This is a genomic window from Streptomyces exfoliatus (genome assembly GCF_000725545.1).
Classification (GTDB): Bacteria; Actinomycetota; Actinomycetes; order Streptomycetales; family Streptomycetaceae; genus Streptomyces; species Streptomyces exfoliatus.
In genome coordinates, this window is the sequence record NZ_KL647056.1 from 281,917 (window position 1) to 335,371 (window position 53,455).

Consider the following 53,455-nt stretch of genomic DNA (forward strand, 5'->3'; position numbering starts at 1 on the left):
GAGGTTGCCGAGGCGATGAACGCGAACTTCCCGAAGACGAACCCCATCTTCATGATGGTCGACTCGGGTGCCCGAGGAAACATGATGCAGATGCGTCAGATCGCGGGTATGCGTGGTCTGGTGTCGAACGCCAAGAACGAGACGATCCCGCGTCCCATCAAGGCGTCCTTCCGTGAGGGCCTCACCGTTCTGGAGTACTTCATCTCCACGCACGGTGCCCGTAAGGGTCTGGCGGACACCGCCCTGCGTACCGCCGACTCGGGTTACCTGACCCGTCGTCTGGTGGACGTCTCGCAGGACGTGATCATCCGCGAGGAGGACTGTGGCACCGAGCGCGGTCTGAAGCTGCGGATCGCCGAGCGCGGCGCCGACGGTGTCCTGCGGAAGACGGACGACGTCGAGACCTCCGTGTACGCGCGGATGCTCGCCGAGGACGTCGTCATCGACGGCAAGGTCATCGCGCCGGCCAACGTCGACCTGGGTGACGTGCTCATCGACGCCCTCCTCAACGCGGGCGTCGAGGAGGTCAAGACCCGTTCGGTCCTGACCTGTGAGTCCGCCGTCGGTACCTGTGCGTTCTGCTACGGCCGTTCGCTCGCCACCGGCAAGCTGGTCGACATCGGTGAGGCGGTCGGCATCATCGCCGCCCAGTCCATCGGTGAGCCCGGTACCCAGCTGACGATGCGTACCTTCCACACCGGTGGTGTGGCCGGTGACGACATCACCCAGGGTCTGCCCCGTGTCGTCGAGCTCTTCGAGGCTCGTCAGCCCAAGGGTGTCGCCCCGATCTCGGAGGCGGCTGGCCGCGTCCGTATCGAGGAGACCGAGAAGACCAAGAAGATCGTCGTCACCCCGGACGACGGCACCGACGAGACGGCGTTCCCGATCTCGAAGCGTGCCCGTCTGCTCGTGGGCGAGGGCGACCACGTCGAGGTGGGCCAGAAGCTCACCGTGGGTGCCACCAACCCGCACGACGTGCTCCGGATCCTCGGTCAGCGCGCGGTCCAGATCCACCTGGTCGCCGAAGTCCAGAAGGTCTACAACTCGCAGGGCGTGTCGATCCACGACAAGCACATCGAGATCATCATCCGGCAGATGCTGCGCCGCGTGACGATCATCGAGTCCGGCGACGCGGAGCTGCTTCCGGGCGAGCTCGTCGAGCGCTCGAAGTTCGAGACCGAGAACCGTCGTGTGGTCACCGAGGGCGGTCACCCCGCCTCCGGCCGTCCGCAGCTGATGGGTATCACCAAGGCCTCGCTGGCGACGGAATCCTGGCTGTCGGCCGCCTCCTTCCAGGAGACGACCCGAGTCCTGACGGATGCGGCGATCAACGCCAAGTCCGACAGCCTCATCGGCCTCAAGGAGAACGTCATCATCGGTAAGCTCATCCCGGCCGGTACGGGTCTGTCCCGCTACCGCAACATCCGGGTCGAGCCGACCGAAGAGGCCAAGGCCGCGATGTACTCGGCCGTCGGCTACGACGACATCGACTACTCGCCGTTCGGCTCGGGCTCCGGCCAGGCCGTTCCGCTGGAGGACTACGACTACGGTCCGTACAACCAGTAAGTAGTGGTGCGAAGGGCGGTCACCCCGGAAACGGGGTGGCCGCCCTTCGGCGTTTTCCCCCGCAGGGGTTACCTGGCGGCCAGCTCCCACACCGCGACGAGCGCCCCGGCGCTCGCGGCGAGCGCCACGATGCTGGTCAGCGGCCAGCGGGCGCGTTCGAGGCCGTCGAGGCGGGCCTCGTGGTCGGCGAGCTGCCGGTCGGTCTGGTCGCTGCGCTGGACGAGCAGCGCGAGCGCGCCGTCGACCCGGGCGAAGCCGGCCTCCAGGGTGCCGCGGAGCCGTTCCAGTTCGAGGGCGACGGCCACGGGATCGTTCGGGTCAGGCTCGGTCATCTGCACCGCCCCCGGACGGGGTGCTGCGGAGCCAGGACGGCAGCAGGCGCTGCGCCGCGTCCAGTGCCATCACCCGGGTGAGACCGCCGGCGACGGCGAGCGCCCCGGCGACCCAGGGGAGGGTCGCGGGGATGCCGGAGGCGTCGACGATCGCGGGGAGGACGACGGCGATGCCGACGGCGGACTGGAGGACGGTACGGGCCGTGCGCTTGGCGGCATCGGACATCGGTGTGCTCCTCGGTGGTGGTTACTTCGTGTACGGGACCTTCAGGGCGCTCCAGGAGGCGGCGCCGGGGATGCCGTCGGCGTCGGAGCCGCGGAAGCCGAGCTTGCGCTGCCACTTGGCGTAGCTGAGCCGGTCGGCCTCGCTCCAGCGGGGGCCGGGGCCGACGGCGTACGCGGAGCAGCCCTCGGCGACGAGCCGGCGGCCCATGGCCGTGATGACCGGGGAGCTCGTCTCCTTGCGGAAGAACGAGGAGCCCGGGAACGGCTGGAGGCGGGGCGGGGCCGGCTTCGTGCTGCCGGGGGTGGTCTTGGCGGGGTCCTTGCCGAGCCGGGTCTGCACCCGGTCGCGGAGGACCGGCATGCCGAAGCCCTTCGGGTCGGACTTCCAGTCGGACCACTCCAGGTGGCCGATGACGGACTTGGCGCCCCAGCCGTGGGCCCGGCAGAGGGCGGCGGAGACCCGCTCGATGGCGTCGAGCTGGGCGGCCGGCCAGGGGTCGGTGCCGTTGCCGAGGTTGACGCACTCGAAGCCGTAGAAGCGGGAGTTGCCGTCGACGGCTCCGGGGCTGCCCTGGTGGACGCGGGGGGCCGGGGGCCGGTCGCCGTACGTCTCGGTGATGACGGCCTGGAGGACGGAGGGGTCGCCGGCGCCGGCGTGGTTGGCGCGGCCGTTGCCGACGAGGTGGACCGTGCCGTCCTTGGCGATGACGCCGTGGCAGAGCGGTCCCGGCAGTCCCTCGTAGCCGTTGAAGCAGAGTTCGACGGAGTTGGCGGTGCCGGAGCTGACGGTGTGGTGGATCATCACGCCGGTGACCGGGCCCCAGGCACCGGCGTGGTTGCGGTGGTGGGTGCGCCAGCCGGGGTGTTCGACGACGGTGACGCCTTCGGCGCGGAGCGCGGCGACGAGCCGGTCCGCGGGGAGGGGAGTGGCCATCGGGTGTCCTCCAGACATGCGGGAGCCCCGGCCTGGAGGGCACGGGGCGGGCGTACGGGTGGGGCGGGGGGTGTGGTGCGGCTGTGGTGCTCTCGGTGTGCCGGGGGCCGGGGCTTACGGGGCGGGCGCGGGCTCCGGGGTGGGCTCGGGCGCCGGTGCCGGGGCCCAGGTCGCGCACAGCTCGGCGTAGGCGGAGCGGCGGGCCTCGAAGTCGGCGAGGGCGGCGGTGACGGCCCGCTGGACGGCGGTCGGATCGGGCACGGCCGGGACGCCGTCCTTCGCCTCGACGACGGCGAGACCGTAGCCGCGGAGGGTGGCGTCACCCCCGCTGCCGGTCTTGGAGAACTCGGCGGTGACCTGCACCGACGGGTACTGGCCGGTGAACGGGTCACGTTCCAGGGTGTAGCCGAGGCTGTTGTCGAAGACGCGTACGGAGAGGGTGTGGCCGTTCTCGACGACGGTGGCCCGGCCGGCGTAGTCGATGACCAGGCCCCAGGGCTGGGTGGGGTCGATGTTCACGGTGGGTGCTCCTCGCTGGCTCAGGTCTGGGTGCCGTACATGCTGACGGGCTGGGCGTACACCGTGCCGGTGCCGCTGGCGATCCTGGCGTGGATCTCGACGGTCATGACCTTGCCGAACTTGGTCCCGAAGTCGGCGAACGGCAGCAGACCGGTGTGGTCGAAGGTCTGTCCGGCGGCGACGGTCGGGCCGAACTGCACGCCGTCGACCATGACCTGCACCTGTCCGGTCGCGCCGCTGGACACCTTCGTGTACATCGCGAGACGCATCTTGGGCTGCCAGACCGGGTTGAAGGACTGGGCGATGGCGGTGAAGGACGTGCTCGTGGTGGACGGCCACTTCGCTTCCTTCAGGTGGTCCACCGGCGGCATCAGCTGCAGCCACGGCCTGGCGAGGCCGCCGGTCGCCATGTCGTCGGCGAACAGCTCGTGGTTGTGGGCGTCGAAGACCCGGAGGACCGGCTTGGTGGACTGCGGCTTGTCCGGGTCGGGGTCGGGACGGATCTCGTTGATGAGGGGACGGGTGTTGACGGCTGTGGACAGGGCCTGGATCCGGCGCTCCATCTGGATCAGCCGGTCGATGATGTCCTCGGGAAGCAGTGCCATCAGGTCCTCTCAAGGGCGAGTTCGGCGGTGTCGGGACGGCCTCGCTCGGCCGGCCGGACCTTGACGCCGACGATGCGGTAGCGGGCGTCGAGGCCCGTCGGGTGCCACTCGTCGGTGATGCGGATGCGGGCCGTGCGGCCGAGGAGCGCCGGGGGGACGATCCCGCCGAGCCGGATGCTGATCTCGGGGATCTGCACATGGCCGGAGGCCTCGTTGACGGCGGCCTGGGCGAGCGAGTTCAGCGTGGCCTTGTCGCTGACGTCGTTGTGGTCCGAGGACAGGTCGAGCTTCGGCCAGAGGTCGGCGAGCGGCGGATCCGTCGGCACGGCGATGTCGGACAGGGTCGGCCTGGACTCGGCGCCGGCGTTGCTGTTGGCCGAGGCGCCGCGCGCCAGGGCCTCGGTGCCGCCGCGGGTGGCGTCGTCCGGAAGGGAGTACGACAGGATCGTGCCGGGCCGGTCGAAGATCATGTCGGTGGCGCCGTTGCTGATGGGAGAGCCGAGCCGGAGCTCGCGGACGCGCTTGCTGTCCTCCGGGTCGCGGTAGACGAGGATCTGGTACTCGAAGCCCTGGTTCTGGGCCCCGAGCTGGTCGAGTGCCTCCTGGTAGACGGTCTCGTCGCCGTACCGCCAGGAAGCCGTCCGGGTGACGCCGGACAGCAGGTTCTCGTCACCCTCGTCGATCCTGCTCTCGCCCAGGCCCTCCGACAGGCTCTTCCAGAGCTCGCGGGCGATGACGTACTGGTCGGTCGGCTGCGTGAACCGGGTCGCGAACTCATTCGTGCGGATGCGTCGCCGGGCCGCGTACGAGTCGAAGGTGGAGGCCTGGATGCCCAGGGTGACCACGCCCCGGTCGCTGCCCTGCAGGTTGGTGGTCCAGACGATGCCGCCCCACCACAGGTCTCCGCCGCGCTCCAGGTAGACGGTGGTGCGGCCCGGCTTGATCTTGTGGGCCCGCTCGGCGAGGGCGCGGTCGGGGATGGGGATGGTGCCGGACAGGGAGCCGGCCCGGCCGATGTAGTCCTCGAACGAGACGTCCCGCAGCGGCAGGATGTCGATGGCCGTGTCGCTCATGAGGTCGCAGAAGATGGCCCGGTAGGGCGTGTCGAGTGCCATGGGACAGCCCCCTTACAGGACGTAGGTCGCGGCGAGGCGGATGTTCCGGCCGGCGACGAGGGCGCCGTTGGACGACCAGGTGCGCAGGTTGACCTGCCCGGCGGGCGTGATGTAGCCGCCGCCGTTGCCGAAGCCGTCGCAGGCGGAGGCCTCGTAGTCCATGGCCGGGCGCCATCCGGCGGGCAGGGTGCACAGCCCCTCGTCGTTGAAGTTGCCCGCGCTGTCGACGTTGATGGTGGCGCCGTTGCGGGTGACGGTGATGAGGATGGTGGCGAGGCCCCGGGAGCGTCGGCCGGAGAAGGCCACCACCGTCCAGCCGGTCAGCGCGGTCGCGCCGCTGTTGGTGGTCTCCACCTCGACCGGCGGCTGGTAGTTGGCCCAGGAGGTGCCGTTCCAGCGCTGCAGGGTCCCGGAGTTGTCGCGGAACTGGCCGGCGTAGCTTCCGGTGGTCAGCGTGCCGCTGGGGACGACGCCGCCGATCTCCTTCGGGTACGCGACCCAGCCGTTGCCGTCCCAGCGCTGGAGGTAGTGGGCGTTGTCGTTGTCCTGGTACTGCCCGGGGTACGCACCGGGCACACCGGCGTTGTTGTAGACGGGCAGGATGCCGCCCAGGCCGACGAGGCTGGTGCGCAGGTCGGTGACGGCGGTGGACCAGGCGATGCCGCCGGTGCCGGCCGAGGTCTGCTTCTCCACCCTGACCGAGAAGAGGGGGAGGGAGAGCGCGGGGGCGGCCGGGGCGGTCGGCGTGGCCTTCGGCTCGCCCTTGATGACCTCCAGGGCGGCTTCGCTCCTGGTCTGGTTGTCGAACTCGTCGTCGTACACGCGCAGGACGACGAGGTCGACGCGGGGGTTGACCGGATCGCCGTCGCCGAAGCTGAGGACGGTGTCCGCGTCGAGGGTGATGGGGTAGGCGCCCTGGGCGTTGGGCCCCTGGACGACGGCGCGCCCGGCGTAGACGGTCGCGCTCATGGGGCCGCTGCCGCTCATCCAGAGGCCGCCGACCCGGTACTTGCCGTCGGACGTGCCGGGCAGGACGCCGGAGCGGGAGGCGAGCGGGTTGACCGGGGTGGTCGCGCCGAGGGCGGTGAGGCGGGTGGTGACACGGGTCTGTCCGGTGGGCGGGAGCCAGCCGCTGCGCAGTGCCATGGTGTTCTCCTGTCGGTGTGGGTGGATCCGGGACTACGGCAGCGGGTCGACCCTGATGAAGGTGTTGTCGAAACCGGCCTTGAGGACGGCGGGGGCGGCGGAGACGACCTTGAAGAAGGCCGTGAGCGTGTACGTCGCGCCCGCGGTCAGGCCCGACTGACGGGTCATGGTGGACACCGAGACCATGTGCTGGCTGGCGGCGAGCGCCGCGTAGTCGTCCTCGAGGTCGCTGATGACCGTGGTGCCCTGGGTGAGCTTGAGCGCCATGAACGCGTAGTGGTCGGGGCTCGTCGACCGCAGCTTGCAGCCGAAGCTGATGATCACGGCCTTCGACGGCGGGGCGACGAAGGACAGCGTGAGCGGGTTGGTGATGCGGCCCGTGAGCGTCGAGGTGTACGTGGTCGACGTGGTGTCGCCGTAGTCGCGGTTGTCGACGAAGTACGGGCCCGCCACGACCGGGATCCACTCGGTGCCGTTCCAGCGCTGGAGCTTGCCGGTCGTCGAGTCGCGGTACTGGCCGGTGTAGCTGGCCGGCGTGGTGGACGCGGAGGACGGGATGATGCCGCCGAGCGCCGCCGGGTACGACACCCAGGCGCCGCCGTCCCAGCGCTGGAGCGCGCCGCCCGCGTCCTGGTACTGGCCGGGGTAGGCGCCCGGCAGGGACGCGCCCTCGACCGGGAGGATGCCGCCGTGGGCGACGACCGGGGTGCGCAGGTCCTTCAGCGAGCTGGCCCACGGGATGCCGCCGTTGCCCGCGCTGGCTCCGGCGGGGACCAGCACCTCGTACAGCGGGAGGCAGCGCGGCGGGACGACCGGGACCTTCGGGGACTGCTCGGCCGCGCCCTGGATGATCTCGAGCACGGCCTCGGTGCGCGTCCCGCCGTCGTACAGCTTGTCGTAGACCCTCAGGACGAGCAGGTCGATGCGGTTGTACGTGGCGTTGCCCGGCGCGAAGGTCACGACCTCGGAGTTCGGCAGGGTCACCGGGAAGACGCCCTGGGAGATCTCGCCCTGGATGACGGCCCGGCCCTCGGAGACGGTCGCCGTCATGGCGGCGGACCCGAAGGTCCAGAAGCCGGAGAGCCGGTACCGGCCGTCGTACGAGCCGGGCAGGACGCCGGAGCGGACCTGGACGGGGTTGGTCATGGTGGTGACACCGGTCTGGGTGAGCCGGGTGTCCTCGCGGGTCTGGCCGGTCTCGGCGACCCAGCTGCTGCGCAGGTTCATGGGGTTTCTCCGTTCGAGAGGTCGGGGGACGGTTCAGCGGTCGGGGGCGTCAGGACCTGATCCATTCGGCGTCGAGGCTGCAGCCGTAGCCAGAGCCGCCGAGGGTCTTGATCGCCGCGGTGTGGTTGTGGAAGCCGGCGAGCTGGAGGGTCTGGCCGGCGACGAGCCGGACGATGCCGCTGCCGCCCACGGAGATGGCGCCGTTGCCGGCGGGGATGAGCCAGGTCAGCCGGGACTGTCCGACGCCGGCGACCACGACGCGGGCGCCGCGCATGCCGGTCTGGGATTCGTTGGCGAAGGTGGCGTGCGCGGAGACCCGCCACCAGCCGGTGCGCGGCACGACGTAGGTGGTGTTCGAGGTCCAGCCGGCGGCGTCGTCGACCTCGACGGTGGGCAGGCTGAGCACGGTCCAGGTGTTGGGGGCGATGCTCTGTTGCTGGGCGGTCAGCCACTGCGTGGCGCTGAGCAGCAGGGTGGAGGCGCCCTCGACGTACTGCCAGGAGGTGCCGTTCCAGCGCTGCAGTCCGCCGCCGTTGTCCCGGTACTGACCGGTGTAGCCGCCGGTGGTCGTGGTGCTCGGGGCGATGCCGCCGATGGCCTTCGGGTACGAGGCCCAGGTCGTGCCGTCCCAGCGCTGGAGGAGGCCCGCCGTGTCCCGGTACTGGCCGACGTACGCGCCCTTGAAGCCGCTGGCGGGCATGATGCCGCCGAGGGCGACGGTCGGCCAGTGCTGGGTGGTGACGGCGGTGGACCAGGCGATGCCGCCGGTGCCGGCCGACGTGCCCTTCGGGACGCGGATCGTGTAGAGCGGGATCGTGCTGCCGGGCCCGCTGAGCGGGACGGTGGGCGTGGCCGCCGGGGTGCCCTCGACGAGCCGTACGACCGCCTGGGTGTCGCCCGAGCGGTCGTAGGTGTCGTCGAGCACGGCCAGTTCGATCAGGTCGATCCGGTCGTTCTGCGGGTCGCCGTCCGTGAGCGTGAAGCTCTCCGGGGCGGTGACGGCGACGAGGTAGGCGCCCTGGGCGGTGTCGTCGCCCTGGACGATCGCGCGGCCGGTGCCGATGGTGGCCTGCATGGGCGCGCTGCCGGTCAGGACGAAGCCGCCGGGGACGATGCCCGCCCGCGAGCGCAGTGGGGTCTCCTCGGGGCTCTGGCCGCTGGGGGTGAGCAGGGAGGCGAGGGTCAGGCGGGTGTCCTCGCGGGTCTGGCCGGTGGACTGGAGCCAAGCGGCGCGTACGGTCATGGGTCACCTCTCCGAGGGGGTCGGGTCGGGGTGGTCGGCGTGGGCCGGGTGGTCGGCTCGGGCCGGGTGGTTCGGGGGCTGGTGCGGGCGAACCGCCGCCGGCCGCCGCTCAGGAGCGGCGGCCGGCGGCGGACGTCCGGTGGGTCCTCGTCACCACTCGGCGCTGCGCCAGCGCACGGTCATCAGCGCGGCCTCGGTGCCCGATTCCGGCCGGAAGGACAGGTCGGTGCGACCGGGGTCGAGCACGAACAGCTCCTCCGGGGTGGAGTCGGCCATCGCGGTGTGCAGGCGGGAGGCGGAGTTGTTGAGCATGACCGTGCCCGCGCGGGTGTCGACGGTGAGTTCGTCGCCGGCGGTCAGGTCGATCGCGTACCGCAGCCGGCGCCTGCTGATCCGCTCGGTGACGGTCGGCATGGAGCACGGGCCGCGGAAGACGATGACCGGGTGGACCGGAGCCGAGCCGGTGTTCTCGACGACGGCGTCACCGGTGCTCTTGGCCTGGCCCCAGGAGAGCGGCCAGGTCAGCGGCCAGGTGAGTCCCGACTCCGGCTGCGGGGGAGTGGTCGTGGCGGTCTGCTCGTTGACGACGTACCGGCGCGGGTCGGAGGCCAGCCACTGGACCGACATCCGGGAGCTGCCCTGGGTGGCGAAGCCCTGGTCGGCCGGGACCACGCGCTGCGCGATGCGGGCGCGGACGGTGAGCAGCTCGCCGTGCAGCCGGACGGTGAGCCACCGCTCCTCGTCGAGGAGGGCGAGCGACTGCCGCAGGGCGCGGACGGCCGCCGCGGTGCCGCCGTACTCGGGCATCAGCACGATCGTGCCGCCGACCTTGCGCGGCTTGGCGTACCGGGCGCCCGGCCAGGCGCCGTGGGAGGTGGGGCGGTCGGCGTCCGAGGAGTCGTACTCGGGCAGGTCCTCCCAGCCCGACAGGCCGGACTTGTCGACGGCGAAGGGGGTGCCGGGGCCTATGAGGAGCCCGGCCCACTGCATCTGCCCGTCCTGGGTGATGAGCGAGCCGGGCGCGAGGTCGGCGGTGTAGGAGTTTCCGGCGTACTGGGTCGTGGTCTCGGCCATGGGGCCGTCACCTCACTTGGGATGGGGTCGGCGGTGGGCGGTCAGCGGGGGGCCGACGACGGCCGGCGGTCGGCGGTGGCGGTCGGCGCCGCGCGTCGGCGACGGCGACGGCCGGCGTCGGGCGGCCGGCGCCTCGTGGTCGGCTGCGGCCGGCGCTCAGCCGTGGGCGGTCGCGAGGAAGAGCAGGTCCTCGGCGGTCGACCGGGGACCGGCGCCGGGCTCCTCGTGGAACTCCCGGATGCGGTGCGGCCTCGGCAGCGGCTCGGTGAGGGCCGGGACGCGGCGGTTCTCCAGCTGGGAGAGCGAGTCGATGCGGTAGTCGTCCGCGTTGCCCGGGGAGACGATGCCGCCCTCGGCGAGCATGGGGAGCTTGTCGAGTTCGACGCCGAACTTCTTGCCGGTGAGGGGGATCTCGAAGCTGAGCTTGTTGAGCCCGTCGATGATCCAGTTGGCGAACGCGATGAGACCGTTGATCGGTCCCTTGACGACCCCGAGCACGGCGCTCAGCGCGCCCTTGATCAGGTCGCCGATGCCGCGCAGCGACTTGCCCACCGCGTCCTTGGCGGTCCGGAAGAAGCCGGGGATCTTGTCGGTGATCCATTCGACGACCGGCCGTACGGCGCTCTTGATGCCGCCGATCGTGCGGGAGGCGATGCCGCGCAGCGCGTTGGTCGCCGAGCGAACGGCGGAACCGATCTTGGAGATCCCGCCGATGGCCGATCCGACGATCCTGAGCGCGGTCTTGAAGACGGTCAGGTACGCCTTGGCGTACGTGCCGATGGCCGTGCCGAGGAGCTTCATGAAGGGCTGGATGAACTTCCAGACCGCCTGGAAGCCCTTCAGGGCCTGCTGGAAGACCTGCTTGATGATCCGCTGACCGGTCTCGGAGTGGACGGCCAGTTCGATGAGGTACGCGGCGACGGGCACGATCAGGCCGACGAGGAAGCCGAGCGGGTTGGCCCGCATGGCGACGTTGACGCCTGTCATGGCGACCGATGCGATGGTCATGACGGTGCCGAAGGTGCCCATCATCGTCGAGATGACGTCCGTGACGGGCAGCAGCGGCAGGAGGAGGCCGAGGACGACCCCGGCGCCGGTCCCGATCCTGCGGGCGGCGGTACGGGCCTTGCCGGCGGCGGTGCCGATCCGCTTGACGCCCGCGGGGGCGGTGGAGCGGCGGATCTTGGTCATGGCGGTGGCGGCGCCGGAGGCGTTCTGTCCGAGGGCGCGGAGGGGGGCGCCGGCGGTGCGGGCGGCGGTGGCGAGGCCGCCGATACCGCCTGCCGCCCGCTGGACGTTCTGCCGCAGGTTCTTCAGCGAGCTGCTCGCTCCGCCGAGCCCCTGCCGCAGGTTGCCCATCGGCGCGATGGCCACCCGGAAGTTGGGCGCGACACGCAGGGCTACGGCACTCATGCCCTGGCTCCACGCGCCTTCACGAGGTACATGAGCGCCGCGGCGGTCGTGTGCGGGTCACTGTTGCGGGCCGCGTGGTAGTGCTCGATGTGCAGCCCGGTACCGGCGCCCGCGCCCTGCTGGCCGCCCTGCGCCATGCGGGCGCGGCGAGCGGTGGTGGCGAGCAGCCGGTCCAGCTTGGAGAGCGGAAGGACGGCCTCGGCCTCGCCGGCCTCGGCGAGGATCGCCGGGACACCGCCGGTGCGCGGCATGACGACACCACCGGTGGCGAGCATGGGGATGGTCGGCAGGTTGACGCCGAAGGTCTTGCCGCCGACGACCGGGACCCAGCCGGGAACGCTGACCTTGACGCGGTTGAGGCTGCCGATCATCGAGTTGATCAGGCTGATGACGGCGTTGATGGGGCCCTTCACGCCGCTCTTGATGCCCTCGAACGCCCGGGACGCGATGTCCTTGAGGCCGTTCCAGACGGACGACATCTTGTCCTTGACGGCGCTGAAGGCCTTCGGGATGGCGCTCTTGATCCAGTTGACCACCGGCGTGATGACGGCCTTGATGCCGTTCCACACCGAGCTGATGACGCTCTTGATGGCCTTCATCACCGTGGTGATGACCGTCTTCCAGATCTTCACGTACGTCTTGATGACGGTCGCGACGGCCTTGACGACGGTGGAGATGGCCTTCTTGATGCCGTTCCAGACCGACTTGATCAGGCTGCCGGCCTTCTTCATGATCGGCCCGACGGCCTTCATGACCGAGCTGATCACGGTCTTGATGGCGCTGAACGCCTTCTTCAGGACCGTCTGCATCGTCTTCGAGCGAAGCGCCATGTCGACGATCGTCTCGATGAGCGGCATGAAGAGTTCGAGCAGGCGGACGAGGAAGTTGCCCTTCATGGACTTGTTGAGCTTGTCCTGGCCCTTGGCGGCCTTGCCGGCGCCGGACTCGTACTTGGAGAGCTTGCCGCCGGCCGACTGAGCGGTGTCGCCGGCCTTCTTCATGGCGCGCTCGGCCTGGTCCGAGGCGGTCTTCAGGTTCTTGAGCTGGGTGGTGGAGCCCTGGGCGTTGGTACGAAGCGTCTTGAGCTGCCCGGACGCGGACTTGCCGGCGTCGCCGACCTTCTTGATCGAGGTGCCGGCGCCGGATGCCTGGGTCTTGAGGGCGCGCAGGGAGTCGGACGACTTCTTGAGGGAACTGACGAGAGACATGGGTTACCTCCTTTCGGGGTGGGTGGGGATCAGGCGAGGGCCCTGGCGGCGAGAAGGGCCTCGTCCTTGAGCTTCTGGAACGAGGTCTTCAGCTCGTCGACGGTCCTGCCGAGGTTTCGGGTCTCGGTTCGGGTGTTCTGGAGGTCCTGGGGGATCTTGCCGGGCTTGAAGTCCTCCATGGCCTTCTTGAGGTCCTCGGCCTTCGTGGCCATCGTCCCGACGTCCGAGATGGTGATCCTGTCGAGAGCGTCGGCGATGGCCTCGATCCCCTTGGCCGAGCTCTTGATCGCGCGGGCCGAAGGCATCTTGTTGAACTTGGTGCGGAACCCCCCGGCCTTGCGGTTGAAGATCGTGATCTTCTCGGTCAGCTTCTCGAGTTCCTCGCGGACGCCGCGGAGGCTGTCCGCGGTCGGGATGGCGCCGATTCCGCCGCCGTTGAAGACCCTGGTCTCGCGGTCGTTGATGGCCTGGAGGTCCTGACGGCTCCACGTGCCGCCCTCGTTACGGGCGTACGCCTGTCCGCCGAAGATCTTCGACTGGAGAAGGCGGGACCAGTCGGTGAACTTGGAGACGAGGAGGAGGCCGATGGCCGGGATGGCGAGGCCCAGGAAGGCGGCGATGAAGTAGGTCCACCAGTTGTCCTTCCCCTCGTAGATCTTCTCGACGCCGGCCGCCACTCCGTCGAGACCAGCGGCTTCGAGCCACTCCGTCAGAGGGGCCTTCACGACCTCCTCGTGGATGTCGGTGATCTGTTTGATGAACGGCGCCGCGTTCTCCTCCGTGAGGATCTTGGGTGGATCGCCGATGAGGGATTTCTTGAGCTTGGAGACCATTGCTCTGCCGTCTTCGACGAACGGCTCCTTCTCCTTGGTCTCCTTTTTCGTGTTCTCGACCATGTACTTGACCTCGTGGTTGGCCTCATCGACGAGGGCCTTCTTGAGGTCGGCGATCTCGGTGGAGAGCTCGTCGGGGGTTTTTGCCATGAGTTACTCCGCTTCCGGCCGGTGTCGGCCAAGCGCCGAAAAGCCCCTGCCGCAAACCTCGGCAGGGGCTCGTTCGTCTGGGGCAGCGGGCGGCGGCTAGGCGTCCTCGTCCCGGTGGGGTCCGCGGCGCGTCGTCGCGAGCGCGTCGTTCCAGCCGGCCGCGTACGCGACGGTCTCGCAGCGGGAGACCTCGGCGTACAGCGTGCCGAGCAACGCTCTCTTGTCGAGGGCGACGGGTCCGTCGAGGAGCTGGCGGAGGCGGTCCTGGAGTGGGATGTGCGGTCGCGATGCCTCGGCCTGCTGAGTCATGGACGCCTGCCTTCCGGTTGCTTGCCCGTGCGTGTGTGGCGGCGCCGCGGAGTGAGGAGCGGGGGCACCACGTGTTCGAACTACTGTGCGAACAGAGTGTGGAACACCTGTTCGGTGTTTGTCGAGCGGGAAACCTCTGACGGCGTGTCTTCTGGCTGAATTCCCGAACGTGTTGGCGGCTGATCGGAGCTTCTGTTCGACCGGGTAACCTGGAGGACGCGTTCCTCGGGCCCGACCACTCCGGAGGGGCGAGGGGCGCGAGGGGCGCGCGGGGACCCCAGGGGGCTGGAAGGCAGTACTGACGCATGGACACGGAGCCGGGAGCGAACCGACGCGAGCGCGTTGTCGACTGGCTCGCGACCCACCCTGATCTGCCCCACCTCTTCGCGCGGCTCTCCGAGCTCGTGCACGTCCATGGGCACGCCCCCGAGGACCTCGTCGTGATCCCCCGGAGCGAGGTGGACCGTCGAGAGACGACCGCCTTCACCTCCGGCTGGGCCGAGGCCGTGTCCGACGAACTCCCGCGCATACGACGGGAGTACGAGAAGCGCGTCGCGGACGCCTACGCGCAGGGCCAGGGTGACGCGCGTGGAATCCGCCGCCCCCAGCGCCGGATGGACGGCGGCCAGGACGGCGCCCGGGTCATCACGCTGCCCTTCGCCCGTCTCCTCGAACCACCGGCCGCGGTCGTCGAGGCCGAGGAGCGCGTACGCAGGGAACGCGAGCTGTTCGAACAGCGGCCCGAGCGGGAGCCCGAGCCGGAGTCCGGACCCGCCGCTCCCGCCTCCGCGCCGGACCACGAACCCGGGCCCGCGCACCAGAAGGAGTCCGGGCCGGAGTCGGAGCCCGACGTCCTCTTCACCGCACAGGAGAGCCGTACCCGCAGGAACGCCCAGCCGGTACGGAAGGTCGTCCGCGGCAAGGGCGGACGCCCGATCGTCCCGCCGCTGGCCGGCGCACCCGTGCAGGCCGCGACCGGTAGCGAGCGCCGGGCCGCCGAGTCCGCCGGAGCGGAGCCGCGCGCGGGTCAGCCGCGCCGGCTCTCCGAACGGGCCAGGGCCCTGGAGCAGGACATGACCTCCGAGCGAGCACAGGAAGCGCCCCCGGAGTCCGCTCCCTGACGGGAGCGGACTCCGGGGGCCGCGGGGATGTGGCCGGAACCTGCCCTTGCCGGCTTCAGCCGAAGAACCGGGCGAGCTGTCCGGGGGAGATCTCGGGGGTCTCCGCCTCGGGAGAGTCCCCGCCCTCGCCCTCTTCGTCCTCGTCCTTCGTGCCCGGACGGGGCACGGGCTTCGGCGGATCGGGCTGGTCGCCGTCCTCGGACGCGTTGACGCACTGGAACATCCAGTTCGCGACGGCCAGATGATCCACCGTCGCCGCGAGGAGGTGATCGGTGATCGACCACTCGGCGCCCTCTCCGTGGATCTCGCGCTGCAGGGCGCTGTCCCGCGGCAGATGCTTGATCAGCGTCAGGACGCGCCTGCTGGAGAGCTCCTCGCGGTGCCAGTCGAGGATGTCGACCCCGTAGTAGCGGATGAAGTCAGCCTCAAGGGCCTCGGCGTGTTCTTCGACGAACTCGACGAGGCTCAGTCTTCCCCCAGGCCGAGCCCGGTCTCCTTGCCGTAGGCCTCCAAGATGGCGGCGATGTCCTGCATGGTCACGTCGTGCTGCTCGAAGCGGTTGAACTGCTCCTCACCCATCAGGAGTGCGAGCAGGCCGTCCACGTCGTTGTCGTCGAGCTTGCGCAGCCCCTTGGCGGTGGCGCGGCTCAGCTCGGTCGGAAGGGTGTAGGACTCGCCGTCCAGCTCGAAGGACCACTTGCGGCCGTGGGCCTCCTGGCGCTGGGCGCGGGCGGCGTTGACGTCGAAACGGGCCATGGTGATGCGTACTCCTTGATTCGGGTGACGGGAAGGAAGAAGGAGGAGGGGAGGGTGGGGCGGGACGGCGGTCGGCCGTCCCGCCCCGGGTGGAGAGGGATCAGACGGTCGCGGAGTACTGGCTGTCCTTCATGAGGAAGGTCGCCAGCGGCTTGCCGTCGCCCTTCGACATGGCGGAGAAGGTGACGCCCAGCTGGGCCGCCGCCTTACGGGCCAGCTTGATGTCGTCGGTGGCGGTGACCTGGCCGCGCGGGATGATGAAGCGGTACTTCACCGCGGTCGTGCCACCGGCCTTGACGTCGGTGAACTCCAGGCCGAGGGCACGCACGTCGGCGTACGGGCGCTCGGCGATCTCGTAGCGGTAGGTGTCGACGGCCGGCGTCGGCTCCGCCTTGACGGCGTCGCCGCCCATGAAGAAGGGCAGCGTGTCCTCGTTGAACTGGAGCAGCGAGAACTTCAGCGAGAGGTCACGGCTCGAGTAGATGTAGTGGACCGGGGACACCGACTGCCACGAGTCGATGGCCTCCAGCTTGTCCTTCTTCGAGAAGGTGACGCCGTCGCCGGAGGTGAAGCCGAGGTCCTTCCAGCCCGCGCCGGTCCAGTCGGCGGCGGAGTCGGTGCCGAAGGTGGCCGGGGCGGACGTGCCGGCGTCGGCCACGTAGAGCTTGCCGGTACCTGCGACGCGGATTTCGGCGGAGTTGTTTCCAGCCATGGTGTGGTTTCTCCTTGTGATGGGGTGAGGGCGCCGCCCCGGGCATGTGACCCGGGTACGGCAAAGGCCCCGCCGGACGGCGAGGCCTGGTCTGGGGGACCGAGCGGGGTCCGAAGAGCGCTCGGTGGGCGTCCGGAGGACGCTGCGGAGGGCGTCTAGAAGACGCTGAGGGAGAGGCGGATGACGCAGAGGTAGCGGTTGGCGCCCCGGTAGAGGTAGTCGGGCAGCCAGCGCGGCCCGTCCTGCTCCTCCACGTCGTGGACGACGTTGTTGGCGCCGATCTGCTTGCCGATGGTGGCGAGCAGGCACCGCCGGGCCGCGTTGGCGAGGAGGTGGGCCGCGTTCTTGCTCGGGCCGTACACCTCGAACTCGATCAGCGGCATGTCGACGTGCAGGTCGCCGATCCAGGCGCCGCCGCGGCGGTTCACCAGGACCGCGCTCTGCGTGCCGTCGAAGCCGGCCGGCGCGTTGACCGCGATGGTCGCGCCGGCCAGGGCGGGGTCGGCCTTGAGGACGTCGACGACCAGCTTCTCGACGTCCGGGAAAGCACTCGGGGGAGTGGTCATGACGGTTCTCCTCGGGAGAGGGGAGGGAGGGGTGCGGGACGGGGTGCCGCCCGGGGCGCTCCGGCGGGAGGGGGCGGGGCGCGGCAGCGCGCCCGGACGGCGGACGGCGGAGCCGCGTCCCGTCCTGCGGGCGCAGCTCCGCCGCTGCACCAACTGTGACAGCGATCGTGCGCGCACGCAACTAGAACGGTGATCGGATCCGCGCCGACCCTGAGGACCCGCACCCGGACCGGGAGGGGCGGCCGCGGGGCGGGGAGCCCTCCGGCTCCGGGGCGCCCCCAGCCGGGGCCCTCCCTACCGGGCCGCGGCGGATCTGCGGCGACCCGGGGCCCGCCTCCCCGCGAAGCGCACCCCACCTCTGTCCGCCGGAGGCAACCGCCCCGATAGGTTGACCGCCACCGAACCGAGGGAGCCGCCCCGTGCCCGCCGACCGTCCCCGCCTGCTCTACGTGACCGACCTGACCTATCCGGCCAAGGGGCGGCGCTACGGCGACGAGGACGTCCACCTCGCCGCCCGGCTGCGCGCCGACTTCGACCTCGCCCTCTGCCACCCGCTCGACGCCGCCGCCCTCATGCCGGGCTTCGACGCCGTCGTCGTCCGCAACAGCGGCCCGGTCCTCGGGTACCAGAAGGAGTACGAGGCCTTCCGCGAGCGCGCCCTCGCCCTCGGCACCCGCGTCTACAACCCCCTCCACGGGCGCGGCGACATGGCCGGCAAGCAGTACCTGCTCGACCTCACCGCCGCCGGATACCCCGTCATCCCCACCGTCGACCGCCCCGAGGACCTCCATCGGCTGCCCGCCGCCCCGCGGTACGCGGTCAAGCCCGAGACCGGGGCGGACTCCATAGGGCTGCGCTTCCTGGCGTACGAGGAGCTCGCCGGCCTCACGTACGGCGGACTCCTCGTCCAGCCGCGCGTCGACTTCCGCTACGAGGTGTCCTTCTACTTCGTCGACGACCTCTTCCAGTACGCCCTGTACGCCCCCGACCCCGAGCGCCGCTGGGTCCTGGAGCCGTACGAACCGACCCCGGACGACCTCGCCTTCGCCCACCGCTTCATCGACTGGAACACCCTCGACCACGGCATCCAGCGCGTCGACGCCTGCCGCACTCCTGAGGGCGGGCTGCTCCTCGTCGAGCTGGAGGACCTCAACCCGTACCTCTCCCTCGACCGCGTCGCCGAGCCGGTGCGCGAGCGCTTCGCCGACACCCTGGCCCGCTCCCTCCACGCCTTCCTGGGGGCATGACGAAGCGCCCCGGGTCCGGATGCGGACTCGGGGCGCTTCGGTGACGGACGATCAGACGGTGGGCGCGGTACGGCGGCGGGCCCGTCGCTCCGCCGCGAAGACGTCCTCCAGGCGGAAGAGCTGGGCGCGGCCCGCCTTGCCCGCGGCCCGCAGGTGTCCCAGCTGGACCCACTTGCGGATCGTCGCGGGGGCGACCCCCGCCTCCTCGGCGGCGAGCGGCCCGGGGATCAGCGCGGGCAGCGCGGGCAGGGCCGACATCGCGGGCATCGAGGGCGTGCTCAGCATGGGGTCTCCTTCGTGTCGTCCATCGCCGCTTCGATCTCCTCGGTGCGGGTCCCCGAGGCCTCCGTGAGTTCGGCCCAGGCGTCCTCCGGCCACAGGTGCCGGTACGCGGGGTCGTCCTGGCAGCCGCACGCCGCGTCCGTGCACACGCACGCCGGGTTCACGCAGAGCACCGCGCGCCGGTCGGGGAACGCCCGCAGCGACACCGAGTCGCACCAGGGGCAGCGCCCCGAGACCCGGACGATCGTCTCCGAGTCGCCCAGGGTCCGGGCACACCGGCGGGCCATGCGCCGGATCTCGTCCCGGACGTGCCGGGCGAGGACCGGGTGGGCGGCGACGGCGTCCAGCAGGCCGACGATCCGGCGCAGCCGCTCGATCACCCCGGCCCTGCGCGGCCGCGGCAGGGCGAGCCGGGCGCAGACCGCCTCCTCGAGTTCCACCACGCCGTCGGTGATGTCCCGGATGGCGTCGGAGATGTGGAGCCGGATCGGGGCGGCGCCGTGCCCGGGTACGGAGAGGCCGTGCCGCTGTTCGAGGAGCAGCGCCTCGCGCCGCTCCTGGCGGATCAGCTCGTCGCGGCCGGGGTGCGGGGCGCTGGGGGCGGTCCCGGCGGGGGAGCGGCGGCCGGGGGCCAGCTCCTCGGAGAGCTCGGGGAACTGTCGTACGAGGGAGGCGGTCCAGAGGGCGATGTCCCGCAGGACGAGCTCGACGGCGGGACCGGCGGGACCGGCGGCAGCGGCGGGGCGGGCGGGTACGGCGGCGGCGGCAGGACCGGCGGGGCCGGCCGGGCCGACGCCGCCGGAGGGGCCGGTGTCGTCGTCCGGGCTCATGCGGTCGGTGAGGTCAGCCACGGCGGCGGCCTCCCGCCTGCGCGACCGCCTTCGCGACGCGCGCCGAGTCCGCCGGGCGGCCGTTGCGCCACAGGCGGCCCGCGCAGACGCCGTCGAAGTAGCTCTCGGCCGGGGCGACGGCCGTCTCGCACTCGCGGCGGACGGGGCAGTCGGCGCAGGCGCGCAGCGCCGGGGCCGCGTCTTTGGGCCGGCGGGCGAAGACGACGGACGGGGAGAGGCCGACGCACGCGGCGGAGGCCTGCCAGGGGGACGGGTCGGTCGGGAACAAGAGGTTTCTCCACGGGCCGGGGCCACCAGGGCGTCCATGGGGCCGGTGGGGCTTCTGGGGCTCAGGGGGCCGACGAGTGCGGCGATGAGCAGCCTTACACGTTGCGTGCGAGCGCGCAACAAACTTGTGAGCACGCCCCGACCAGGTCTTCATCGATTCGACACGATTGCGCGCCCGAAAGCACGTAATTCTGTGCGCGCAAGCACGCTAAGGTATGGAATCCGGAGGGTGGGGAGTGAGGGAGCGGTACACATGACCAGTCAAGGGCTCGACGAATTCGCGGGATGGGTCGAAGGCCTGATGAGAGCGCGGGGCTACGACATCGACAGCCCGCGCGGCGGTGGCAAGTCACGGATCGCGGACGAGGCCGGCGTGCACCGCGCCGCCGTGACGCGGCTGCTGCAGCGGCAGAGCATGCCCGACCTCGAGACCATGCGCAGGATCGCCCCGCTGCTCGGCGTCTCCGTCCGCGACATGCTCATCAGGTCCGGTCGCGTCACGCCGGAGGAACTTCCGATGGCGGCGGACCTGCTGCCGCCGAACGACTGGCAGCCGTCGATGGAGGACTTCGCCCGCTGGCTGGGCGTGCCCGATGAGCGCATGGGCGTCTTCGTCAAGGTCGTGAACCAGTTCCTGGAACCCGACGCGGAGGCGGAGCGGCCCGCGGAGGCGGCCGAGCCCCGCCGGACCGCCCGCGACTGACCAGGGACGATCTTGTCCGGTCCCGGCCCGCGAGGCCGGGACCACGTGCGCGTGGGCATTTGTTTTGACCGGAGTCCATGCGATAGGTACGCTCATGCCTTGTGCCTGGGGTGTGCCTGGGCTCGCGTGCGTGTCCTCAACCGCAAGGCGAGTCATATACCGGCCACCGCAATCCGCGCCCTTTCCGCCTTGTGTGGAGGGTCAGCGCGATTCGACACACCCGACCGCGTGGGTCGGTGGATGTTCCAGGTTAGTTTTACGACGGCACACAGAAACCGGAGAAGTAGTGCCTACGATCCAGCAGCTGGTCCGGAAGGGCCGGCAGGACAAGGTCGAGAAGAACAAGACGCCCGCACTCGAGGGTTCCCCTCAGCGTCGCGGCGTCTGCACGCGTGTGTTCACGACCACCCCGAAGAAGCCGAACTCGGCCCTCCGTAAGGTCGCGCGTGTGCGTCTGACCTCCGGCATCGAGGTCACGGCCTACATCCCGGGTGAGGGTCACAACCTGCAGGAGCACTCGATCGTGCTCGTGCGCGGTGGCCGTGTGAAGGACCTGCCGGGTGTTCGCTACAAGATCATCCGCGGTTCCCTCGACACGCAGGGCGTCAAGAACCGTAAGCAGGCTCGCAGCCGCTACGGCGCCAAGAAGGAGAAGTAAGAATGCCTCGTAAGGGCCCCGCCCCGAAGCGCCCGGTCATCATCGACCCGGTCTACAGCTCTCCTCTTGTCACCTCGCTGATCAACAAGATCCTGCTGGACGGCAAGCGTTCCACCGCCGAGCGCATCGTGTACGGCGCCATGGAGGGTCTTCGTGAGAAGACCGGCCAGGACCCCGTCATCACGCTGAAGCGCGCTCTCGAGAACGTGAAGCCGGCCCTCGAGGTCAAGTCCCGCCGTGTCGGTGGCGCCACCTACCAGGTGCCGATCGAGGTCAAGCCGGGCCGCGCGTCCACGCTGGCCCTCCGCTGGCTCGTCGGTTACTCCCGCGCCCGTCGCGAGAAGACCATGACCGAGCGCCTCATGAACGAGCTCCTCGACGCCTCGAACGGCCTCGGTGCGGCCGTCAAGAAGCGTGAGGACACGCACAAGATGGCCGAGTCCAACAAGGCCTTCGCGCACTACCGCTGGTAGTCGCAACCCACATCGAGACCGAGAGAAGACTGAGCCGATATGGCTACCACTTCGCTTGACCTTGCCAAGGTGCGCAACATCGGCATCATGGCGCACATCGACGCGGGCAAGACGACCACCACCGAGCGGATCCTGTTCTACACCGGTGTCTCGTACAAGATCGGTGAAGTCCACGACGGCGCTGCCACGATGGACTGGATGGAGCAGGAGCAGGAGCGCGGCATCACGATCACGTCGGCCGCGACGACCTGCCACTGGCCGCTCGAGGACGTCGATCACACGATCAACATCATCGACACGCCGGGCCACGTCGACTTCACCGTCGAGGTGGAGCGTTCGCTGCGCGTGCTCGACGGTGCTGTCACCGTGTTCGACGGTGTGGCCGGCGTCGAGCCCCAGTCCGAGACTGTCTGGCGTCAGGCGGACCGCTACGGCGTCCCGCGCATCTGCTTCGTCAACAAGCTCGACCGTACGGGTGCCGAGTTCCTCCGCTGCGTCGACATGATCGTGGAGCGCCTCGGCGCCGTCCCGATCGTCATGCAGCTCCCGATCGGCGCCGAGATGGACTTCCAGGGCGTCGTCGACCTCGTCCGCATGAAGGCGCTTGTCTGGTCCGCCGAGGCCAGCAAGGGTGAGATGTACGACGTCGTCGACATCCCGGCCTCGCACACCGAGCTCGCCGAAGAGTGGCGCGCGAAGCTGGTCGAGACCGTCGCGGAGAACGACGAGGAGCTCATGGAGCTCTTCCTCGAGGGCGTCGAGCCCACCGAGGAGCAGCTCTACGCTGCCGTCCGTCGCATCACCATCGCCTCCGGCAAGGGTGGCGGCGAGAAGACGGTCACCCCCGTCTTCTGTGGCACCGCGTTCAAGAACAAGGGCGTCCAGCCCCTGCTCGACGCCGTCGTCCGCTACCTCCCCTCCCCCCTGGACGTCNNGCGGAGGAGATCGTGCGGCGCAAGCCGTCCGACGACGAGCCGCTGTCGGCCCTCGCGTTCAAGATCGCGAGCGACCCGCACCTCGGCAAGCTCACCTTCGTCCGGATCTACTCCGGTCGCCTGGAGGCCGGCACCGCGGTGCTGAACTCCGTCAAGGGCAAGAAGGAGCGCATCGGCAAGATCTACCGCATGCACGCGAACAAGCGTGAGGAGATCGACTCGGTGGGCGCCGGCGACATCGTCGCCGTCATGGGCCTCAAGCAGACCACCACCGGTGAGACGCTGTGCGACGAGAAGAACCCGGTCATCCTGGAGTCCATGGACTTCCCGGCGCCGGTCATTCAGGTCGCCATCGAGCCCAAGTCCAAGGGTGACCAGGAGAAGCTGGGTGTCGCCATCCAGCGTCTCGCGGAGGAGGACCCCTCCTTCCAGGTGCACTCGGACGAGGAGACCGGCCAGACCATCATCGGTGGTATGGGCGAGCTTCACCTCGACATCCTCGTCGACCGCATGCGTCGCGAGTTCAAGGTCGAGGCGAACGTCGGCAAGCCGCAGGTCGCGTACCGCGAGACGATCCGCAAGGCCGTCGAGCGACTTGACTACACCCACAAGAAGCAGACCGGTGGTACCGGTCAGTTCGCCAAGGTGCAGATCGCGATCGAGCCCATCGAGGGCGGCGACGCCTCGTACGAGTTCGTGAACAAGGTCACCGGTGGCCGCATCCCGAAGGAGTACATCCCTTCGGTCGATGCGGGTGCGCAGGAGGCCATGCAGTTCGGCATCCTGGCCGGCTACGAGATGACTGGCGTCCGCGTCATCCTTCTCGACGGTGGCTACCACGAGGTCGACTCCTCCGAGCTGGCGTTCAAGATCGCCGGTTCGCAGGCCTTCAAGGAGGCCGCGCGGAAGGCTTCGCCGGTCATCCTCGAGCCCATGATGTCCGTCGAGGTCACCACGCCCGAGGACTACATGGGTGAGGTCATCGGCGACATCAACTCCCGCCGTGGCCAGATCCAGGCCATGGAGGAGCGCAGCGGCGCTCGCGTCGTGAAGGGCCTCGTGCCCCTCTCGGAGATGTTCGGCTACGTCGGAGACCTCCGCAGCAAGACCTCGGGTCGCGCAAGCTACTCGATGCAGTTCGACTCCTACGCCGAGGTTCCGCGGAACGTCGCCGAGGAGATCATCGCGAAGGCCAAGGGCGAGTAACTCTCCCGAGTTCACGCTTTAGGCTTGACACCAGTCGCCGGGGTTCCGCCCCGGAACCCCGAGGAACGGGCCCCGGCGACTGGCATCCCAGCAAAGATCACCTGGCGCCGATGAAGCAAGGCGTACAGAACCACTCCGCAGGAGGATTCAGTGGCGAAGGCAAAGTTCGAGCGGACTAAGCCGCACGTCAACATCGGCACCATCGGTCACATTGACCACGGTAAGACGACCCTCACGGCCGCCATTACCAAGGTGCTGCACGACGCGTACCCGGACCTGAACGAGGCCTCGGCCTTCGACCAGATCGACAAGGCTCCCGAGGAGCGCCAGCGCGGTATCACGATCTCGATCGCGCACGTCGAGTACCAGACCGAGTCGCGTCACTACGCCCACGTCGACTGCCCCGGTCACGCGGACTACATCAAGAACATGATCACGGGTGCGGCGCAGATGGACGGCGCCATCCTCGTGGTCGCCGCCACCGACGGCCCGATGCCGCAGACCAAGGAGCACGTGCTCCTGGCCCGCCAGGTCGGCGTTCCGTACATCGTCGTCGCCCTGAACAAGGCCGACATGGTGGACGACGAGGAGATCCTGGAGCTCGTCGAGCTCGAGGTCCGTGAGCTCCTCTCCGAGTACGAGTTCCCGGGCGACGACCTTCCGGTCGTCCGCGTCTCCGCGCTCAAGGCCCTTGAGGGCGACAAGGAGTGGGCGGACAAGCTCCTCGGTCTGATGAAGGCCGTCGACGAGTCCATCCCGCAGCCCGAGCGTGACGTCGACAAGCCGTTCCTGATGCCGATCGAGGACGTCTTCACGATCACCGGTCGCGGCACCGTCGTCACCGGTCGTATCGAGCGCGGTATCCTCAAGGTCAACGAGACCGTCGACATCATCGGCATCAAGACCGAGAAGACCACCACCACGGTCACCGGTATCGAGATGTTCCGCAAGCTGCTCGACGAGGGCCAGGCCGGTGAGAACGTCGGTCTGCTCCTCCGTGGCATCAAGCGCGAGGATGTCGAGCGCGGCCAGGTCATCATCAAGCCCGGCTCGGTCACGCCGCACACGAAGTTCGAGGCCCAGGCCTACATCCTGTCGAAGGACGAGGGTGGCCGTCACACCCCCTTCTTCAACAACTACCGCCCGCAGTTCTACTTCCGTACCACGGACGTGACCGGCGTCGTGACCCTCCCCGAGGGCACCGAGATGGTCATGCCGGGCGACAACACCGCCATGAGCGTTGAGCTGATCCAGCCCATCGCCATGGAGGAGGGCCTCAAGTTCGCCATCCGTGAGGGTGGCCGGACCGTCGGCGCCGGCCAGGTCGTCTCGATCACCGAGTAATCTCTGATCTGACCTGGTAGCTCCACGAGCTGCAGGAGAAGGCCCCGCACCTTTCGGTGCGGGGCCTTCTCGCGTCTCACCTGCGTGCCTACGGCCGCCAGCTCCAGGGGTGTCCGTCGGCGCCCAGGCCCACCACGGTCGCTCCGTCCGCCCCCAGGTGCAGCGCGGCCGACACCGCCTCCGGGCCCGTCGTACGGGTACGGAGCCGGCCGCCGGCCCGTACCGTCACCCCGCCGTCGGTGTCGGTGCCGAGGAGCACCGTCCCGAGCGGCGCCGAACGCGCCGCGACCACGTCCCCGTACCCGTCGAGACGGGCGTCGCCGTCCGGACCGAGCAGCGCCGCCGCCGCCGGAGCCCGGTGGTACAGCTCGCCGCCCGCGCTCGCCACCGTGGACCCGGAGAGCGGCAGCCCGTCCTCCCGCTCCACCCCGTCCACCCAGTGCCGTACGGACTCCCGCCCCGCCGCGTACAGGTGCACCCGGCCCGCCGCGTCCACCGACACGGCCAGACCGTCCTGGACCTCCGCCGTTCCCGGGAGGGCCCGCCACGGGCCCCAGGCCCCGTCCGCCGCCCGCACCCGCGTCGAGACGCCCTTGTCGGCGTTCCGTACGAAGAGGTGGACCCGGCCGTCGGGGGCCGTGACCGCCACCGGAGCGCCGATCCGGCGCCCCCGCTCGTCCCGGCGCTCCGGACAGCCGAGTCCCCGCCAGGCGCGGAACGGGCCGCCGGGGGAGCGCTGCTCCAGGAGCACCACCTCGCGCCGGTTGGCCCCGCCGTGCCCGTCGAGCGCGGCGAACCGCACCCCGAAGAGCAGCACCCGGCCGTCCGCGAGCATCGCCGAACCGAGCGCGGGCGCGAGCGGCCCGCCGCCCAGGTCCGTCGGCTCGCTCCAGACCCCGGGAGCCGACTCGCGCCAGCGGACCGCGCGCAGCCCGAGCACCCCGTACGCGGTGAGTCGCCCGTCCGGTCCTTCGGCGAGCGCCGGGCGGGCGCCGGGCCAGCGGTGGTGCGTGGAGCGGACCCAGCCCTTGTGGTTCGTCAGCGGCCGGTCGCCACCGACGCCGTAGTCGCCGCAGCCCGCTGGGTTCCCGCACTGCCAGGAGGGATCACCGCCGTACGGGACGAGGCGCGCGGCCTTCTCCTCCAGGACCGCGGGAGGCAGGTTCTTCGGCCAGTGCCGGTTGTAGTAGCCGCGGAAGGCCTTCGCCGTGAACGCCGGTATCGGTTCGCCGTCCCGGACCGCGTCCGACACCCAGCGGCACAGCGCGGCCCAGGTGAAGCAGCCGACCGCCGTGTGGTCGCCGTGGTCCGAGTACCCCGGCTGCTCGGAGTTCCGCCGCCGGGTGGCCTCGTCGCCGTGCTGGACGTCCGGGTCCGGGTCCAGGGTGTGCACCACCGTGGGCCGGTAGCGGCTCAGCAGCCCGACGAGGGCGCCGACCAGCTGGTCGTAGTCGTAGGTGTCGGCGCGGGTGACGGGGGAGCCGGCCGACAGATGGGTCCGCAGTTCGAGGGCCCGGTCGTCCCAGAGCGCGGGCAGCGCCATGTACCGGCGGGAGGTGTGCATCGGCAGGTTGAGGAAGACCAGCTCGATCCGGCGGCCGCCGTGCGTGAGCGTGTCGACCTCGGCACGCCGGCCGCCCGGCAGCGTCAGCGTCTCCCGCCGCCAGGACGTGAACACCGGAAGCCCGAGCGCCACGGCGTACGACTGGCGCAGGCCCTGGTGGCGGGCCGCCGAGTAGGCCGCCCGGTCCGGCGGAGTCTCCGGCATCCCGGCGATCCGGTTCCGGCCGGTGTGCTCGCCCGCAGTCACGTACACGGAGACGAGGGGGACCCCCGCGTCGAGCAGCCGCTGCGTGTCCGGGTTCATGAAGTACAGGTCGTCGTCCGGATGCGCGGAGAACTGCAGCACCAGCGCCCGCCGGGTCCGCGCGTCCGCGATCGGCTTCCCCGGCGCCGGATCCGCCGTCGGGGTGGCCCGGCGCGGCTCCGGTACGGAGCACCCGGCGGCGGCCGTCGTGGCGGCGAGGGCGGCGGCGAGAACCGCTCGCCGGCGGGGTGGGGTGGGCTGCACGTGCGGGTCCTTCGCTCAGGGGTCGCCTGGAAGACGGCTCCGCGGGCGAAGAGGTTGTGCCGTGCCGACGCCGGGAGAAAAAGTTCGGAGAATCCCGCGCAGCGATGTCGAAGCGGCGATCATGGCTCCGACCCAGGGGTGAAAGCGCGCCACGGGGGCGCGCGGGACGGGGAGGACACCCGAGATGAAGTACGTCGCGATGATCTACGGCAACCAGGCCAAGTGGGACTCCTTCCCCGCCGAGGCCTGGCCCGAGGCGATAGCCAAGCAGGAGGCCTTCAACCGGAAGTACCGCGAGAGCGGCGAGCTGGTCGGCGCGTACGGGCTCGCCGACGCCGCCGCCGCCCAGCTGGTCCGCCGCGAGGGCGGCGCCCCCGCGGTCACCGACGGCCCGTACCTGGAGACCAAGGAGTACCTGGCCAGCTTCTACCTGCTCGACTGCGACAGCCTGGAGCGCGCCCAGCAGATCGCCGCCGACATGCCGTTCGCGGACGTCGACCCCGTCGAGCTGTGGCCGGTCCTGCACGAGTCCGCGGCGGACGTGTGACCGGCACGCACGAGATCGAGGACCTGCTGCGCACGTGTGCGCCGCAGGTCCTCGGCGCGCTCGTACGGCGGTACGGCGCCTTCGACGTCTGCGAGGACGCCGTCCAGGAGGCCCTGATGGCCGCCGCGGAGCAGTGGCCCCGGCAGGGCGTCCCCGACAACCCGCGCGGATGGCTGGTGACCGTCGCCGCCCGCCGGTACGTCGATCTGGTCCGCAGCGAGGCCGCGCGCAGGCGCCGCGAGGACGCCGTGGCCCTCGCGACCCCGGACTCGGCGCTGCTCGCACGCGCTGCGGACGACACCCCGGACACCGACCGGGACGACTCGCTGTCGCTGCTCTTCCTCTGCTGCCACCCGGACCTGTCGCCGCCCAGCCGGATCGCGCTCACCCTGCGCGCCGTGGGCGGCCTCACCACCGCGCAGATCGCCGCCGCCTTCCTCGTACCCGAGTCGACCATGGCGCAGCGGATCAGCCGGGCCAAGCAGACGATCAGGGCGGCCGGCGGCTCGTTCGCGCTGCCCGAGGGCGAGGACCGCACGGCCCGCCTCGCCGACGTACGGCACGTGCTCTACCTGATCTTCAACGAGGGCTATACGACCAGCGGCGGGGACGCATTGGTCGCGCCGGAGCTGTCCACCGAGGCGATCCGGCTCGCGCGGCTGCTCCACCGGCTGCTGCCGGAGGACACCGAGACGGCGGGCCTGCTCGCCCTGATGCTGCTCACCGACGCCCGCAGGCCGGCCCGCACGGGCCCGCACGGCGAGCTGGTGCCGCTCGCGGAGCAGGACCGGGGGCGCTGGGACGCCGGGCTCGTCACGGAGGGCGTCGAGCTGATCAGCCGTACCCTGCCCCGCGGCCAGGTCGGCCCCTACCAGCTGCAGGCGGCCATCGCGGCCGTCCACGACGAGGCGGAGTCCGCGGAGGCCACCGACTGGCCGCAGATCCTCGCCCTCTACGAGCTCCTGGAGCGGACCGGGGCGAACCCCGTGATCACCCTCAACCGGGCGGTGGCCGTGGCGATGGTCCACGGACCCGGGGCCGGTCTGGCCCTCCTGGACGAGCTGGCGGCGGACAAGCGCACGGCCGGGTACCACCGGCTCCTCGCCACCCGGGCCCATCTGCTCGAACTCCTCGGCGAGAAGGAGGCGGCGGCCGTCGCCTACCGGGAGGCGGCCCGCCGGACGACCAGCGCCCCCGAACGCCGTCATCTCACGGAGCGCGCACGGCGCTTGGGGTGAACCGGGAGGGTCCGCCGTCCGGCGGACCACGACCCGGCGCTCGCGCCCCGGCGCATGGCCGTACGTGACGTGGGGTACAGTCTCCGGTTCCGATTGGCGGCGGCATGGCCCGGTGTGGCAGACTGTCGGGGTTGCTCGGTTGAGTGCCGATGCTGCGCGCCTCCCGTCGGGAGGACTGGAAGCGAGTCCCACAGTACTCGTCGCTCCTTTTCAGGGGCGGACGTACGGGAATCTTCTGGGAAGCGTCAGCGGGGTACCGGCCAGGCACCCGGTGGGTGTTTAGCCCCCGGCCGGCGGTCATGGCGACCGCGCCCCCTTGGTTGGGAAATCCTCAGGGATTTCTGCGTAGAGGGAGCGCGACACGCCCGACCGCGTGGGTCGGAGACAGACCGCGCTGTTCACAGCACAGCCGATCGGGTTCCAGAGCGTTACGAGACAAAGGACTACTAGTAGCCATGGCGGGACAGAAGATCCGCATCCGGCTCAAGGCCTACGACCACGAGGTCATCGACTCCTCGGCGAAGAAGATCGTCGAGACGGTGACCCGCACTGGTGCGTCGGTCGCAGGCCCGGTGCCGCTGCCCACTGAGAAGAACGTGTACTGCGTCATCAAGTCGCCGCACAAGTACAAGGACTCGCGCGAGCACTTCGAGATGCGCACGCACAAGCGCCTCATCGACATCCTCGACCCCACGCCGAAGACGGTTGACTCGCTCATGCGTCTCGACCTCCCGGCGGGCGTTGACATCGAGATCAAGCTCTGAGGGCGCGCGAGATGGCTAAGAACATCAAGGGCATCCTGGGCGAGAAGCTCGGCATGACGCAGGTCTGGGACGAGAACAACCGGGTCGTCCCGGTGACCGTCGTCAAGGCCGGCCCCAATGTCGTGACCCAGGTGCGTACGAACGACGTCGACGGCTACGAGTCGGTCCAGATCGCCTTCGGCGAGATCGACCCTCGCAAGGTGAACAAGCCCCTCAAGGGTCACTTCGCCAAGGCCGACGTCACCCCGCGCCGCCACCTGGTGGAGCTCCGCACCGCTGACGCCTCCGAGTACACGCTCGGCCAGGAGATCACCGCCGAGCTCTTCGAGGCCGGCGTGAAGGTCGACGTCACCGGCAAGAGCAAGGGCAAGGGCTTCGCCGGTGTCATGAAGCGCCACAACTTCCGTGGTGGCAAGGCGTCGCACGGTGCCCACCGCGTGCACCGCAAGCCCGGTTCCATCGGTGGCTGTGCCACCCCGGGCCGTGTCTTCAAGGGCATGAAGATGGCTGGTCGCATGGGCAACGAGCGTGTGACCACCCAGAACCTGACCGTCCACGCCGTTGACGCCGAGAAGGGTCTGCTGCTCATCAAGGGCGCCGTCCCCGGCCCCAACGGTGGCCTCGTCCTGGTCCGCACCGCGGCCAAGGGGGTTTGAGGAACCGATGAGCACCATTGACATCCTTTCGCCGGCAGGCGACAAGGCCGGGACCGTCGAACTCCCCTCGGAGATCTTCGGCGCGAAGGTCAGCATCCCGCTGATCCACCAGGTCGTCGTCGCGCAGCTGGCAGCGGCCCGTCAGGGCACGCACAAGACCAAGACCCGTGGCGAAGTCCGCGGTGGTGGCAAGAAGCCTTACCGCCAGAAGGGCACCGGCCGCGCCCGTCAGGGTTCGACCCGCGCCCCGCAGTTCGCCGGTGGTGGCGTCGTCCACGGCCCGCAGCCGCGTGACTACTCGCAGCGGACCCCGAAGAAGATGAAGGCCGCCGCCCTCCGCGGTGCCCTCTCGGACCGGGCGAACCACTCCCGCATCCACGTCGTCACCGGCGTGGTCGAGGGCGAGGTCTCCACCAAGGCCGCGAAGACGCTGTTCGGCAAGATCTCGGAGCGCAAGAACCTGCTCCTGGTCGTCGAGCGCTCCGACGAGGCCGCGTGGCTGTCCGCTCGTAACCTGCCCCAGGTGCACATCCTGGAGCCGGGCCAGCTCAACACGTACGACGTGATCGTCTCCGACGACGTGGTCTTCACGCAGGCCGCCCTCGAGTCCTTCGTGTCTGGCCCCCAGACCGCTGAGACCGAAGGGAGCGACGCCTGATGACTGAGGCCGTCGTCACCAGCAAGACCTTCTCGGACCCGCGCGACATTCTCGTCAAGCCGGTTGTCTCGGAGAAGAGCTACGCCCTGCTGGACGAGAACAAGTACACGTTCATCGTCGCGCCTGGCTCCAACAAGACCCAGATCAAGCAGGCCGTCGAGGCGGTCTTCTCGGTCAAGGTCACCGGGGTCAACACGATCAACCGCCAGGGCAAGCGCAAGCGCACCAAGGCCGGATTCGGTAAGCGCAAGGACACCAAGCGCGCCATCGTGACCCTTGCCGAGGGCAACCGTATCGACATCTTCGGCGGTCCGACCGCCTAACGGCGGTCTGGATCGTCCGGAATCGGACGAGGACTGAGAAATGGGAATCCGCAAGTACAAGCCGACTACGCCGGGCCGCCGTGGCTCCTCCGTAGCCGACTTCGTCGAGATCACGCGGTCCACGCCGGAGAAGTCGCTGGTCCGCCCCCTGCACAGCAAGGGCGGCCGTAACAACACCGGTCGGATCACGGTTCGACACCAGGGTGGCGGCCACAAGCGCGCCTACCGCGTGATCGACTTCCGTCGTCACGACAAGGACGGCGTGCCGGCCAAGGTCGCTCACATCGAGTACGACCCCAACCGCACCGCGCGCATCGCGCTGCTCCACTACGTGGACGGCGAGAAGCGCTACATCATCGCCCCCAAGGGTCTGACGCAGGGTGACCGCGTCGAGAACGGCCCCGGCGCTGACATCAAGCCCGGCAACAACCTGGCGCTCCGCAACATCCCGGTCGGTACCACGATCCACGCGATCGAGATCCGTCCCGGTGGCGGCGCCAAGTTCGCGCGCTCCGCTGGTGCCTCCGTGCAGCTGCTGGCGAAGGAGGGCACGATGGCCCACCTTCGTATGCCGTCCGGTGAGATCCGTCTCGTCGACGCCCGCTGCCGCGCCACCATCGGCGAGGTCGGCAACGCCGAGCAGTCGAACATCAACTGGGGCAAGGCCGGCCGTAAGCGTTGGCTGGGCGTTCGCCCGACCGTCCGCGGTGTGGCGATGAACCCGGTGGACCACCCGCACGGTGGTGGTGAGGGTAAGACCTCCGGTGGTCGCCACCCGGTCTCCCCGTGGGGTCAGAAGGAGGGTCGTACTCGCTCGCCGAAGAAGGCTTCGAGCAAGTACATCGTCCGCCGCCGCAAGACGAACAAGAAGCGCTAGGAGCGGGTTTAGATGCCGCGCAGTCTCAAGAAGGGACCCTTCGTCGACGGACACCTCGTAAAGAAGGTGGACGTACAGAACGAAGCCGGTACCAAGAACGTCATCAAGACCTGGTCCCGTCGCTCGATGATCATCCCGGCCATGCTCGGCCACACGATCGCGGTGCACAACGGCAAGACCCACATCCCGGTGTTTGTCACCGAGTCGATGGTCGGCCACAAGCTCGGCGAGTTCTCGCCGACGCGCACCTTCCGGGGTCACGTGAAGGACGACCGGAAGTCGAAGCGCCGCTAGTAGCGGGGTGGAATCGACCATGACAGACACTGGAAGGACAACCATGGAAGCCAGGGCCCAGGCGCGGTACATCCGCGTCACGCCCATGAAGGCCCGCCGCGTGGTGGACCTTATCCGTGGCATGGACGCCACGGAGGCTCAGGCGGTCCTGCGTTTCGCCCCGCAGGCCGCGAGCGTGCCGGTTGGCAAGGTGCTGGACAGCGCCATCGCCAACGCTGCACACAACTACGACCACACTGACGCCTCTTCGCTGGTCATCAGCGAGGCGTACGTGGATGAGGGCCCGACCCTGAAGCGGTTCCGTCCGCGTGCTCAGGGCCGTGCCTACCGGATCCGTAAGCGGACCAGCCACATCACCGTGGTCGTCAGCAGCAAGGAAGGAACCCGGTAATGGGCCAGAAGGTTAACCCGCATGGGTTCCGGCTCGGCATCACCACGGACTTCAAGTCCCGTTGGTACGCCGACAAGCTGTACAAGGACTACGTCAAGGAAGACGTCGCCATCCGTCGGATGATGACGTCCGGCATGGAGCGCGCCGGCATCTCGAAGGTTGAGATCGAGCGCACCCGTGACCGCGTGCGGGTGGACATCCACACCGCGCGTCCCGGCATCGTCATCGGCCGCCGTGGCGCCGAGGCCGACCGCATCCGCGGTGACCTCGAGAAGCTCACGGGCAAGCAGGTCCAGCTGAACATCCTCGAGGTCAAGAACCCCGAGATGGACGCTCAGCTGGTTGCTCAGGCCGTTGCCGAGCAGCTCTCCTCCCGCGTCTCCTTCCGTCGCGCCATGCGTAAGAGCATGCAGGGCACGATGAAGGCCGGCGCCAAGGGCATCAAGATCCAGTGCGGCGGTCGCCTCGGCGGCGCCGAGATGTCCCGCTCCGAGTTCTACCGCGAGGGCCGTGTGCCGCTGCACACGCTCCGCGCGAACGTGGACTACGGCTTCTTCGAGGCCAAGACGACCTTCGGTCGTATTGGCGTCAAGGTCTGGATCTACAAGGGCGACGTCAAGAACATCGCCGAGGTCCGCGCCGAGAACGCTGCGGCCCGTGCGGGTAACCGCCCGGCCCGTGGCGCGGGTGGCGCTGGCGACCGTCCCGCCGGCCGTGGTGGCCGCGGTGGCGAGCGTGGCGGCCGCGGCCGCAAGCCGCAGCAGCAGTCCGCGCCGGCTGCCGAGGCCCCCAAGGCCGACGCTCCCGCCGCCGCTGCCGCTCCGGCTGAGAGCACCGGAACGGAGGCCTGACCGAAATGCTGATCCCCCGTAGGGTCAAGCACCGCAAGCAGCACCACCCCAAGCGCTCGGGTATGAGCAAGGGTGGTACGCAGGTTGCGTTCGGCGAGTACGGCATTCAGGCCCTCACGCCGGCGTACGTGACCAACCGCCAGATCGAGGCGGCTCGTATCGCGATGACCCGCCACATCAAGCGTGGCGGCAAGGTCTGGATCAACATCTACCCGGACCGCCCGCTGACCAAGAAGCCTGCCGAGACCCGCATGGGTTCCGGTAAGGGTTCGCCGGAGTGGTGGATCGCGAACGTCAAGCCCGGTCGGGTGATGTTCGAGCTGTCCTACCCGAACGAGAAGATCGCGCGCGAGGCCCTGACCCGTGCGGCCCACAAGCTGCCGATGAAGTGCAAGATCGTTAAGCGCGAAGCAGGTGAGCTGTGATGACCGCCGGTACCAAGGCGTCCGAGCTGCGCGAACTGGGCAACGAGGAGCTTCTCAACAAGCTCCGCGAAGCCAAGGAAGAGCTGTTCAACCTCCGCTTCCAGGCGGCGACGGGCCAGCTCGAGAACCACGGGCGGCTGAAGTCCGTCCGCAAGGACATCGCGCGGATCTACACCCTGATGCGTGAGCGCGAGCTGGGCATCGAGACGGTGGAGAGCGCCTGATGAGCGAGAGCAACGTGACTGAGCAGAAGACCGAGCGCAACGCTCGCAAGGTCCGCGAGGGCCTGGTCGTCAGCGACAAGATGGACAAGACCGTCGTCGTCGCTGTCGAGGACCGCGTCAAGCACGCGCTGTACGGCAAGGTCATCCGCCGTACGAACAAGCTCAAGGCTCACGACGAGCAGAACGCTGCCGGCATCGGCGACCGCGTCCTCCTGATGGAGACCCGGAAGCTGTCGTCGACGAAGCACTGGCGCGTCATCGAGATCCTCGAGAAGGCCAAGTAATTACCTGAGGGGTTTCCCTCAGGTCAGTTCCGCCAGGCTCGGCAGGGGCACTTCGGTGCCCCTGCCGGGAACCGGCAGACAATCAGGAGATAGACGTGATCCAGCAGGAGTCGCGACTGCGTGTCGCCGACAACACTGGTGCCAAGGAGATCCTTTGCATCCGTGTTCTCGGTGGCTCGGGTCGCCGCTACGCGGGCATCGGTGACGTCATCGTCGCCACCGTCAAGGACGCGATCCCCGGTGGCAACGTGAAGAAGGGTGACGTCGTCAAGGCGGTCATCGTTCGCACCGTCAAGGAGCGCCGCCGCCAGGACGGCTCGTACATCCGCTTCGACGAGAACGCCGCTGTCATTCTCAAGAACGACGGCGACCCTCGTGGCACCCGTATCTTCGGCCCGGTCGGCCGTGAGCTGCGCGAGAAGAAGTTCATGAAGATCATCTCGCTCGCGCCGGAGGTGCTGTAAGCATGAAGATCAAGAAGGGCGACCTGGTCCAGGTCATCACCGGTAAGGACAAGGGCAAGCAGGGCAAGGTCATCACGGCCTTCCCCCGCGAGAACCGCGTCCTCGTCGAGGGTGTCAACCGGGTCAAGAAGCACACCAAGGCCGGCCCGTCGCAGGCCGGTGGCATCGTCACGACCGAGGCCCCGGTCCACGTGAGCAACGTTCAGCTCGTCGTGGAGAAGGATGGCCAGAAGGTCGTCACGCGTGTCGGTTACCGCTTCGACGACGAGGGCAACAAGATCCGCGTTGCCAAGCGGACGGGTGAGGACATCTGATGGCTACCACCACTCCGCGTCTCAAGACGAAGTACCGCGAGGAGATCGCGGGCAAGCTGCGTGAGGAGTTCTCGTACGAGAACGTCATGCAGGTTCCCGGCCTCGTGAAGATCGTGGTCAACATGGGTGTCGGCGACGCCGCCCGTGACTCGAAGCTCATGGACGGTGCCGTCCGTGACCTGACCACGATCACCGGTCAGAAGCCGGCCGTCACCAAGGCTCGCAAGTCCATCGCGCAGTTCAAGCTGCGTGAGGGCCAGCCGATCGGTGCGCACGTCACCCTCCGTGGCGACCGCATGTGGGAGTTCCTGGACCGCACCCTGTCGCTCGCGCTTCCGCGCATCCGCGACTTCCGTGGTCTGTCCCCCAAGCAGTTCGACGGGCGTGGCAACTACACCTTCGGTCTCACGGAGCAGGTCATGTTCCACGAGATCGACCAGGACAAGATCGACCGTGTCCGGGGTATGGACATCACCGTGGTGACCACGGCGACCAACGACGACGAGGGCCGTGCCCTTCTGCGTCACCTCGGCTTCCCGTTCAAGGAGGCGTAAGCGAGATGGCGAAGAAGGCTCTCATCGCGAAGGCTGCCCGCAAGCCCAAGTTCGGCGTGCGTGGCTACACGCGCTGCCAGCGTTGTGGTCGACCCCACTCCGTGTACCGCAAGTTCGGCCTGTGCCGCGTGTGCCTTCGTGAGATGGCTCACCGTGGCGAGCTGCCGGGCGTGACCAAGAGCTCCTGGTAATCCCTTACTTGGGATGACCGGAGTCTCTCGGTAAGCACTGGGTTGGCGGACGCCCAGGCCTCCATGGCTTAGGCTAGGAGGGTTGGGCGTCCGCCGCCCGTACGACTTACTACGCCGTAGGTCCCCGCGCCGCACCCGTCCCGCCCCTGTGTGGGGAGAGGGATGGCGCATACAGGAAACCCCGGCGAGAGAGGCCGAAGGCCAATTCATGACCATGACTGATCCGATCGCGGACATGCTGACTCGTCTGCGTAACGCGAACTCGGCATACCACGACTCCGTGACGATGCCGCACAGCAAGATCAAGTCTCACATCGCGGAAATCCTCCAGCAGGAGGGCTTCATCACGGGCTGGAAGGTCGAGGACGCCGAAGTCGGCAAGAACCTCGTCCTCGAGCTCAAGTTCGGTCCGAACCGTGAGCGCTCCATCGCGGGCATCAAGCGGATCTCGAAGCCGGGCCTCCGTGTGTACGCGAAGTCCACCAACCTGCCGAAGGTCCTCGGCGGCCTGGGCGTGGCGATCATCTCCACGTCCCACGGTCTCCTGACCGGCCAGCAGGCAGGCAAGAAGGGCGTAGGTGGGGAAGTCCTCGCCTACGTCTGGTAGTCGGGAAAGGAAGGAAAGCTCATGTCGCGTATTGGCAAGCTGCCTATCCAGGTTCCCGCCGGCGTGGACGTCACCATCGATGGCCGCACGGTCACGGTGAAGGGTTCCAAGGGCACCCTGAGCCACACCGTCGCCGCGCCGATCGAGATCGTCAAGGGCGAGGATGGCGTGCTCAACGTCAACCGTCCGAACGACGAGCGTCAGAACAAGGCCCTCCACGGCCTGTCCCGCACGCTGGTGGCCAACATGATCACCGGCGTGACCACGGGTTACGTGAAGGCGCTCGAGATCAGCGGTGTCGGTTACCGCGTCGCCGCGAAGGGCTCCGCTCTGGAGTTCCAGCTCGGTTACAGCCACCCGATCCTGATCGAGGCGCCCGAGGGCATCTCGTTCAAGGTCGAGTCGCCGACCAAGTTCTCGGTCGAGGGCATCGACAAGCAGAAGGTCGGCGAGGTCGCGGCGAACATCCGCAAGCTGCGGAAGCCCGACCCGTACAAGGCCAAGGGCGTCAAGTACGCCGGCGAGGTCATCCGCCGCAAGGTCGGAAAGGCTGGTAAGTAGCCATGGCATACGGTGTGAAGATCGCCAAGGGCGACGCTTACAAGCGTGCGGCCAAGGCTCGCCGCCACATCCGCATCCGCAAGAACGTGTCGGGTACGGCGGAGCGTCCGCGCCTCGTCGTGACGCGTTCGAACCGCGGCATCACCGCTCAGGTCATCGACGACCTCAAGGGTCACACCCTTGCGTCGGCGTCGAACCTGGACGCGTCGATCCGCGGTGGCGAGGGTGACAAGTCCGCGCAGGCCAAGCAGGTCGGTGCTCTCGTCGCTGAGCGCGCCAAGGCCGCTGGTGTCGAGGCTGTCGTGTTCGACCGTGGTGGCAACAGGTACGCCGGGCGCATTGCCGCTCTGGCTGACGCCGCCCGCGAAGCCGGGCTGAAGTTCTAAGCCCCGGTTCCGGGACTAACGGACGTAACAGAGAGAGGTAAATCCAATGGCTGGACCCCAGCGCCGCGGAAGCGGTGCCGGTGGCGGCGAGCGGCGGGACCGGAAGGGCCGCGACGGTGGCGCTGCCGCCGAGAAGACCGCGTACGTTGAGCGCGTTGTCGCGATCAACCGCGTCGCCAAGGTTGTCAAGGGTGGTCGCCGCTTCAGCTTCACCGCGCTGGTCGTGGTGGGCGACGGTGACGGCACCGTAGGTGTCGGTTACGGCAAGGCCAAGGAAGTTCCCGCGGCCATCGCCAAGGGTGTCGAGGAAGCCAAGAAGAACTTCTTCAAGGTTCCGCGCATCCAGGGCACCATCCCTCACCCGATCCAGGGCGAGAAGGCCGCGGGCGTCGTCCTGCTCAAGCCGGCTTCCCCCGGTACCGGTGTTATCGCCGGTGGCCCGGTGCGCGCCGTGCTCGAGTGCGCCGGCGTTCACGACATCCTGTCGAAGTCGCTCGGCTCCGACAACGCGATCAACATCGTGCACGCGACCGTGGCGGCCCTCAAGGGCCTGCAGCGTCCCGAGGAGATCGCGGCTCGCCGTGGTCTGCCCCTCGAGGACGTCGCCCCCGCGGCTCTCCTCCGTGCGCGTGCTGGGGCGGGTGCGTAATGGCTCGCCTCAAGGTCACGCAGACGAAGTCGTACATCGGCAGCAAGCAGAACCACCGCGACACCCTGCGCTCGCTCGGCCTCAAGAAGGTCAACGACGTGGTTGTCAAGGAGGATCGTCCCGAGTTCCGCGGCATGGTGCACACCGTCCGCCACCTCGTGACGGTCGAGGAGGTTGACTGACATGGCGGAGAACAGCCCGCTGAAGGCCCACAACCTCCGTCCCGCCCCCGGCGCCAAGACCGCGAAGACCCGTGTCGGTCGTGGTGAGGCGTCGAAGGGTAAGACGGCCGGTCGTGGTACGAAGGGTACGAAGGCCCGCTACCAGGTTCCGCAGCGCTTCGAGGGCGGGCAGATGCCCCTCCACATGCGTCTGCCGAAGCTGAAGGGCTTCAAGAACCCCTTCCGCACCGAGTACCAGGTCGTGAACCTGGACAAGCTCACCGCGCTCTACCCGCAGGGTGGCGAGGTCACGGTGGCCGATCTGGTCGCCAAGGGTGCGGTTCGCAAGAACCAGCTCGTCAAGGTGCTCGGCACCGGCGAGATCACCGTGGCGCTGCAGGTGACGGTTGACGCCGTCTCCGGCTCCGCCAAGGAGAAGATCGCCGCTGCCGGCGGCACCGTCACCGAGCTCGTCTGAGACGACTCGTTGGCTTGAACATCCGATCGGGGATGCCTCTCAAAAGGGGCATCCCCGATTGGTCGTTCCTAGGGGGGCACGGTCGCCGGTAAGGTGGCGTGCACTGTCTAGACTCCGTGCGGTATGCCCACACGGAATTGAAGACCGATACCTATCCGTCGAACCTCAAGACCGTCACCCTTGACGCATAGCGCGGGGGTCGCAGGAGGCACCGTGCTCACCGCGTTCGCCCGGGCGTTCAAGACGCCCGACCTGCGCAAGAAGCTGCTCTTCACGCTCGCCATCATCGTGCTGTACCGCCTCGGGGCCCACATCCCGGTCCCCGGCGTCAGCTACGAGGCCGTCCAGCAGTGTGTCAAGCAGGCCAGCGAGGGCAACAACAGCCTGTTCGGCCTGGTCAACATGTTCAGTGGCGGAGCGCTGCTGCAGATCACCATCTTCGCGCTCGGCATCATGCCGTACATCACGGCCAGCATCATCCTGCAGCTGCTGACCGTCGTGATCCCGCGCCTGGAGGCCCTCAAGAAGGAGGGTCAGTCCGGTACCGCCAAGATCACGCAGTACACCCGGTACCTGACGGTCGCCCTCGCCGTGCTCCAGGGCACCGGTCTCGTGGCCACCGCCAAGAGCGGTGCGCTGTTCAGCGGCTGCAGCGTCGCCGACCAGGTCGTTCCCGACCCGTCGATCTTCACCATCGCCACCATGGTCATCACGATGACCGCGGGCACCTGTGTCGTCATGTGGCTCGGTGAGCTGATCACCGACCGCGGCATCGGCAACGGCATGTCGATCCTGATGTTCATCTCGATCGCCGCCGGCTTCCCGGGCGCGCTGTGGGCCATCAAGGAGAGCGGCAAGCTCGCCAAGGGCTGGATCGAGTTCGGCACCGTCATCCTGATCGGCTTCGTGATGGTGGCCCTCGTGGTCTTCGTCGAGCAGGCCCAGCGCCGCATCCCCGTGCAGTACGCGAAGCGCATGATCGGCCGGCGTTCCTACGGCGGTACGTCCACGTACATCCCGCTGAAGGTGAACCAGGCAGGTGTGATTCCTGTCATCTTCGCGTCGTCGCTGCTCTACATCCCGGCCTTGATCGCGCAGTTCTCGAGCTCCACCGCCGGGTGGAAGACCTGGATCGAAGCCCACTTCGTCAAGGGTGACCACCCCTACTACATCGCTACGTACTTCCTCCTGATCGTGTTCTTCGCCTTCTTCTACGTGGCGATCTCGTTCAACCCCGAGGAAGTCGCCGACAACATGAAGAAGTATGGTGGCTTCATCCCGGGTATCCGGGCTGGTCGACCTACTGCCGAGTACCTGAGCTACGTGCTCAACCGGATCACTTGGCCGGGCTCGCTGTACTTGGGTCTGATCGCTCTTGTGCCGACGATGGCGTTGGCAGGCTTCGGTGGCGCCAATGCCAACTTCCCCTTCGGTGGGACGAGCATCCTCATCATCGTGGGTGTGGGGCTGGAGACCGTGAAGCAGATCGAGAGCCAGCTCCAGCAGCGCAATTACGAAGGGTTCCTCCGCTGATGCGAATCGTCCTCGTCGGACCTCCTGGTGCGGGCAAGGGCACGCAGGCCGCGTACCTTGCCAAGAACCTGGGCATCCCGCACATCTCCACGGGTGACCTGTTCCGCGCCAACATCTCGCAGGGAACGCCGCTGGGGCTCGAGGCGCAGTCGTACATGAAGGCCGGTCAGCTCGTACCGGACTCCGTGACGATCGGCATGGCCAGGGACCGCATGGAGCAGGCCGACGCCGTCAACGGCTTCCTGCTCGACGGGTTCCCGCGCAACGTGGCCCAGGCCGAGGCGCTCGACGAGATCCTCAAGGCGGGTCACGTCCAGCTGGACGCGGTCCTGGACCTGGAGGTCCCCGAGGACGAGGTCGTGAAGCGGATCGCGGGTCGCCGCATCTGCCGTAACGACAGTGCGCACGTCTTCCACGTGACGTACAACGCGCCGAAGACCGAGGGCGTCTGCGACGCCTGCGGTGGCGAGCTCTACCAGCGCGACGACGACTCCGAGGAGACCGTCCGCCGGCGCCTGGAGGTCTACCACACGGAGACCGAGCCGATCATCGACTACTACCGGGCGCAGAACCTGGTCGAGACGATCTCGGCGCTCGGCAAGGTGGACGAGGTCACCGCGAAGGCGATGGCCGCGCTCAAGAAGTAGCCCCGGTTCGTCCGATACGGCCGCGGTGCCCCTCAGGGGCACCGCGGCCGTATCGTTGTTGTGTCCCCCATAACCGATGGAAAGGCCGCGGCCACGATGGTGCAGATCAAGACCCCCGAGCAGATCGCGAAGATGCGTGAGGCGGGCCTTGTCGTCGCCGCCATTCACGCGGCGACCCGTGAGGCGGCCGTGCCGGGCGCCACGACCCGTGACCTCGACGAGGTGGCGCGGAAGGTCATCGCCGACCACGGGGCGAAGTCGAACTTCCTCGGGTACGGCGGTTTCCCCGCGACGATCTGCACCTCGGCCAACGAGGTCGTCGTCCACGGCATCCCCGACGACAAGACCGTCCTCAAGGACGGCGACATCATCTCCATCGACGCGGGCGCGATCGTGGACGGCTGGCACGGTGACGCGGCCTACACGGCCTTCGTGGGCACCGGGCACGCGCCGGAGCTCGTCGAGCTGTCCCGGGTGACCGAGGAGTCGATGTGGGCCGGTATCGCGGCCATGAAGGCGGGCAACCGTCTGGTGGACGTCTCCAGGGCGATCGAGACGTACATCAAGCGTCAGCCGCGGCCGGCGGTCGGCGACCACAGCCTCGGTCGCTACGGGATCATCGAGGACTACGGCGGCCACGGCATCGGCACCGAGATGCACATGGACCCGCACCTGCTGAACTACGTCTCCCGCAAGCGCGGCAAGGGCCCGAAGCTCGTCCCCGGCTTCTGCCTCGCGATCGAGCCGATGGTCTCGCTCGGCACGCGGGTGTGGTGGCTGCGCCGGATCCGCTGGCGTAGTGCCGGGGCCCTCGGCGTCGCCGGGTTCGTGGGCGTGGGGCCGGTGGACGGAGTCCGCCGCAGCGGGCCGAAGCTTGTGAGGCGCCCTGGCGCCGAGCCCGCGAGGGCTGCGTCGGGGAGTGGTTCGGTGGCAAGGCGAAGCTGGCGGAGCTGGGTGTGGTGGCTGCGCCGGATCCGCTGGCGTAGTGCCGGGGCCCTCGGCGTCGCCGGGTTCGTGGGCGTGGGGCCGGTGGACGGAGTCCGCCGCGGCGGGCCGAAGCTTGTGAGGCGCCCTGGCGCCGAGCCCGCGAGGGCTGCGTCGGGGAGTGGTTCGGTGGCAAGGCGAAGCCGGCGGAGCTGGGTGTGGTGGCTGCGCCGGATCCGCCGGCGTAGGCCCCCGATTCCGCGGCGTGGCCCTTGCGTAAGGATCAGTTCGGGTGGGCAGACTTCCCGATTCGTCTTTTCCTGGGGCCTGACGTAGACTGATGCGTCGGCTCTCGTGTACCCGTGTGTCCTCATACGGCGGCGAGAGTCGATCAAGGTAGCCGATTCGAAAGGCGAAGCGTGGCCAAGAAGCAAGGTGCCATCGAAATCGAGGGCACCGTGATCGAGTCCCTCCCGAACGCCATGTTCAAGGTGGAGCTCCAGAACGGTCACAAGGTCCTCGCGCACATCTCCGGCAAGATGCGGATGCACTACATCCGTATCCTCCCGGACGACCGGGTCGTCGTGGAGCTCTCTCCGTACGACCTGACGCGTGGCCGGATCGTCTACCGCTACAAGTAGATCTTGCCCGCACCCCGCGTTCTCGCGCGGGTGGTGGCACTGACCCGGAGAACCTCACACCCATGAAGGTCAAGCCGAGCGTCAAGAAGATCTGCGACAAGTGCAAGGTGATCCGCCGTCACGGCCGGGTCATGGTCATCTGCGACAACCTGCGCCACAAGCAGCGCCAGGGCTGACGCACGCCGACCGACCTGCAACTTCGCAGTTCTTCGCGCGACGCATAGCAATACGTACATACGCAGAGCCCGTCGGGCCGTTCTACAACGGTTGACGGCACCTCCGGCGGGGGCCGGGGACCCGGACGTACCACTCTTCGCATTCGAAGGGTCGGCGGTCGGGAGCGGTTCTGCAGCAGACCCCCGAGAACACAGGAGCCATTGAATGGCACGCGTTTCCGGTGTTGACATCCCGCGCGAAAAGCGTGTGGTGGTCGCACTCACCTACGTCTTCGGTATCGGGCGCACCCGGTCCGAGGAGATTCTCGCCGCGACCGGCGTGAACCCGTCCACCCGTGTCCGCGAGCTTGCCGAGGAAGACCTCGTCAAGATCCGCGAGTACGTGGACGCCAACCTCCAGACCGAGGGTGACCTCCGTCGCGAGATCGCCGCCGACATCCGCCGCAAGGTCGAGATCGGCTGCTACCAGGGCCTCCGCCACCGTCGTGGCCTGCCCGTCCGCGGCCAGCGCACCAGCACGAACGCTCGTACCCGCAAGGGCCCGCGTCGCGCCATCGCCGGCAAGAAGAAGCCGGGCAAGAAGTAGTCCTCAGCGGACGCTTGACCAAGCGGTCTTCGCTGTAGGACCGACCACCTCCCGTAGGAGATATAGATGCCCCCCAAGGGTCGTCAGGGCGCTGCCAAGAAGGTGCGCCGCAAGGAAAAGAAGAACGTCGCTCACGGGCACGCCCACATCAAGAGCACGTTCAACAACACGATCGTCTCGATCACGGACCCCTCGGGCAACGTGATCTCCTGGGCCTCCGCCGGCCACGTCGGCTTCAAGGGCTCGCGCAAGTCCACCCCGTTCGCCGCGCAGATGGCCGCTGAGTCGGCCGCTCGCCGCGCGCAGGAGCACGGCATGCGCAAGGTCGACGTCTTCGTCAAGGGTCCGGGCTCCGGCCGCGAGACCGCGATCCGCTCCCTCCAGGCCACGGGCCTCGAGGTCGGTTCGATCCAGGACGTCACCCCCACGCCGCACAACGGCTGCCGTCCCCCCAAGCGCCGCCGCGTCTGACGCACGGCTGCTTGATCAGGACTTCGGGCGGTACGGCTCTTCGGACCGTGCCGCCCGTACCCTTGCAGTACGTAGTTCGCAGCACTCCGTCGGGCGTCAAATAGTGGGCGTCCACGACTGAAGGAAAAAAGACATGCTGATCGCTCAGCGTCCTTCGCTGACCGAAGAGGTCGTCGACGAGTTCCGCTCGCGGTTCGTCATCGAGCCCCTCGAGCCGGGATTCGGTTACACCCTCGGCAACTCCCTCCGCCGTACCCTCCTCTCCTCGATCCCGGGTGCCGCTGTCACCAGCATCCGCATCGACGGTGTCCTGCACGAGTTCACCACCGTGCCGGGCGTCAAGGAGGACGTCACCGACCTCATCCTCAACATCAAGCAGCTGGTCGTCTCCTCGGAGCACGACGAGCCGGTCGTGATGTACCTGCGCAAGCAGGGCCCGGGTCTGGTCACCGCCGCCGACATCGCGCCCCCGGCCGGTGTCGAGGTGCACAACCCCGACCTCGTCCTCGCCACGCTCAACGGCAAGGGCAAGCTGGAGATGGAGCTGACCGTCGAGCGCGGTCGCGGCTACGTCTCCGCCGTGCAGAACAAGCAGGCGGGCCAGGAGATCGGCCGTATCCCGGTCGACTCCATCTACTCGCCGGTGCTCAAGGTCACGTACAAGGTCGAGGCGACCCGTGTCGAGCAGCGCACCGACTTCGACAAGCTGATCGTCGACGTCGAGACCAAGCAGGCCATGCGCCCGCGTGACGCCATGGCGTCCGCCGGCAAGACCCTGGTCGAGCTGTTCGGTCTGGCGCGTGAGCTCAACATCGACGCCGAGGGCATCGACATGGGCCCGTCCCCCACGGACGCCGCCCTTGCCGCCGATCTCGCGCTGCCGATCGAGGAGCTCGAGCTCACCGTTCGTTCGTACAACTGCCTCAAGCGCGAGGGCATCCACTCCGTGGGTGAGCTCGTGGCGCGTTCCGAGGCGGACCTGCTCGACATCCGCAACTTCGGTGCGAAGTCGATCGACGAGGTCAAGGCGAAGCTGGCCGGTATGGGCCTCGCGCTGAAGGACTCGCCGCCCGGATTCGACCCGACCGCCGCCGCGGACGCCTTTGGCGCCGATGACGACGCGGATGCCGGTTTCGTCGAGACCGAGCAGTACTAGTAGATCGTCTGCGGGCCGGTTTCGGCTGGTCGCGCAGTTCCCCGCGCCCCTTAACAGGGGCGCGGGTCTCCGACGGGTGACCGCCCGCTCGGACACTGACATCGGTACCTCATACGGCCGGTGCAGATCACAAGGAGAAACACCATGCCGCGTCCCGCGAAGGGTGCCCGCCTCGGCGGTTCCGCCGCGCACGAGAAGCTGCTCCTCGCCAACCTGGCGAAGTCGCTCTTCGAGCACGGCCGCATCACCACGACCGAGGCCAAGGCCCGTCGCCTGCGTCCGGTCGCCGAGCGCCTGATCACCAAGGCGAAGAAGGGCGACATCCACAACCGTCGCCTGGTGCTGCAGACGATCACCGACAAGGGCATCGTCCACACCCTCTTCACCGAGATCGCGCCGCGCTACTCCGAGCGCCCCGGTGGCTACACCCGGATCACCAAGATCGGCAACCGTCGTGGCGACAACGCCCCGATGGCCGTGATCGAGCTGGTCGAGGGCGAGATCGCCAAGAAGGCGACCGTCGCCGAGGCCGAGGCCGCCACCGTGCGCGCCGTCAAGGAGGCCGACGCGGCCGCCGAGGCTCCGGCCGAGGAGTCGAAGGACGCGTAAGCGTCTCTCGTCGACTTTCCGTGTGCGGGCCCGTACCCCCTGGGGTGCGGGCCCGTTCCCGTGTGTTTGAGAGGATTCACCACGTGAGCGATGACGTGCAGGACGGGTTCGTACGCGTACGCCTCGACCTTTCGTACGACGGCAGGGACTTCTCCGGCTGGGCCAAGCAGAAGCAGGGGCAGCGGACCGTGCAGGGGGACATCGAGGCCGCCCTGCGGACCGTGACCCGGTCCCAGGAGACGTACGAGCTGACCGTGGCCGGCCGGACCGACGCCGGGGTCCACGCGCGCGGCCAGGTCGCCCATGTCGACCTGCCCGTCGAGCTGTGGGCCGAGCACCGCGACAAGCTGCTCCGGCGGCTCGCCGGGCGCCTCTCCCACGACGTACGGGTGTGGAGGGTGGAGGAGGCCCCCGCGGGCTTCAACGCCCGCTTCTCGGCGATCTGGCGCCGGTACGCCTACCGCGTCACCGACCACCCCGGCGGTGTCGACCCGCTGCTGCGCGGGCACGTCCTGTGGCACGACTGGGCCCTCGACATGGACGCCATGAACGAGGCCGCCGCCGCGCTCGTCGGCGAGCACGACTTCGCCGCCTACTGCAAGCGGCGGGAGGGTGCCACGACCATCCGCACGCTCCAGGAGCTGCGCTGGGAGCGGCGCCCGGACGGGGTGATGGAAGCCACCGTCAAGGCCGACGCCTTCTGCCACAACATGGTCCGCTCGCTGGTCGGCGCCCTGCTCTTCGTCGGCGACGGGCACCGGCCGGTCGACTGGCCCGGGAAGGTGCTCGCGGCCGGCGTCCGGGACTCGGCCGTGCACGTCGTGCGGCCGCACGGCCTCACCCTCGAAGAGGTCGGCTACCCGGCCGACGAGCTCCTGGCCGCCCGCAATCTGGAGGCCAGGAACAAGCGGTCACTCCCCGGGAGCGTTGGCTGCTGCTGAGGCCTGGGCCTTGCCGCGGGCGTAGATCTGGTTGAACGTGAAGGTGCCGAGGTCGTCGCTGGCCTGGAAGACCGGTTTGTCGGCCTTGGTGACCTTCTTGCCGCTGGTGAAGCCGGCCTGGGTGAAGTACGCGTACCGGCCGACCGCGTTCGAGCGGCGCAGGCAGACCGTGGCGCGGCAGAACTCCTTCACGCCCGCGCCGGCCAGCGGGGCGATGCCGCCGGTGGCCTGGTTCTTCGCCGTGAGGGCCGCCGCCTCCGAGGGGAAGACGGCGACGCCGACGGTGATCGCCACGCCGTCCTTCACGTAGGTGGCGCGAATCACCCGCTGGCAGCCGTTCCTCTTCAGGACGGTGCCGAGGCCGCCCTGGGTCACGGCCGCGCAGTTCGTGGTCGACGAGGTCGCGCCCTTCGCGTAGGGGCGCTTGTACATCGTGAGCTTCTTGCCCGGGTAGAGGCCCTCGGCGGTGAGCGGAGCCTTGTCCTTCTTCGGGTCCGAGATGTAGTCCTTCGGGTTCGGCGGGGGCGGTGGCGCCACCGAGGAGAAGGTCGGCTCGGGCGTGGGGGAGAGGGTGGGGGAGACCGTGCCGGTGGGGACCCCGCCGTTCTTGGCCTCGTCGTTCTTCTTGCCGGTGGCCACCACGGCGGTCGCCACGACCGCGCCCACGGCGAGGGCGGCCACGACCCCGCCGCCGATCATCAGCCAGCGCTTGCGCCGGCTGCGGGAGGCCGAGGCGTCGGCCAGCGCGCCCCAGTCAGGGGTCGGCCCTCCTCCCTGGGCGCCCGGGAAGGGGTCGGACTGCTGCGGCCCGCCGTACCCGGGCTGTCCGGCGCCGTAGCCCGGCTGCCCGCCGTAGCCCTGCTGCTGCCCGTATCCCGGCTGCCCCTGGGGCTGCTGTCCGTACCCCTGTTGCCCCTGCTGCTGCGGCTCTTGCGGCCACTGCGGTCCCCCAAAGCTCATGCCGCGCATCCTAAACCGGTTGGGCGGAGCCGACGCGGGCGGTGACAATGCACCTCATGGGACATGTCGAGGCCGCGCATCTTGAGTACTACCTTCCCGACGGGAGGGTCCTGCTCGGGGACGCCTCCTTCCGGGTCGGGGAGGGGGCCGTCGTCGCCCTCGTCGGGGCCAACGGCGCCGGGAAGACCACACTGCTCCGGCTGATCTCCGGAGAGCTCCAGCCGCACGGCGGCAGCGTCACCGTCAGCGGCGGACTCGGTGTGATGCCGCAGTTCGTGGGCTCCGTACGGGACGAGTCCACCGTCCGTGACCTGCTGGTGTCGGTGGCCCAGCCGCGGATCCGGGAGGCGGCGAAGGCCGTCGACGAGGCCGAGCACCTGATCATGACCGTCGACGACGAGGCCGCGCAGATGAAGTACGCGCAGGCCCTGAGCGACTGGGCCGAGGTGCAGGGGTACGAGGCCGAGACCGTCTGGGACATGTGCACCATGGCCGCGCTCGGCATGCCGTACGAGAAGGCGCAGTTCCGTGAGGTCCGGACGCTCTCCGGCGGTGAGCAGAAGCGGCTGGTCCTGGAGTCGCTGCTGCGCGGCTCCGACGAGGTGCTGCTGCTCGACGAGCCGGACAACTACCTCGACGTCCCCGGGAAGCGGTGGCTGGAGGAGCGGCTGCGGGAGACCCGTAAGACCGTGTTGTTCATCTCCCACGACCGGGAGCTGCTGTCCCGGGGCGCGCAGAAGATCGTCGCCGTCGAGCCCGGTCCCGCCGGTTCGGACGTGTGGGTGCACGGTGGCGGCTTCGACACCTTCCACGAGGCGCGGCGCGAGCGGTTCGCGCGCTTCGAGGAGCTGAAGCGGCGCTGGGAGGAGAAGCACGCCCAGCTGAAGAAGCTCGTCGTCAACCTGCGGCAGGCGGCGTCGGTCAGCCACGACATGGCCTCGCGGTACGCGGCGGCGCAGACCCGGCTGCGGAAGTTCGAGGAGGCGGGGCCGCCGCCGGAGCCGCCGCGCGAGCAGGACATCCGGATGCGGCTGCGGGGCGGTCGGACCGGTGTACGTGCCGTGACCTGCGAGAACCTTGAGCTGACCGGGCTCATGAAGCCGTTCTCCCTGGAGATCTTCTACGGGGAGCGGGTCGCCGTCCTCGGCTCCAACGGGTCGGGCAAGTCGCACTTCCTGCGACTTCTCGCCGGTGACCCGTCGGTCGCCCACACCGGTGACTGGAAGCTCGGCGCGCGTGTGGTGCCCGGGCACTTCGCGCAGACCCACGCCCACCCGGAGCTGACCGGGCGGCCGCTCGTCGACATCCTGTGGTCGGAGCACGCCAAGGACCGGGGCGCGGCGATGTCGATGCTGCGCCGCTACGAGCTGGAGCGGCAGGGCGACCAGCCCTTCGACAAGCTCTCCGGCGGGCAGCAGGCCCGCTTCCAGATCCTGCTCCTGGAGCTGGCCGGCACGACGGCGCTGCTGCTCGACGAGCCCACGGACAACCTGGACCTGGAGTCGGCGGAGGCCCTTCAGGACGGTCTCGAGTCGTATGACGGGACCGTCATGGCGGTGACCCACGACCGGTGGTTCGCGAAGTCGTTCGACCGGTACCTGGTCTTCGGGTCGGACGGGGTCGTGAGAGAGACCTCGGAGCCGGTCTGGGACGAGCGTCGCGTCGAGCGGGCACGGTGACCTTGAGCGGTCGGGGGAACCCGACCGCGGCCACGGTCGGCGCGTTTTGACCCGTCCGGGGTGGCGCGGGTACTGTTGCGGTTTGTTATGCGTATTGGCTTCGTCGTTTTCACACGAAGGGCCTTTGCGCAGGTTCCCTGGAGCAGTTACCAGTGGCTCGCATACGGGCGGTGTCCCGGCAGTGCAGGCCCCAGCTGCATGATCGCTTCAGGTGTGTCTGGACTCCATCCACTGAAGAAGCGAAGGCTACGAAGTGCGTACGTACAGCCCCAAGCCCGGCGATGTCACTCGCCAGTGGCACATCATCGACGCGCAGGACGTTGTCCTGGGCCGTCTGGCGACCACGGCTGCGAACCTCCTGCGAGGCAAGCACAAGCCGGTCTACGCCCCCCACATGGACATGGGCGACTTCGTCATCATCATCAACGCTGACAAGGTCCACCTGTCCGGCAACAAGAAGACCCAGAAGCTGGCTTACCGCCACTCCGGCTTCCCGGGTGGTCTGCGCTCCGTCCGTTACGACGAGCTGCTGGACAAGAACCCCGAGAAGGCCGTCGAGAAGGCCATCAAGGGCATGATCCCCAAGAACACCCTGGGCCGTCAGATGCTCTCGAAGCTGAAGGTCTACGCGGGCGAGAACCACCCGCACGCTGCTCAGCAGCCGGTCCCGTTCGAGATCACCCAGGTCGCGCAGTAGTTCCGGCCACACCCCCTAAGAACGAAAGAAATCTGAGGAGCATCGTGGCCGAGACCACCCCCGAGACCCCCGTCGACGAGTTCGAGGGCGTTGAGGAGTACACCACCGAGACCGAGCTCGTCGAGGGTGAGTACACCTCCGAGTCGCTCGCGTCCCGCTTCGGCGACCCGCAGCCGGCCGCCGGCCTGGGCCGTCGCAAGAACGCCATCGCCCGCGTCCGGATCGTTCCGGGCACCGGCAAGTGGAAGATCAACGGTCGCACCCTTGAGGACTACTTCCCCAACAAGGTGCACCAGCAGGAAGTCAACGAGCCCTTCAAGGTGCTCGAGCTCGACAACCGCTACGACGTCATCGCCCGCATCGCGGGTGGCGGTGTCTCCGGTCAGGCCGGCGCCCTGCGCCTCGGTGTGGCCCGTGCGCTGAACGAGGCCGACGTCGAGAACAACCGCCCGGCGCTGAAGAAGGCCGGCTTCCTCTCCCGTGACGACCGTGCGGTCGAGCGGAAGAAGGCCGGTCTCAAGAAGGCCCGTAAGGCTCCGCAGTACAGCAAGCGTTAATCACGCCTGCTCGGTCTGCTTTCGTACGCCCCGGCGGCACTGCCCGTGCCGTCGGGGCGTACGTTTTTTCATAACCTTTTCGACCTGACACTTCTCACCTTTGATCTTTGATCTTTGATCAGTTCTTTCATCGGCTTGGGCACGTATTTCGGAGGACAGCTGTGGGACGACTCTTCGGCACGGATGGCGTACGCGGTGTTGCCAACGCGGACCTGACGGCTGAGCTGGCACTCGGCCTGTCGGTGGCGGCGGCGCACGTGCTCGCCGAGGCGGGCACCTTCGAGGGCCATCGGCCGGTCGCCGTGGTCGGACGCGACCCCCGCGCCTCCGGAGAGTTCCTCGAAGCCGCCGTCGTGGCCGGGCTCGCCAGTGCCGGCGTCGACGTGCTGCGCGTCGGCGTCCTGCCCACCCCCGCCGTGGCCCACCTCACCGGTGTCCTCGGCGCCGACCTCGGCGTGATGCTCTCCGCCAGCCACAACGCCATGCCCGACAACGGCATCAAGTTCTTCGCGCGCGGCGGTCACAAGCTCGCCGACGACCTCGAGGACCGGATCGAGGCCGTGTACGAGGAGCACCGCACCGGCGCCCCCTGGGAGCGTCCGACCGGTTCCGGCGTCGGCCGGGTCCGTGACTACAACGAGGGCTTCGACACGTACGTCGCCCACCTCATCGCCGTCCTCCCCAACCGCCTCGACGGTCTGAAGGTCGTCCTCGACGAGGCCCACGGCGCCGCCGCCCGCGTCTCGCCCGAGGCCTTCGCCCGGGCCGGAGCCGAGGTCGTCACCATCGGTGCCGAGCCCGACGGCCTCAACATCAACGACGGCTGCGGCTCCACCCACCTGGGGCTGCTCAAGGCCGCCGTCGTCGAGCACGGCGCCGACCTGGGCATCGCGCACGACGGCGACGCCGACCGCTGCCTCGCCGTGGACGCCGCGGGCAACGAGGTCGACGGCGACCAGATCCTCGCCGTGCTCGCCCTCGCCATGCGCGAGGCCGGCACGCTGCGCGGGAACGCCGTCGTCGCGACCGTCATGTCGAACCTGGGCTTCAAGCTCGCCATGGAGCGCGAGGGCCTGAACCTCGTCCAGACGGCGGTCGGCGACCGCTACGTCCTCGAGTCCATGAAGGAGCACGGCTACGCGCTCGGTGGCGAGCAGTCCGGGCACGTCATCGTCCTCGACCACGCCACCACCGGCGACGGCACCCTCACCGGCCTCATGCTGGCCGCCCGGCTCGCCGCCACCGGCAAGTCGCTCGCGGACCTCGCCGGCGTGATGGAGCGGCTGCCGCAGATCCTCATCAACGTCCCGGACGTCGACAGGTCCCGGGTGAAGACCTCCGGCGACCTCGCCGCCGCCGTCACCGCCGCCGAGCAGGAGCTTGGCTCCACCGGCCGTGTCCTGCTGCGCCCCTCCGGCACCGAGCCGCTGGTCCGCGTCATGGTCGAGGCCGCGGACATCGAGCAGGCGCGCGCGGTCGCGCAGCGGCTCGCGGACGTCGTGAAGTCCGCGCTGGGCTAGCATTTCTGAGGCACCGTCATGCATGCGTGTGAGGGCCCGTCGTACCGGATTCCGGTGTGGCGGGCCCTCCTCGTGCGAGGGGCTTTCCGGCCCCTTCCCGCTCCTCCTGGGGTCAGCCCCTGCGCAGGCGGCGCTTGAGACGGCCGCGGTGGGAGTGCCACAGCTTCTTCTGCAGGTACAGGGTCGCCGTACCCGCCAGCATGATCCCCAGCAGGTTGAGCAGCAGCTGCCCGATCGACCCGCCCATCTGTGCGAACTCGCCGTAACTGAGCGCCACCGCCGCGTTCGCCGCCGCCGGGACCGTGGTCACCGAGATCGCCACGCCCACCAGGGCGCCCGACTTGGACGAGGTCAGCGAGAGGGTGCCGGCCGCGCCCGCCAGGAGCGCCACCACGAAGGAGAACGGGTCCGGCTGCCAGATGAAGCTGGTCTGCGGACGCGCGCCGTCCAGCATGTCCCTGCTGAACAGGCCCATCCAGGTCATGAGCAGGCTGAACACGGTCGTCACGAGGATCGCCGACGCGAAGCCGATGAGCAGCGCCGTCAGCGAGCGGGCCGCCAGCCTCGGCGCCCGCTGCACGATGGCCGTGCACACCCCGGCGAGCGGACCGAACTCCGGGCCGACCGCCATGGCGCCCACGATCAGGATCGCGTTGTCCAGAACGACACCGCAGGCCGCGATCATCGTCGCGAGGAGCATGAAGGAGAAGTACGTGAAGGAGAGCGTCGACTCCTCGTGGCTCGACTCCGCCAGCTGTTCCCAGATCACGGCGTCCGCGCCCTCGCCCGGGGCCTCCTCCTCGGCCGCGTCCGCCCGCGTGGACATCGACAGGTCGATGTTCTCCACGGCGATCGACCCGTCCTGATCGATCTTCATCTCACGCAGCCGGTGCAGCAGTTCGTCGGCGGACTCGCGCGCCGCGTCACAGGTGACCAGGTCGCCGACCGGGTCCCTGGCGGCGCCGGGCAGCACCACGAGATGGGTGGCGCCGACCGTCGACTCGATCAGTTCGACCGCAGACGTGGTGCGGTCCGGGGGGATGATCATCCGGAGATGGAGCATCCCCCGAGCTTACGGAGGCCGGGGATCGCCGAGGGCGGGGGCTGCCGAGGGTGCGGGCTACCGGAGTCAGAGCTTGCGGAGGCTCAGGCGCTGCACCTTGTGGTCGGGGCCCTTGCGGACGACGAGGGTCGCCCGGCCGCGCGTCGGGGCCACGTTCTCCAGGAGGTTCACCTTGTTGATGGTCCGCCACATCGTGCGGGCGTAGTCCAGTGCCTCCTCCTCGGAGACCTGGGTGTAGCGCTGGAAGTACGAGGACGGGTTCTGGAACGCGGTGTCGCGCAGCTTGCGGAAGCGGTTGAGGTACCAG

Annotated in this window: 68 protein-coding genes and 2 pseudogenes (2 of these 70 running past the window's edge); 45 read left to right on the forward strand and 25 right to left on the reverse strand. The window is 69.0% G+C overall.

Annotated elements, in window-relative coordinates; all coding sequences use genetic code 11:
* On the forward strand, positions 1–1,566 hold the final stretch of the coding sequence (locus IO20_RS0135745) for a DNA-directed RNA polymerase subunit beta' (protein ID WP_030213917.1). The gene continues 2,349 nt to the left of window position 1, outside the view; the window shows 1,566 of its 3,915 coding nt (coding positions 2,350–3,915); its start codon lies off the left edge, out of view; the stop codon is at positions 1,564–1,566.
* 68 nt (positions 1,567–1,634) lie between these two features.
* Here IO20_RS0135745 and IO20_RS0135750 read toward each other — a convergent pair whose 3' ends face one another.
* The 14 genes from IO20_RS0135750 to IO20_RS0135815 form a co-directional block, all read right to left on the reverse strand.
* Positions 1,635–1,898, reverse strand: a complete 264-nt coding sequence (locus IO20_RS0135750) for a hypothetical protein (protein ID WP_030213919.1) — start codon at positions 1,896–1,898, stop codon at positions 1,635–1,637.
* Positions 1,885–2,124: a hypothetical protein gene (locus IO20_RS0135755; protein WP_030213921.1), complete on the reverse strand. Its 240-nt coding sequence runs from the start codon at positions 2,122–2,124 to the stop codon at positions 1,885–1,887. Before IO20_RS0135755 ends, IO20_RS0135750 begins: the two co-directional genes overlap by 14 nt.
* Positions 2,125–2,145: 21 nt before the next feature.
* Positions 2,146–3,057 carry a peptidoglycan-binding protein gene (locus IO20_RS0135760; RefSeq protein WP_030549846.1) on the reverse strand — a complete coding sequence of 304 codons (912 nt, stop codon included), beginning with the start codon at positions 3,055–3,057 and terminating at the stop codon, positions 2,146–2,148.
* Positions 3,058–3,171: 114 nt separating this feature from the next.
* Positions 3,172–3,576 carry a hypothetical protein gene (locus tag IO20_RS0135765; RefSeq protein WP_030549845.1) on the reverse strand — a complete coding sequence of 135 codons (405 nt, stop codon included), beginning with the start codon at positions 3,574–3,576 and terminating at the stop codon, positions 3,172–3,174.
* Positions 3,577–3,596: 20 nt separating this feature from the next.
* Positions 3,597–4,181 (reverse strand): hypothetical protein, encoded by a 585-nt coding sequence (locus IO20_RS0135770; RefSeq protein WP_030549844.1) that lies wholly within the window; start codon positions 4,179–4,181, stop codon positions 3,597–3,599.
* The gene (locus tag IO20_RS0135775) at positions 4,181–5,296 is read right to left on the reverse strand and encodes a hypothetical protein (protein WP_030549843.1); all 1,116 of its coding nucleotides are present in this window, start codon (positions 5,294–5,296) and stop codon (positions 4,181–4,183) included. The genes IO20_RS0135770 and IO20_RS0135775 overlap by 1 nt, the downstream gene beginning before the upstream one ends.
* A 12-nt stretch (positions 5,297–5,308) precedes the next feature.
* Positions 5,309–6,442, reverse strand: coding sequence for a hypothetical protein (locus IO20_RS0135780; protein ID WP_030549842.1), 1,134 nt, complete (start codon positions 6,440–6,442; stop codon positions 5,309–5,311).
* A 33-nt stretch (positions 6,443–6,475) separates the two neighbouring features.
* Positions 6,476–7,669, reverse strand: a complete 1,194-nt coding sequence (locus tag IO20_RS0135785; RefSeq protein WP_030549841.1) for a hypothetical protein — start codon at positions 7,667–7,669, stop codon at positions 6,476–6,478.
* Between the two features lie 49 nt (positions 7,670–7,718).
* Positions 7,719–8,912 carry a hypothetical protein gene (locus IO20_RS0135790; protein WP_030549840.1) on the reverse strand — a complete coding sequence of 398 codons (1,194 nt, stop codon included), beginning with the start codon at positions 8,910–8,912 and terminating at the stop codon, positions 7,719–7,721.
* A 150-nt stretch (positions 8,913–9,062) separates the two neighbouring features.
* Positions 9,063–9,986, reverse strand: coding sequence for a phage distal tail protein (locus IO20_RS0135795; protein ID WP_030549839.1), 924 nt, complete (start codon positions 9,984–9,986; stop codon positions 9,063–9,065).
* A gap of 156 nt (positions 9,987–10,142) precedes the next feature.
* Positions 10,143–11,399 carry a phage tail tape measure protein gene (locus IO20_RS40165; protein ID WP_030549838.1) on the reverse strand — a complete coding sequence of 419 codons (1,257 nt, stop codon included), beginning with the start codon at positions 11,397–11,399 and terminating at the stop codon, positions 10,143–10,145.
* Entirely contained in the window at positions 11,396–12,607 is a 1,212-nt protein-coding gene (locus IO20_RS0135805) for a phage tail protein (RefSeq protein ID WP_030549837.1), read from the reverse strand. The genes IO20_RS40165 and IO20_RS0135805 overlap by 4 nt, the downstream gene beginning before the upstream one ends.
* 29 nt (positions 12,608–12,636) lie before the next feature.
* Complete coding sequence (locus IO20_RS0135810; protein WP_030549836.1) at positions 12,637–13,590, reverse strand: hypothetical protein; 954 nt, start codon at positions 13,588–13,590, stop codon at positions 12,637–12,639.
* 96 nt (positions 13,591–13,686) lie between these two features.
* Positions 13,687–13,899, reverse strand: coding sequence for a hypothetical protein (locus IO20_RS0135815; RefSeq protein WP_030549835.1), 213 nt, complete (start codon positions 13,897–13,899; stop codon positions 13,687–13,689).
* Positions 13,900–14,204: 305 nt separating this feature from the next.
* Here IO20_RS0135815 and IO20_RS0135820 point away from each other — a divergent pair, with 305 nt between their 5' ends.
* A complete protein-coding gene (locus IO20_RS0135820; RefSeq protein WP_030549834.1) occupies positions 14,205–15,020 on the forward strand; it encodes a hypothetical protein in 816 nt (271 codons plus the stop codon).
* 55 nt (positions 15,021–15,075) lie between these two features.
* Here IO20_RS0135820 and IO20_RS42255 read toward each other — a convergent pair whose 3' ends face one another.
* From IO20_RS42255 to IO20_RS0135845, 4 genes are all read right to left on the reverse strand, one after another.
* Positions 15,076–15,270, reverse strand: a complete 195-nt coding sequence (locus IO20_RS42255; RefSeq protein WP_063761398.1) for a hypothetical protein — start codon at positions 15,268–15,270, stop codon at positions 15,076–15,078.
* A gap of 215 nt (positions 15,271–15,485) precedes the next feature.
* Positions 15,486–15,776, reverse strand: a complete 291-nt coding sequence (locus IO20_RS0135835; RefSeq protein WP_030213969.1) for a hypothetical protein — start codon at positions 15,774–15,776, stop codon at positions 15,486–15,488.
* A gap of 100 nt (positions 15,777–15,876) precedes the next feature.
* Positions 15,877–16,488: a phage tail tube protein gene (locus IO20_RS0135840; RefSeq protein WP_030549831.1), complete on the reverse strand. Its 612-nt coding sequence runs from the start codon at positions 16,486–16,488 to the stop codon at positions 15,877–15,879.
* Between the two features lie 155 nt (positions 16,489–16,643).
* Positions 16,644–17,054, reverse strand: a complete 411-nt coding sequence (locus IO20_RS0135845) for a phage tail termination protein (protein WP_030213975.1) — start codon at positions 17,052–17,054, stop codon at positions 16,644–16,646.
* A gap of 419 nt (positions 17,055–17,473) precedes the next feature.
* On the opposite strand from IO20_RS0135845, the gene IO20_RS0135850 reads away from it, so the two are divergent.
* Positions 17,474–18,301 carry an ATP-grasp domain-containing protein gene (locus IO20_RS0135850; protein WP_030549830.1) on the forward strand — a complete coding sequence of 276 codons (828 nt, stop codon included), beginning with the start codon at positions 17,474–17,476 and terminating at the stop codon, positions 18,299–18,301.
* 51 nt (positions 18,302–18,352) lie between these two features.
* Here the strand turns inward: IO20_RS0135850 and IO20_RS0135855 are convergent, their stop codons facing one another.
* The 3 genes from IO20_RS0135855 to IO20_RS0135865 are packed head-to-tail and all read right to left on the reverse strand — an operon-like array spanning position 18,353 to position 19,702.
* Entirely contained in the window at positions 18,353–18,586 is a 234-nt protein-coding gene (locus tag IO20_RS0135855; RefSeq protein WP_245685176.1) for a MerR family transcriptional regulator, read from the reverse strand.
* The gene (locus IO20_RS0135860; protein ID WP_245685177.1) at positions 18,580–19,434 is read right to left on the reverse strand and encodes a hypothetical protein; all 855 of its coding nucleotides are present in this window, start codon (positions 19,432–19,434) and stop codon (positions 18,580–18,582) included. Before IO20_RS0135860 ends, IO20_RS0135855 begins: the two co-directional genes overlap by 7 nt.
* Positions 19,427–19,702 (reverse strand): WhiB family transcriptional regulator, encoded by a 276-nt coding sequence (locus tag IO20_RS0135865; protein ID WP_030549827.1) that lies wholly within the window; start codon positions 19,700–19,702, stop codon positions 19,427–19,429. The genes IO20_RS0135860 and IO20_RS0135865 overlap by 8 nt, the downstream gene beginning before the upstream one ends.
* Positions 19,703–19,954: 252 nt before the next feature.
* On the opposite strand from IO20_RS0135865, the gene IO20_RS0135870 reads away from it, so the two are divergent.
* The 5 genes and pseudogenes from IO20_RS0135870 (at position 19,955) to tuf (ending at position 25,020) form a co-directional block, all read left to right on the forward strand.
* Positions 19,955–20,404, forward strand: coding sequence for a helix-turn-helix domain-containing protein (locus tag IO20_RS0135870; RefSeq protein ID WP_030213988.1), 450 nt, complete (start codon positions 19,955–19,957; stop codon positions 20,402–20,404).
* Between the two features lie 286 nt (positions 20,405–20,690).
* On the forward strand, positions 20,691–21,062 hold the full coding sequence (gene rpsL, locus IO20_RS0135875; RefSeq protein ID WP_003948652.1) for a 30S ribosomal protein S12: 372 nt from the start codon (positions 20,691–20,693) through the stop codon (positions 21,060–21,062).
* 2 nt (positions 21,063–21,064) lie between these two features.
* Positions 21,065–21,535: a 30S ribosomal protein S7 gene (rpsG, locus tag IO20_RS0135880; RefSeq protein WP_015035567.1), complete on the forward strand. Its 471-nt coding sequence runs from the start codon at positions 21,065–21,067 to the stop codon at positions 21,533–21,535.
* Positions 21,536–21,574: 39 nt separating this feature from the next.
* Positions 21,575–23,676 (forward strand): annotated as a pseudogene (gene fusA, locus IO20_RS37400) (elongation factor G).
* Positions 23,677–23,826: 150 nt separating this feature from the next.
* Positions 23,827–25,020 (forward strand): elongation factor Tu, encoded by a 1,194-nt coding sequence (tuf, locus tag IO20_RS0135890; RefSeq protein ID WP_030213992.1) that lies wholly within the window; start codon positions 23,827–23,829, stop codon positions 25,018–25,020.
* Between the two features lie 88 nt (positions 25,021–25,108).
* On the opposite strand, the gene IO20_RS0135895 is transcribed toward tuf, so the two are convergent.
* Positions 25,109–27,091: a PIG-L family deacetylase gene (locus IO20_RS0135895; RefSeq protein WP_030549269.1), complete on the reverse strand. Its 1,983-nt coding sequence runs from the start codon at positions 27,089–27,091 to the stop codon at positions 25,109–25,111.
* Between the two features lie 184 nt (positions 27,092–27,275).
* On the opposite strand from IO20_RS0135895, the gene IO20_RS0135900 reads away from it, so the two are divergent.
* The 33 genes and pseudogenes from IO20_RS0135900 to truA all read left to right on the forward strand — a co-directional run bounded on the left by IO20_RS0135900 (position 27,276) and on the right by truA (position 46,672).
* Positions 27,276–27,638, forward strand: coding sequence for a YciI family protein (locus tag IO20_RS0135900; protein WP_030213997.1), 363 nt, complete (start codon positions 27,276–27,278; stop codon positions 27,636–27,638).
* Positions 27,635–28,876: an RNA polymerase sigma factor gene (locus tag IO20_RS0135905; protein ID WP_030549268.1), complete on the forward strand. Its 1,242-nt coding sequence runs from the start codon at positions 27,635–27,637 to the stop codon at positions 28,874–28,876. Before IO20_RS0135900 ends, IO20_RS0135905 begins: the two co-directional genes overlap by 4 nt.
* A gap of 455 nt (positions 28,877–29,331) precedes the next feature.
* Positions 29,332–29,640 (forward strand): 30S ribosomal protein S10, encoded by a 309-nt coding sequence (gene rpsJ / locus IO20_RS0135910; RefSeq protein ID WP_003948644.1) that lies wholly within the window; start codon positions 29,332–29,334, stop codon positions 29,638–29,640.
* Positions 29,641–29,651: 11 nt separating this feature from the next.
* Positions 29,652–30,296 carry a 50S ribosomal protein L3 gene (gene rplC, locus IO20_RS0135915; protein WP_024755405.1) on the forward strand — a complete coding sequence of 215 codons (645 nt, stop codon included), beginning with the start codon at positions 29,652–29,654 and terminating at the stop codon, positions 30,294–30,296.
* Between the two features lie 7 nt (positions 30,297–30,303).
* Positions 30,304–30,954 (forward strand): 50S ribosomal protein L4, encoded by a 651-nt coding sequence (gene rplD / locus IO20_RS0135920; RefSeq protein ID WP_030549264.1) that lies wholly within the window; start codon positions 30,304–30,306, stop codon positions 30,952–30,954.
* Positions 30,954–31,277, forward strand: coding sequence for a 50S ribosomal protein L23 (gene rplW, locus IO20_RS0135925; protein ID WP_024755407.1), 324 nt, complete (start codon positions 30,954–30,956; stop codon positions 31,275–31,277). Before rplD ends, rplW begins: the two co-directional genes overlap by 1 nt.
* Positions 31,278–31,317: 40 nt before the next feature.
* On the forward strand, positions 31,318–32,154 hold the full coding sequence (gene rplB, locus IO20_RS0135930; protein ID WP_030214008.1) for a 50S ribosomal protein L2: 837 nt from the start codon (positions 31,318–31,320) through the stop codon (positions 32,152–32,154).
* A gap of 12 nt (positions 32,155–32,166) precedes the next feature.
* Positions 32,167–32,448, forward strand: coding sequence for a 30S ribosomal protein S19 (gene rpsS / locus IO20_RS0135935; protein ID WP_024755409.1), 282 nt, complete (start codon positions 32,167–32,169; stop codon positions 32,446–32,448).
* Positions 32,449–32,491: 43 nt separating this feature from the next.
* On the forward strand, positions 32,492–32,839 hold the full coding sequence (rplV, locus tag IO20_RS0135940; protein WP_004571827.1) for a 50S ribosomal protein L22: 348 nt from the start codon (positions 32,492–32,494) through the stop codon (positions 32,837–32,839).
* Entirely contained in the window at positions 32,839–33,690 is an 852-nt protein-coding gene (gene rpsC, locus IO20_RS0135945; RefSeq protein ID WP_030214015.1) for a 30S ribosomal protein S3, read from the forward strand. Before rplV ends, rpsC begins: the two co-directional genes overlap by 1 nt.
* Positions 33,691–33,695: 5 nt before the next feature.
* Entirely contained in the window at positions 33,696–34,115 is a 420-nt protein-coding gene (rplP, locus tag IO20_RS0135950) for a 50S ribosomal protein L16 (RefSeq protein ID WP_015035580.1), read from the forward strand.
* Positions 34,115–34,339: a 50S ribosomal protein L29 gene (gene rpmC / locus IO20_RS0135955; protein WP_030214018.1), complete on the forward strand. Its 225-nt coding sequence runs from the start codon at positions 34,115–34,117 to the stop codon at positions 34,337–34,339. The genes rplP and rpmC overlap by 1 nt, the downstream gene beginning before the upstream one ends.
* Entirely contained in the window at positions 34,339–34,623 is a 285-nt protein-coding gene (gene rpsQ / locus IO20_RS0135960) for a 30S ribosomal protein S17 (RefSeq protein WP_030214021.1), read from the forward strand. The genes rpmC and rpsQ overlap by 1 nt, the downstream gene beginning before the upstream one ends.
* Positions 34,624–34,718: 95 nt before the next feature.
* A complete protein-coding gene (gene rplN / locus IO20_RS0135965) occupies positions 34,719–35,087 on the forward strand; it encodes a 50S ribosomal protein L14 (RefSeq protein WP_003956455.1) in 369 nt (122 codons plus the stop codon).
* Positions 35,088–35,089: 2 nt separating this feature from the next.
* Entirely contained in the window at positions 35,090–35,401 is a 312-nt protein-coding gene (gene rplX / locus IO20_RS0135970) for a 50S ribosomal protein L24 (protein WP_030214024.1), read from the forward strand.
* Positions 35,398–35,955, forward strand: a complete 558-nt coding sequence (gene rplE, locus IO20_RS0135975; RefSeq protein ID WP_106975815.1) for a 50S ribosomal protein L5 — start codon at positions 35,398–35,400, stop codon at positions 35,953–35,955. The genes rplX and rplE overlap by 4 nt, the downstream gene beginning before the upstream one ends.
* 5 nt (positions 35,956–35,960) lie before the next feature.
* Positions 35,961–36,146 carry a type Z 30S ribosomal protein S14 gene (locus IO20_RS0135980; RefSeq protein WP_003948630.1) on the forward strand — a complete coding sequence of 62 codons (186 nt, stop codon included), beginning with the start codon at positions 35,961–35,963 and terminating at the stop codon, positions 36,144–36,146.
* Between the two features lie 208 nt (positions 36,147–36,354).
* Positions 36,355–36,753 carry a 30S ribosomal protein S8 gene (gene rpsH, locus IO20_RS0135985; protein WP_015035585.1) on the forward strand — a complete coding sequence of 133 codons (399 nt, stop codon included), beginning with the start codon at positions 36,355–36,357 and terminating at the stop codon, positions 36,751–36,753.
* 21 nt (positions 36,754–36,774) lie between these two features.
* Positions 36,775–37,314, forward strand: coding sequence for a 50S ribosomal protein L6 (gene rplF / locus IO20_RS0135990; RefSeq protein ID WP_030549261.1), 540 nt, complete (start codon positions 36,775–36,777; stop codon positions 37,312–37,314).
* Between the two features lie 2 nt (positions 37,315–37,316).
* On the forward strand, positions 37,317–37,700 hold the full coding sequence (gene rplR, locus IO20_RS0135995) for a 50S ribosomal protein L18 (protein ID WP_015035587.1): 384 nt from the start codon (positions 37,317–37,319) through the stop codon (positions 37,698–37,700).
* 46 nt (positions 37,701–37,746) lie between these two features.
* Entirely contained in the window at positions 37,747–38,349 is a 603-nt protein-coding gene (gene rpsE, locus IO20_RS0136000; RefSeq protein WP_017239585.1) for a 30S ribosomal protein S5, read from the forward strand.
* Positions 38,349–38,531 (forward strand): 50S ribosomal protein L30, encoded by a 183-nt coding sequence (gene rpmD / locus IO20_RS0136005; RefSeq protein ID WP_015035589.1) that lies wholly within the window; start codon positions 38,349–38,351, stop codon positions 38,529–38,531. Before rpsE ends, rpmD begins: the two co-directional genes overlap by 1 nt.
* 1 nt (position 38,532) lies before the next feature.
* Positions 38,533–38,988, forward strand: coding sequence for a 50S ribosomal protein L15 (rplO, locus tag IO20_RS0136010; protein ID WP_030214036.1), 456 nt, complete (start codon positions 38,533–38,535; stop codon positions 38,986–38,988).
* Between the two features lie 213 nt (positions 38,989–39,201).
* Complete coding sequence (secY, locus tag IO20_RS0136015; protein WP_030549258.1) at positions 39,202–40,521, forward strand: preprotein translocase subunit SecY; 1,320 nt, start codon at positions 39,202–39,204, stop codon at positions 40,519–40,521.
* Entirely contained in the window at positions 40,521–41,168 is a 648-nt protein-coding gene (locus IO20_RS0136020) for an adenylate kinase (protein WP_030549256.1), read from the forward strand. Before secY ends, IO20_RS0136020 begins: the two co-directional genes overlap by 1 nt.
* Before the next feature lie 96 nt (positions 41,169–41,264).
* Positions 41,265–41,937 (forward strand): annotated as a pseudogene (gene map, locus IO20_RS0136025) (type I methionyl aminopeptidase); the annotation flags it as partial.
* A 574-nt stretch (positions 41,938–42,511) separates the two neighbouring features.
* Positions 42,512–42,733 (forward strand): translation initiation factor IF-1, encoded by a 222-nt coding sequence (infA, locus tag IO20_RS0136030; protein ID WP_003956442.1) that lies wholly within the window; start codon positions 42,512–42,514, stop codon positions 42,731–42,733.
* Between the two features lie 62 nt (positions 42,734–42,795).
* Positions 42,796–42,909, forward strand: coding sequence for a 50S ribosomal protein L36 (gene rpmJ, locus IO20_RS0136035; protein WP_003956441.1), 114 nt, complete (start codon positions 42,796–42,798; stop codon positions 42,907–42,909).
* Between the two features lie 205 nt (positions 42,910–43,114).
* Positions 43,115–43,495, forward strand: coding sequence for a 30S ribosomal protein S13 (gene rpsM / locus IO20_RS0136040; protein ID WP_030214048.1), 381 nt, complete (start codon positions 43,115–43,117; stop codon positions 43,493–43,495).
* Between the two features lie 66 nt (positions 43,496–43,561).
* Entirely contained in the window at positions 43,562–43,966 is a 405-nt protein-coding gene (gene rpsK, locus IO20_RS0136045; protein ID WP_003956432.1) for a 30S ribosomal protein S11, read from the forward strand.
* A gap of 133 nt (positions 43,967–44,099) precedes the next feature.
* A complete protein-coding gene (locus IO20_RS0136050) occupies positions 44,100–45,122 on the forward strand; it encodes a DNA-directed RNA polymerase subunit alpha (RefSeq protein ID WP_024755423.1) in 1,023 nt (340 codons plus the stop codon).
* Positions 45,123–45,266: 144 nt separating this feature from the next.
* Positions 45,267–45,731 carry a 50S ribosomal protein L17 gene (rplQ, locus tag IO20_RS0136055; RefSeq protein ID WP_015035596.1) on the forward strand — a complete coding sequence of 155 codons (465 nt, stop codon included), beginning with the start codon at positions 45,267–45,269 and terminating at the stop codon, positions 45,729–45,731.
* An 83-nt stretch (positions 45,732–45,814) separates the two neighbouring features.
* Entirely contained in the window at positions 45,815–46,672 is an 858-nt protein-coding gene (gene truA / locus IO20_RS0136060) for a tRNA pseudouridine(38-40) synthase TruA (RefSeq protein WP_030549250.1), read from the forward strand.
* Here the strand turns inward: truA and IO20_RS0136065 are convergent.
* Complete coding sequence (locus IO20_RS0136065; RefSeq protein ID WP_030549248.1) at positions 46,643–47,632, reverse strand: hypothetical protein; 990 nt, start codon at positions 47,630–47,632, stop codon at positions 46,643–46,645. The two genes, truA and IO20_RS0136065, sit on opposite strands and share 30 nt — an antisense overlap.
* A gap of 56 nt (positions 47,633–47,688) precedes the next feature.
* Here IO20_RS0136065 and IO20_RS0136070 point away from each other — a divergent pair, with 56 nt between their 5' ends.
* From IO20_RS0136070 to glmM, 4 genes are all read left to right on the forward strand, one after another.
* Positions 47,689–49,311, forward strand: coding sequence for an ABC-F family ATP-binding cassette domain-containing protein (locus tag IO20_RS0136070; RefSeq protein WP_397786840.1), 1,623 nt, complete (start codon positions 47,689–47,691; stop codon positions 49,309–49,311).
* Between the two features lie 253 nt (positions 49,312–49,564).
* The gene (gene rplM, locus IO20_RS0136075) at positions 49,565–50,008 is read left to right on the forward strand and encodes a 50S ribosomal protein L13 (RefSeq protein ID WP_015035600.1); all 444 of its coding nucleotides are present in this window, start codon (positions 49,565–49,567) and stop codon (positions 50,006–50,008) included.
* Positions 50,009–50,052: 44 nt separating this feature from the next.
* Positions 50,053–50,565, forward strand: coding sequence for a 30S ribosomal protein S9 (gene rpsI / locus IO20_RS37405; protein WP_015035601.1), 513 nt, complete (start codon positions 50,053–50,055; stop codon positions 50,563–50,565).
* A 161-nt stretch (positions 50,566–50,726) separates the two neighbouring features.
* Positions 50,727–52,085, forward strand: coding sequence for a phosphoglucosamine mutase (glmM, locus tag IO20_RS0136085; RefSeq protein ID WP_030549244.1), 1,359 nt, complete (start codon positions 50,727–50,729; stop codon positions 52,083–52,085).
* 112 nt (positions 52,086–52,197) lie between these two features.
* Here the strand turns inward: glmM and IO20_RS0136090 are convergent, their stop codons facing one another.
* Positions 52,198–53,148 (reverse strand): DUF389 domain-containing protein, encoded by a 951-nt coding sequence (locus IO20_RS0136090; RefSeq protein ID WP_030549243.1) that lies wholly within the window; start codon positions 53,146–53,148, stop codon positions 52,198–52,200.
* Between the two features lie 66 nt (positions 53,149–53,214).
* Positions 53,215–53,455, reverse strand: partial view of a type I pantothenate kinase gene (coaA, locus tag IO20_RS0136095; protein WP_030549242.1) — the 3' portion only. The gene runs 788 nt beyond the window's last position; only the last 241 of its 1,029 coding nucleotides appear in the window; its start codon lies beyond the right edge, outside the window; it ends in the stop codon at positions 53,215–53,217.

Excerpts from the sequence above, each read along its gene's own strand:
- rplV (WP_004571827.1), top strand. The coding sequence starts at position 32,492 with ATGGAAGCCAGGGCCCAGGCGCGGTACATCCGCGTCACGCCCATGAAG.
- rpmC (WP_030214018.1), top strand. The coding sequence starts at position 34,115 with ATGACCGCCGGTACCAAGGCGTCCGAGCTGCGCGAACTGGGCAACGAG.
- IO20_RS0135820 (WP_030549834.1), top strand. The coding sequence starts at position 14,205 with ATGGACACGGAGCCGGGAGCGAACCGACGCGAGCGCGTTGTCGACTGG.
- IO20_RS0135775 (WP_030549843.1), bottom strand. The coding sequence starts at position 5,296 with ATGGCACTCGACACGCCCTACCGGGCCATCTTCTGCGACCTCATGAGC.
- rplQ (WP_015035596.1), top strand. The coding sequence starts at position 45,267 with ATGCCGCGTCCCGCGAAGGGTGCCCGCCTCGGCGGTTCCGCCGCGCAC.
- IO20_RS0135840 (WP_030549831.1), bottom strand. The coding sequence starts at position 16,488 with ATGGCTGGAAACAACTCCGCCGAAATCCGCGTCGCAGGTACCGGCAAG.
- IO20_RS0135805 (WP_030549837.1), bottom strand. The coding sequence starts at position 12,607 with ATGTCTCTCGTCAGTTCCCTCAAGAAGTCGTCCGACTCCCTGCGCGCC.
- IO20_RS0136020 (WP_030549256.1), top strand. The coding sequence starts at position 40,521 with ATGCGAATCGTCCTCGTCGGACCTCCTGGTGCGGGCAAGGGCACGCAG.
- IO20_RS0135810 (WP_030549836.1), bottom strand. The coding sequence starts at position 13,590 with ATGGCAAAAACCCCCGACGAGCTCTCCACCGAGATCGCCGACCTCAAG.
- rplX (WP_030214024.1), top strand. The coding sequence starts at position 35,090 with ATGAAGATCAAGAAGGGCGACCTGGTCCAGGTCATCACCGGTAAGGAC.
- IO20_RS0135835 (WP_030213969.1), bottom strand. The coding sequence starts at position 15,776 with ATGGCCCGTTTCGACGTCAACGCCGCCCGCGCCCAGCGCCAGGAGGCC.
- IO20_RS40165 (WP_030549838.1), bottom strand. The coding sequence starts at position 11,399 with ATGAGTGCCGTAGCCCTGCGTGTCGCGCCCAACTTCCGGGTGGCCATC.
- rplB (WP_030214008.1), top strand. The coding sequence starts at position 31,318 with ATGGGAATCCGCAAGTACAAGCCGACTACGCCGGGCCGCCGTGGCTCC.
- rplF (WP_030549261.1), top strand. The coding sequence starts at position 36,775 with ATGTCGCGTATTGGCAAGCTGCCTATCCAGGTTCCCGCCGGCGTGGAC.
- IO20_RS0136070 (WP_397786840.1), top strand. The coding sequence starts at position 47,689 with ATGGGACATGTCGAGGCCGCGCATCTTGAGTACTACCTTCCCGACGGG.
- IO20_RS0135790 (WP_030549840.1), bottom strand. The coding sequence starts at position 8,912 with ATGACCGTACGCGCCGCTTGGCTCCAGTCCACCGGCCAGACCCGCGAG.
- IO20_RS0136090 (WP_030549243.1), bottom strand. The coding sequence starts at position 53,148 with ATGCTCCATCTCCGGATGATCATCCCCCCGGACCGCACCACGTCTGCG.
- IO20_RS0135795 (WP_030549839.1), bottom strand. The coding sequence starts at position 9,986 with ATGGCCGAGACCACGACCCAGTACGCCGGAAACTCCTACACCGCCGAC.
- rpsG (WP_015035567.1), top strand. The coding sequence starts at position 21,065 with ATGCCTCGTAAGGGCCCCGCCCCGAAGCGCCCGGTCATCATCGACCCG.
- rpsH (WP_015035585.1), top strand. The coding sequence starts at position 36,355 with ATGACCATGACTGATCCGATCGCGGACATGCTGACTCGTCTGCGTAAC.
- IO20_RS0135900 (WP_030213997.1), top strand. The coding sequence starts at position 27,276 with ATGAAGTACGTCGCGATGATCTACGGCAACCAGGCCAAGTGGGACTCC.
- IO20_RS0135845 (WP_030213975.1), bottom strand. The coding sequence starts at position 17,054 with ATGACCACTCCCCCGAGTGCTTTCCCGGACGTCGAGAAGCTGGTCGTC.
- rpmJ (WP_003956441.1), top strand. The coding sequence starts at position 42,796 with ATGAAGGTCAAGCCGAGCGTCAAGAAGATCTGCGACAAGTGCAAGGTG.
- rplW (WP_024755407.1), top strand. The coding sequence starts at position 30,954 with ATGACTGAGGCCGTCGTCACCAGCAAGACCTTCTCGGACCCGCGCGAC.
- IO20_RS0136065 (WP_030549248.1), bottom strand. The coding sequence starts at position 47,632 with ATGAGCTTTGGGGGACCGCAGTGGCCGCAAGAGCCGCAGCAGCAGGGG.
- rplD (WP_030549264.1), top strand. The coding sequence starts at position 30,304 with ATGAGCACCATTGACATCCTTTCGCCGGCAGGCGACAAGGCCGGGACC.
- IO20_RS0136050 (WP_024755423.1), top strand. The coding sequence starts at position 44,100 with ATGCTGATCGCTCAGCGTCCTTCGCTGACCGAAGAGGTCGTCGACGAG.
- rpsQ (WP_030214021.1), top strand. The coding sequence starts at position 34,339 with ATGAGCGAGAGCAACGTGACTGAGCAGAAGACCGAGCGCAACGCTCGC.
- rpsC (WP_030214015.1), top strand. The coding sequence starts at position 32,839 with ATGGGCCAGAAGGTTAACCCGCATGGGTTCCGGCTCGGCATCACCACG.
- rplP (WP_015035580.1), top strand. The coding sequence starts at position 33,696 with ATGCTGATCCCCCGTAGGGTCAAGCACCGCAAGCAGCACCACCCCAAG.
- IO20_RS0135870 (WP_030213988.1), top strand. The coding sequence starts at position 19,955 with ATGACCAGTCAAGGGCTCGACGAATTCGCGGGATGGGTCGAAGGCCTG.
- rpsS (WP_024755409.1), top strand. The coding sequence starts at position 32,167 with ATGCCGCGCAGTCTCAAGAAGGGACCCTTCGTCGACGGACACCTCGTA.
- rplO (WP_030214036.1), top strand. The coding sequence starts at position 38,533 with ATGGCGGAGAACAGCCCGCTGAAGGCCCACAACCTCCGTCCCGCCCCC.
- IO20_RS0135770 (WP_030549844.1), bottom strand. The coding sequence starts at position 4,181 with ATGGCACTGCTTCCCGAGGACATCATCGACCGGCTGATCCAGATGGAG.
- IO20_RS0135980 (WP_003948630.1), top strand. The coding sequence starts at position 35,961 with ATGGCGAAGAAGGCTCTCATCGCGAAGGCTGCCCGCAAGCCCAAGTTC.
- IO20_RS0135760 (WP_030549846.1), bottom strand. The coding sequence starts at position 3,057 with ATGGCCACTCCCCTCCCCGCGGACCGGCTCGTCGCCGCGCTCCGCGCC.
- IO20_RS0135755 (WP_030213921.1), bottom strand. The coding sequence starts at position 2,124 with ATGTCCGATGCCGCCAAGCGCACGGCCCGTACCGTCCTCCAGTCCGCC.
- rpsJ (WP_003948644.1), top strand. The coding sequence starts at position 29,332 with ATGGCGGGACAGAAGATCCGCATCCGGCTCAAGGCCTACGACCACGAG.
- IO20_RS0135750 (WP_030213919.1), bottom strand. The coding sequence starts at position 1,898 with ATGACCGAGCCTGACCCGAACGATCCCGTGGCCGTCGCCCTCGAACTG.
- rpsE (WP_017239585.1), top strand. The coding sequence starts at position 37,747 with ATGGCTGGACCCCAGCGCCGCGGAAGCGGTGCCGGTGGCGGCGAGCGG.
- IO20_RS0135785 (WP_030549841.1), bottom strand. The coding sequence starts at position 7,669 with ATGAACCTGCGCAGCAGCTGGGTCGCCGAGACCGGCCAGACCCGCGAG.
- rpsM (WP_030214048.1), top strand. The coding sequence starts at position 43,115 with ATGGCACGCGTTTCCGGTGTTGACATCCCGCGCGAAAAGCGTGTGGTG.
- rplR (WP_015035587.1), top strand. The coding sequence starts at position 37,317 with ATGGCATACGGTGTGAAGATCGCCAAGGGCGACGCTTACAAGCGTGCG.
- rpmD (WP_015035589.1), top strand. The coding sequence starts at position 38,349 with ATGGCTCGCCTCAAGGTCACGCAGACGAAGTCGTACATCGGCAGCAAG.
- rplC (WP_024755405.1), top strand. The coding sequence starts at position 29,652 with ATGGCTAAGAACATCAAGGGCATCCTGGGCGAGAAGCTCGGCATGACG.
- IO20_RS0135815 (WP_030549835.1), bottom strand. The coding sequence starts at position 13,899 with ATGACTCAGCAGGCCGAGGCATCGCGACCGCACATCCCACTCCAGGAC.
- IO20_RS0135855 (WP_245685176.1), bottom strand. The coding sequence starts at position 18,586 with ATGCTGAGCACGCCCTCGATGCCCGCGATGTCGGCCCTGCCCGCGCTG.
- rpsK (WP_003956432.1), top strand. The coding sequence starts at position 43,562 with ATGCCCCCCAAGGGTCGTCAGGGCGCTGCCAAGAAGGTGCGCCGCAAG.
- IO20_RS0135780 (WP_030549842.1), bottom strand. The coding sequence starts at position 6,442 with ATGGCACTGCGCAGCGGCTGGCTCCCGCCCACCGGACAGACCCGTGTC.